Annotated in this window: 43 protein-coding genes (2 of these 43 cut by a window edge); 20 read left to right on the top strand and 23 right to left on the bottom strand. The window is 35.4% G+C overall.

Features of this window, described 5'->3' with window-relative positions; genetic code table 11:
- The 7 genes in view from GQR59_RS08845 to GQR59_RS08815 are tightly spaced (at most 42 nt apart) and all read right to left on the bottom strand, a layout consistent with a single transcriptional unit that may run on beyond the window.
- A protein-coding gene (locus GQR59_RS08845; protein ID WP_160061729.1) for a biotin-dependent carboxyltransferase family protein crosses the window boundary here: on the bottom strand, window positions 1–680 show its 5' portion. Its footprint begins 244 nt before the window's first position; 680 of the gene's 924 nt are visible here — the first part of the coding sequence; the start codon lies at window positions 678–680; its stop codon lies beyond the left edge, outside the window.
- Window positions 681–696: 16 nt separating this feature from the next.
- Entirely contained in the window at window positions 697–1380 is a 684-nt protein-coding gene (pxpB, locus tag GQR59_RS08840) for a 5-oxoprolinase subunit PxpB (RefSeq protein ID WP_160061727.1), read from the bottom strand.
- Window positions 1371–2126, bottom strand: coding sequence for a 5-oxoprolinase subunit PxpA (locus tag GQR59_RS08835; protein WP_160061725.1), 756 nt, complete (start codon window positions 2124–2126; stop codon window positions 1371–1373). Before GQR59_RS08835 ends, pxpB begins: the two co-directional genes overlap by 10 nt.
- A gap of 14 nt (window positions 2127–2140) precedes the next feature.
- Window positions 2141–2677 (bottom strand): winged helix DNA-binding protein, encoded by a 537-nt coding sequence (locus GQR59_RS08830; protein WP_160061723.1) that lies wholly within the window; start codon window positions 2675–2677, stop codon window positions 2141–2143.
- 4 nt (window positions 2678–2681) lie between these two features.
- The gene (locus GQR59_RS08825) at window positions 2682–3986 is read right to left on the bottom strand and encodes a TRAP transporter large permease (RefSeq protein ID WP_160061721.1); all 1305 of its coding nucleotides are present in this window, start codon (window positions 3984–3986) and stop codon (window positions 2682–2684) included.
- Complete coding sequence (locus GQR59_RS08820) at window positions 3986–4546, bottom strand: TRAP transporter small permease (RefSeq protein ID WP_160061719.1); 561 nt, start codon at window positions 4544–4546, stop codon at window positions 3986–3988. The genes GQR59_RS08825 and GQR59_RS08820 overlap by 1 nt, the downstream gene beginning before the upstream one ends.
- A gap of 42 nt (window positions 4547–4588) precedes the next feature.
- Entirely contained in the window at window positions 4589–5554 is a 966-nt protein-coding gene (locus tag GQR59_RS08815; protein ID WP_236546696.1) for a TRAP transporter substrate-binding protein, read from the bottom strand.
- Between the two features lie 598 nt (window positions 5555–6152).
- Between GQR59_RS08815 and GQR59_RS08810 the strand changes: the two genes are divergently transcribed.
- From GQR59_RS08810 to GQR59_RS08795, 4 genes are all read left to right on the top strand, one after another.
- Complete coding sequence (locus tag GQR59_RS08810; RefSeq protein WP_160061717.1) at window positions 6153–6845, top strand: DUF969 domain-containing protein; 693 nt, start codon at window positions 6153–6155, stop codon at window positions 6843–6845.
- Window positions 6839–7744: a DUF979 domain-containing protein gene (locus GQR59_RS08805; RefSeq protein ID WP_160061715.1), complete on the top strand. Its 906-nt coding sequence runs from the start codon at window positions 6839–6841 to the stop codon at window positions 7742–7744. Before GQR59_RS08810 ends, GQR59_RS08805 begins: the two co-directional genes overlap by 7 nt.
- 8 nt (window positions 7745–7752) lie before the next feature.
- A complete protein-coding gene (pcp, locus tag GQR59_RS08800; protein ID WP_160061713.1) occupies window positions 7753–8391 on the top strand; it encodes a pyroglutamyl-peptidase I in 639 nt (212 codons plus the stop codon).
- A 295-nt stretch (window positions 8392–8686) separates the two neighbouring features.
- Window positions 8687–9304 (top strand): alpha-ketoglutarate-dependent dioxygenase AlkB family protein, encoded by a 618-nt coding sequence (locus tag GQR59_RS08795; protein ID WP_160061711.1) that lies wholly within the window; start codon window positions 8687–8689, stop codon window positions 9302–9304.
- 412 nt (window positions 9305–9716) lie between these two features.
- On the opposite strand, the gene arfA is transcribed toward GQR59_RS08795, so the two are convergent.
- Both arfA and nhaD read right to left on the bottom strand, forming a co-directional pair.
- The gene (gene arfA / locus GQR59_RS08790; RefSeq protein WP_160061709.1) at window positions 9717–9938 is read right to left on the bottom strand and encodes an alternative ribosome rescue factor ArfA; all 222 of its coding nucleotides are present in this window, start codon (window positions 9936–9938) and stop codon (window positions 9717–9719) included.
- A 323-nt stretch (window positions 9939–10261) separates the two neighbouring features.
- On the bottom strand, window positions 10262–11626 hold the full coding sequence (gene nhaD, locus GQR59_RS08785) for a sodium:proton antiporter NhaD (protein WP_160061707.1): 1365 nt from the start codon (window positions 11624–11626) through the stop codon (window positions 10262–10264).
- Window positions 11627–12546: 920 nt separating this feature from the next.
- Here nhaD and GQR59_RS08780 point away from each other — a divergent pair.
- Entirely contained in the window at window positions 12547–14184 is a 1638-nt protein-coding gene (locus tag GQR59_RS08780) for a cation:proton antiporter domain-containing protein (protein ID WP_160061705.1), read from the top strand.
- A gap of 182 nt (window positions 14185–14366) precedes the next feature.
- On the opposite strand, the gene GQR59_RS08775 is transcribed toward GQR59_RS08780, so the two are convergent.
- Window positions 14367–15173 (bottom strand): Cof-type HAD-IIB family hydrolase, encoded by an 807-nt coding sequence (locus GQR59_RS08775; protein ID WP_160061703.1) that lies wholly within the window; start codon window positions 15171–15173, stop codon window positions 14367–14369.
- A gap of 796 nt (window positions 15174–15969) precedes the next feature.
- Here GQR59_RS08775 and GQR59_RS08770 point away from each other — a divergent pair.
- Both GQR59_RS08770 and mdoH read left to right on the top strand, forming a co-directional pair.
- Window positions 15970–17514, top strand: a complete 1545-nt coding sequence (locus GQR59_RS08770; protein WP_442966190.1) for a glucan biosynthesis protein — start codon at window positions 15970–15972, stop codon at window positions 17512–17514.
- Window positions 17502–19703: a glucans biosynthesis glucosyltransferase MdoH gene (gene mdoH / locus GQR59_RS08765; protein WP_160061699.1), complete on the top strand. Its 2202-nt coding sequence runs from the start codon at window positions 17502–17504 to the stop codon at window positions 19701–19703. The genes GQR59_RS08770 and mdoH overlap by 13 nt, the downstream gene beginning before the upstream one ends.
- A 195-nt stretch (window positions 19704–19898) precedes the next feature.
- Here mdoH and GQR59_RS08760 read toward each other — a convergent pair whose 3' ends face one another.
- The 3 genes from GQR59_RS08760 to acnA all read right to left on the bottom strand — a co-directional run bounded on the left by GQR59_RS08760 (window position 19899) and on the right by acnA (window position 24972).
- Complete coding sequence (locus GQR59_RS08760; protein ID WP_160061697.1) at window positions 19899–21215, bottom strand: type II toxin-antitoxin system HipA family toxin; 1317 nt, start codon at window positions 21213–21215, stop codon at window positions 19899–19901.
- Window positions 21209–21556, bottom strand: a complete 348-nt coding sequence (locus GQR59_RS08755; RefSeq protein WP_160061695.1) for a helix-turn-helix transcriptional regulator — start codon at window positions 21554–21556, stop codon at window positions 21209–21211. Before GQR59_RS08755 ends, GQR59_RS08760 begins: the two co-directional genes overlap by 7 nt.
- A gap of 677 nt (window positions 21557–22233) precedes the next feature.
- Window positions 22234–24972 (bottom strand): aconitate hydratase AcnA, encoded by a 2739-nt coding sequence (acnA, locus tag GQR59_RS08750; RefSeq protein ID WP_160061693.1) that lies wholly within the window; start codon window positions 24970–24972, stop codon window positions 22234–22236.
- Window positions 24973–25756: 784 nt separating this feature from the next.
- Between acnA and GQR59_RS08745 the strand changes: the two genes are divergently transcribed.
- Both GQR59_RS08745 and GQR59_RS08740 read left to right on the top strand, forming a co-directional pair.
- Window positions 25757–27343 carry a polysaccharide lyase family 7 protein gene (locus GQR59_RS08745; RefSeq protein ID WP_160061691.1) on the top strand — a complete coding sequence of 529 codons (1587 nt, stop codon included), beginning with the start codon at window positions 25757–25759 and terminating at the stop codon, window positions 27341–27343.
- Window positions 27344–27726: 383 nt separating this feature from the next.
- Window positions 27727–29214: an MATE family efflux transporter gene (locus GQR59_RS08740; RefSeq protein WP_160061689.1), complete on the top strand. Its 1488-nt coding sequence runs from the start codon at window positions 27727–27729 to the stop codon at window positions 29212–29214.
- Between the two features lie 411 nt (window positions 29215–29625).
- Here GQR59_RS08740 and GQR59_RS08735 read toward each other — a convergent pair whose 3' ends face one another.
- Window positions 29626–31356: a bifunctional protein-serine/threonine kinase/phosphatase gene (locus tag GQR59_RS08735; protein ID WP_160061687.1), complete on the bottom strand. Its 1731-nt coding sequence runs from the start codon at window positions 31354–31356 to the stop codon at window positions 29626–29628.
- 1148 nt (window positions 31357–32504) lie between these two features.
- Between GQR59_RS08735 and GQR59_RS08730 the strand changes: the two genes are divergently transcribed.
- Window positions 32505–34862, top strand: a complete 2358-nt coding sequence (locus GQR59_RS08730; RefSeq protein ID WP_160061685.1) for a bifunctional diguanylate cyclase/phosphodiesterase — start codon at window positions 32505–32507, stop codon at window positions 34860–34862.
- Window positions 34863–35460: 598 nt separating this feature from the next.
- Here the strand turns inward: GQR59_RS08730 and GQR59_RS08725 are convergent.
- Window positions 35461–36246, bottom strand: coding sequence for an LEA type 2 family protein (locus GQR59_RS08725; RefSeq protein WP_160061683.1), 786 nt, complete (start codon window positions 36244–36246; stop codon window positions 35461–35463).
- Window positions 36247–36949: 703 nt separating this feature from the next.
- Between GQR59_RS08725 and GQR59_RS08720 the strand changes: the two genes are divergently transcribed.
- The 4 genes from GQR59_RS08720 (at window position 36950) to GQR59_RS08705 (ending at window position 40422) form a co-directional block, all read left to right on the top strand.
- Window positions 36950–37558, top strand: coding sequence for a c-type cytochrome (locus GQR59_RS08720; RefSeq protein ID WP_160061681.1), 609 nt, complete (start codon window positions 36950–36952; stop codon window positions 37556–37558).
- An 89-nt stretch (window positions 37559–37647) separates the two neighbouring features.
- Complete coding sequence (locus GQR59_RS08715; RefSeq protein ID WP_201288040.1) at window positions 37648–39219, top strand: flavin-containing monooxygenase; 1572 nt, start codon at window positions 37648–37650, stop codon at window positions 39217–39219.
- Between the two features lie 394 nt (window positions 39220–39613).
- The gene (locus GQR59_RS08710) at window positions 39614–39886 is read left to right on the top strand and encodes a PepSY domain-containing protein (RefSeq protein WP_160061679.1); all 273 of its coding nucleotides are present in this window, start codon (window positions 39614–39616) and stop codon (window positions 39884–39886) included.
- 11 nt (window positions 39887–39897) lie between these two features.
- A complete protein-coding gene (locus GQR59_RS08705; protein ID WP_160061677.1) occupies window positions 39898–40422 on the top strand; it encodes a cytochrome b/b6 domain-containing protein in 525 nt (174 codons plus the stop codon).
- 103 nt (window positions 40423–40525) lie between these two features.
- Here GQR59_RS08705 and GQR59_RS08700 read toward each other — a convergent pair whose 3' ends face one another.
- From GQR59_RS08700 to GQR59_RS08670, 7 genes are read right to left on the bottom strand one after another with little or no spacing between them, the layout of a single operon-like run.
- Entirely contained in the window at window positions 40526–41965 is a 1440-nt protein-coding gene (locus GQR59_RS08700) for an ATP-binding protein (RefSeq protein ID WP_236546695.1), read from the bottom strand.
- The gene (locus tag GQR59_RS08695; RefSeq protein WP_160061675.1) at window positions 41955–42611 is read right to left on the bottom strand and encodes a response regulator; all 657 of its coding nucleotides are present in this window, start codon (window positions 42609–42611) and stop codon (window positions 41955–41957) included. Before GQR59_RS08695 ends, GQR59_RS08700 begins: the two co-directional genes overlap by 11 nt.
- A gap of 3 nt (window positions 42612–42614) precedes the next feature.
- Window positions 42615–43256 (bottom strand): tetratricopeptide repeat protein, encoded by a 642-nt coding sequence (locus GQR59_RS08690; protein ID WP_160061673.1) that lies wholly within the window; start codon window positions 43254–43256, stop codon window positions 42615–42617.
- Window positions 43257–43273: 17 nt separating this feature from the next.
- A complete protein-coding gene (locus tag GQR59_RS08685; protein ID WP_160061671.1) occupies window positions 43274–44083 on the bottom strand; it encodes an SDR family oxidoreductase in 810 nt (269 codons plus the stop codon).
- Entirely contained in the window at window positions 44073–44798 is a 726-nt protein-coding gene (locus tag GQR59_RS08680) for a TenA family transcriptional regulator (protein ID WP_160061669.1), read from the bottom strand. Before GQR59_RS08680 ends, GQR59_RS08685 begins: the two co-directional genes overlap by 11 nt.
- Before the next feature lie 3 nt (window positions 44799–44801).
- Window positions 44802–46364: an AMP-binding protein gene (locus tag GQR59_RS08675; RefSeq protein WP_160061667.1), complete on the bottom strand. Its 1563-nt coding sequence runs from the start codon at window positions 46362–46364 to the stop codon at window positions 44802–44804.
- A complete protein-coding gene (locus tag GQR59_RS08670) occupies window positions 46361–46975 on the bottom strand; it encodes a thermostable hemolysin (RefSeq protein WP_160061665.1) in 615 nt (204 codons plus the stop codon). The genes GQR59_RS08675 and GQR59_RS08670 overlap by 4 nt, the downstream gene beginning before the upstream one ends.
- A 605-nt stretch (window positions 46976–47580) precedes the next feature.
- Between GQR59_RS08670 and GQR59_RS08665 the strand changes: the two genes are divergently transcribed.
- The 4 genes from GQR59_RS08665 (at window position 47581) to GQR59_RS08650 (ending at window position 53182) form a co-directional block, all read left to right on the top strand.
- Window positions 47581–48768, top strand: coding sequence for a DUF7482 domain-containing protein (locus GQR59_RS08665; RefSeq protein WP_160061663.1), 1188 nt, complete (start codon window positions 47581–47583; stop codon window positions 48766–48768).
- A gap of 34 nt (window positions 48769–48802) precedes the next feature.
- Window positions 48803–50242 carry a DUF7482 domain-containing protein gene (locus tag GQR59_RS08660; protein WP_160061661.1) on the top strand — a complete coding sequence of 480 codons (1440 nt, stop codon included), beginning with the start codon at window positions 48803–48805 and terminating at the stop codon, window positions 50240–50242.
- Window positions 50243–50634: 392 nt separating this feature from the next.
- The gene (locus GQR59_RS08655) at window positions 50635–50853 is read left to right on the top strand and encodes a hypothetical protein (RefSeq protein ID WP_160061659.1); all 219 of its coding nucleotides are present in this window, start codon (window positions 50635–50637) and stop codon (window positions 50851–50853) included.
- Window positions 50854–51700: 847 nt separating this feature from the next.
- Window positions 51701–53182 (top strand): carboxypeptidase M32, encoded by a 1482-nt coding sequence (locus GQR59_RS08650; RefSeq protein ID WP_160061657.1) that lies wholly within the window; start codon window positions 51701–51703, stop codon window positions 53180–53182.
- A gap of 536 nt (window positions 53183–53718) precedes the next feature.
- Here GQR59_RS08650 and GQR59_RS08645 read toward each other — a convergent pair.
- Window positions 53719–54618: a LysR family transcriptional regulator gene (locus GQR59_RS08645; protein WP_160061655.1), complete on the bottom strand. Its 900-nt coding sequence runs from the start codon at window positions 54616–54618 to the stop codon at window positions 53719–53721.
- 424 nt (window positions 54619–55042) lie between these two features.
- On the opposite strand from GQR59_RS08645, the gene GQR59_RS08640 reads away from it, so the two are divergent.
- On the top strand, window positions 55043–56335 hold the full coding sequence (locus GQR59_RS08640) for an aminotransferase class V-fold PLP-dependent enzyme (RefSeq protein ID WP_160061653.1): 1293 nt from the start codon (window positions 55043–55045) through the stop codon (window positions 56333–56335).
- A gap of 424 nt (window positions 56336–56759) precedes the next feature.
- A protein-coding gene (locus tag GQR59_RS08635; protein WP_160061651.1) for a TAXI family TRAP transporter solute-binding subunit crosses the window boundary here: on the top strand, window positions 56760–57671 show its 5' portion. The gene runs 54 nt beyond the window's last position; 912 of the gene's 966 nt are visible here — the first part of the coding sequence; it begins with the start codon at window positions 56760–56762; its stop codon lies off the right edge, out of view.

Raw genomic sequence — 57671 nt, 5'->3', positions numbered from 1 at the left:
TGATCAGGAAAATCAATCGTCGCACCTTCAAGTCGATAACCCATTCTATCAATTAAAGGTGTTACGGTATAAATCTCGTTTAAAAAAGTATTGATCGCTTTTTCATCAAATTGATCAAATTGATAAGTTGGCAGCACACCTATCCTGATTGTCTCAGCGTAGTCAGGGATAAATTGTTTTAGTACACCACGACAAAATAAAGACACGTTAGGTTGATAAGGTAGGGTATCGCCATCACGTAATTTGTCACCTTGTTGTGTCATTCCACCGAATTGGTCTCTGACAACAGTACTCGTGCTCCCAAGCGTTTTAGGTACGTCAAAGCCGCCAGCGATTGCAAGATAAGTACGCAAGCCTTTTTTAGGAAAACTTAAGGACAAAACATCACCTGATTTTGCTAAACATGAGTGCCAATTACTGATTATTTGATTATTTAACTTTGCGACTACTTCTGCGCCACAAAGAGAGAAAGTGGTCGGTTTTTCAAAAATAGCAGCAAAAGGGCCCATAGTAATTTCAATTTGCGAAGCGTTTGGTGGGTTATCCAGTAATCGGTTTGCCCAGTAAAAAGCATGATTATCCATTGGACCGCCTACTGTTACCCCAACATCTTGATAACCAAAGCGTCCGAGGTCTTGGATTAAACTTAATGCACCTGCTTGCTTAATTCGTAATGTCATTGATTGCTTGTCACCTTTAAAGTATGCCACCCATGGCTAGAAATGTTTGTTTATCTATTGCTTTGAATTTCACTTGATCGCCCATTGAAAATTTACTCAAATTCTTTGTTGTAATATCAAGTAAATTAACAGGAGTCCGTCCTATAATCTGCCAACCACCGGGAGATTGATTCGGATATACTGCCGTTTGCCTATCTGCAATAGCAACACTGCCTTTTGGTACCTTTGTTCTTGGGCTCTTCTTGCGCGGCATGGCTATTTGTGTGGGAATATTGCCTAAAAAAGCAAAACCTGGTGCAAAGCCAATAGCGAAAACACGGTAATATTCACTGGTATGCAGTTTAATTATTTCTGAAAAGGGTAATCCGGTATGTTGCGAAATATCTTCATGATCTAAGGCAACTTCTTCTCCATAGTAAACGGGTAGTTCAATTTGCTCAGGTTTAAAGTCATCAATTTGGTTTGATTGTAAGTTATTTAGCGCACTATTAACCAGCCTTAAAAATGCTTGCAAACCAATTTTACGAGAATGACAGCTCAATAAAATAGAGGTATAAGAAGGGATAATATTTTCAATGACATCACCTAAGTCTTCATTTAATCGATGGTAAACATAGTTAATAAAATCAGCCGTCTCAATACTGACTGATTCTGCAAAATAGATGATAAGGCTATTCTCGTTAACTAGCTTTACTTGCATTTCATTGACTCTGTGTATTCAGTGATGCTTTTTCTTAAGGTTTTTGCAATATCAGCTGCTAGTTTTCCATCACCATGTATGCATAAGGTATCTGCTTTAATCTTTACTTCTTGACCGTCAATACTGGTTACCGATTGTTCAGAGATGAGTTTCATAGCTTGCGTACAAATAACGGCTAAATCGTCATGGCATGCCCCAGGTTGAGTTCTTGATGTTAAACGACCGTCTGAAAGGTAGGTACGGTCAACAAAGGCTTCGAATATTAATTTAACGCCGTATTGCTCCGCTAAGGTTGAGTAATGAAGATGATCAGGTACGGCCATAATCGTTAAAGGCAAATTAATATCATAGCTAGCAATGACTTCGAGTAACGCGATGTAAATCTCGTCTTTCTTCATCATGGCATTATAAAGCGCACCATGTGGTTTTACATAACTGATGGAAACACCTTCACTTTGGCAAATACCATTTAAAGCACCTAATTGATAAATAACATAGGCTTTTAATTCTTCTGTAGGCATCTCTATGAAGCGTCGTCCAAAACCTTGTAAATCAGGAAATCCAGGGTGAGCACCTATGCTTACGTCGTGCTCTTTTGCATAGCGTACCGTCCTTAACATTACACTCGGGTCAGATGCGTGCATACCACAGGCAATATTCGCCATATCGACAAAAGGCATTATTTCTTTATCTTGGCCCATTTCCCAAGCACCGTAGCTTTCACCCATATCACAATTAATTAACATTGAATTTTCCTTATTTATAGAGAACTTGCTGCTCTTGAAGCTTGCGCATACACACCTGAAAGGGTACGCATTAATTTAGCCACCTCACTGAGTGAGCTATCGACAGACAGATGGTCAAGTGCTTGAATCAGACACTTTTCACGAATTTTTGCATATTCTAAGCAATATTTTTTACCGGCAGCTGTGACGCTGTAATACGTTTCTTTTCCACGCTTTTCGTGTTTTAACATATCGCATTTAACTAATTTTCTCACAGAGTATGAAACGTTATGGCTATCGTCTAAATTTAAGGTGAAAGCCACATCAGTGATGCGTTTTGCACGCTCGCGATGATAAATGTTATGAATAACTAGGTTATCTAAAGTACTTAAATTATGTTGTTCACAAGCGGTACTACATGATTGCATCCAACGTTGAAACGCGTTGTTAACCATGACTAAGCCATATTCGAATTCACTTAATGCCTGTGCATTTTCGCCACCTAAATGTGAAGATGATAAAATAGGGATATATTCATTTTTATCTTTATTGGTATTGGTTTCTTTAACCATGTTGTTAACCTCTAGTCATTGTGTGTGGTAGCCAAGTGACAATTTGTGGAAAAATCGTGACAATTAAAACAGCGGCAAGTAGTAAAAAGAAAAAGGGTAAGGCCGCTTTGGCGACAAAAAGTATATTTCGCCCAGTTAGGCTTTGAATAACAAATAAATTAAAACCAACAGGCGGGGTAATTTGAGACATTTCTACGACGAGTACAATATAAATACCGAACCAGAGGGGATCGATTCCAGCTTCCATTACCATTGGTAGAACAATTGAAGTCGTTAATACCACAACAGAAATACCATCTAAAAAGCAACCCAGTATAATAAACATAATGGTTAATATAAAAAGCAGCATATAAGGCGATAATTCTAATAACGCTATATTTTCTGCCAACATACGTGGTATACCAATAAAGCCCATTGCCATTGTAAGAAACGCAGCACCGACGAGTATAAAGATGATCATACATGAGGTTTTGACTGCACCCATTAAGCTATCAATAAACGTATTCATCGATAATGAACGACTTGTCGCCGCTAAAATTAAGGAACCAACTACACCAAAAGCTGCTGCTTCAGTCGGGGTGGTTAATCCTGCGTAAATTGAACCAATGATAAAAAATATCAACGTGCCAATAGGAATTAAGCGTAACAGTGATGAAAACTTTTCAGACCAGGTATAAATTCTTTCTGTTTGTGGCGTTTTATTCGCGTGTCTATAAGACCAAAAAGCCGTATATCCCATAAACAAAATAACCAGCATGATGCCGGGTAATGCACCCGCCATAAACAAACGACCGATAGAGACCTCAGCAGCAACGCCGTAAACAATTAAAATAATAGAAGGTGGTATCAGTAAACCTAATGTACCGGAACCTGCTAAGGTTGCGATGGCCATTTTATCATCGTAACCCTGGCGTTTAAGCTCAGGTAATGTCATTTTACCTATGGTAGCTGCCGTTGCTGCAGACGAACCTGATACCGCCGCAAAAATACCACAACTTAAAATATTAACGTGCAATAGTTTACCGGGTACACGACTCAGCCACGGCGTTAAACCTTTAAATAAATCTTTTGATAGATTCGATCTGAACAGTATTTCACCCATCCAAATAAATAACGGTAAGGCAGCTAAAGACCAATCGGAAACGGATGCCCAGGTTGAGGTACCAAATAACAAGCCAAAGTTATCATTGCCAATTAATACCAAGCCTGTAATTGAAACTGCAATTAATGTAAAAGCAACCCAAAAGCCACTGGCTAATAAAGCAAATAAAATACACAGTAAAATAAATCCAATCATCATCTCATTCATTATTGACGCTCCGTGTTTAATGAATCTGGGGTTGTTATATCGATTTGTTGGCTATCAGCTAATGCTTCCTCTTCCGACTTTGGTAACATTTGCCCGAAAAATAGATGGCAAAAGATTTGGTCAAGAATAGCAATGCTGAAAGTAACCATACCTATGCCCAGGGGTAATTGGACTATCCAAAGCGGAACTGGAATATAGCCAGATGATAAATCGTTATATTCATGTGATTCCAATGCCAATAAAGCCAACTGCCAGGTAAGATAAATGATCAGTATGGAACCAATGATTAAAATAAACCGTTCTATCCAGCGATTTAAAGAAGCTGGTAACCTAGAGATAAATAAATTAACCCTGATATGGTCGCCACTGCGAAAGGTATAAGCCAATCCTAAAAAGCTGGCAGCTGCTAATAAAAAGCCAGCAAAATCGTCGCTTGATGGAATTTCAATGCTAAACCACCTACCGATAACGCGCGCTAAAATGACGACACATATGGCAACAATGCAAAGTCCTGATAATGCACCAGAAAAAAAATAGAGTTTATCTAATACTGTTCTCATTATCAGGCTCTCCTTAATGGGTTATTAATAAAGGTAAATGTGTTACTTGTATTCTTCTAACAAGGCTTTGCCTTTACTTCCTGCTTCTTCTGCCCATTCTGCGGCCATATTTTCACCTACTTTTTTAAGTTCGGTCATTAATATTTCGCTAGGCTCTGTGACTGTCATTCCGTGTGCAGCTAATTCAGCCGTTTTATCTTTGGTTTCTTGTATAGCTATTTCCCAACCACGTGTTTCAGCTTTTGCAGCAGCAGCTAACAGAGCAGACTGTACCGGTTTATCTAAACGTCTAAATGCACGCTTATTTACGATAACCATATTTTTCGGGATCCATGCCTGAACATCAGTATAGTGACTAACGTAATCCCAAGACTGACTGCTTACACCTGTGGTTGGTGACGTGATCATCATATCCACAATACCTGTTGAGAATGCTTGAGGAATTTCAACTGTTTGTACTGTTGTTGGAGAGGCTTCTAAAAGAATAGCTAAGCGAGAAAGTGTAGAGCTATAAGAACGTAATTTTGCCCCTTTAAAGTCTTCGATTTTATTGACAGGTTCTTGGCTGTAGATACCTTGTGGTGGCCAAGGTACTGAATACAACAACATCAGACCATCTTCATCTAATTTAGCTTCAAGCGCTGCTTTAGATATTGCGTATAGTTTTTTCGCTTGATCGAAGTCAGTCGCTAAAAAAGGAATATTATCTAATTTGTAAATGGGATCATCATTTCCCATTATCCCAATAAAAACTTCACCAATAGGAACTTGCTGGCTACGAACTGCTTTAGGGATTTCTTTATGTTTAATTAACGAAGCACCTGAATGGATGATAATTTCTAATTCTCCATTCGTTGCTGTTTTAACATCTTCAGCAAATTGAATATTATTTTGAGTATGGTGTGTCGCATCCACATAAGGGGTTGCCATATCCCAACGTGTTGCCGCAGAAGTTGTTGCTGAACTGATCACTGCAAGAGTGAGTGCTGCCAATTTGAACATTTTCATAGATTATCCCTTATCAATTAACTAAAAATAACAATTCAATTACATATTACGTGTAAATCGTATTTGTTTTACATTTCATTCACAATCACTGCACATTACATACCAAATGGTTGGATCTTCAGCACATTTATTGATCACAAAACGATTTTCATACTAAAAATTCACACAATATACTGATTTATATGATTATATTTTTTGAACGTTTCAAATATTGAATACTGCATGCAAAGTCAGTTTTAGTTGTCAGTATTGAATTAGGTAGTGGATTTTCACGCTATCTTGGGGCGTTACACACCAAAACAGTGCACTGAAACACATTTGTCAGGCTCAATATTACTTACAAAATTTTTGTTATTAGACGAGCAATATTTAATTGATACTGATTGAGGCACGGCTTATGGGCACTCACGATATTTTTTTTGAATTATTCAACTTAAAAAAATTAATGGCACAGATGATGCTGTTAAATGAGTTCGATATATATGTAAAACACATGTAAATCGCATTTGATTGAGATCTTTATATTAATTACAAGTATCCATAAGTAATGAGTAGAAAGGTTTATACCGATAAAACATAACTATAGGGAAAAGTTACAATGATTGATTTTTGGCCATTAATTGGCATAGCGATAATCACAATTGGGTTCATGTTAAGGTTAAATACTTTACTTGTTATTCTTATTGCGGGTGTAGTCACTGGATTGATTGCACATTTACAAATAATAGAAATACTCAGTATTTTAGGTTCTTCATTTACTCAGAATCGTTATATGTCTTTGTTTATTCTTATTCTGCCTATGATTGGTTTGCTAGAGCATTATGGATTGAAGGAGCGCGCTGAAATCCTCATTTCGTCGATGAAAAACGCCTCTGTTAGTAAAGTCACTTTTGCTTATTTGATACTAAGAAAGGTCACCAATGCAATGGGATTAAGTTTAGGAGGGCATCCTTCAATGGTTCGCCCACTGATAGCGCCAATGGCCGAAGCTGCAGCCGTGACGGAAAATCCAAGCATTACAGACAATCAACGCTTGCGTGTGAGAGCCTTTGCTGCAGTCAGTGAAAATTTTGGTAACTTTTTTAGCCAACTTATATTTATTGGCAGTGGTGGTTTGTTACTGATTAAAGGTGTGTTAAATGAAGCGGGTTATACAATGGAGCTTGATGACATGTACGTCTGGGCACTTCCTTCTGCCTTAGCCTCTATTATTATTTTCTTTATCTTTTCAAAAATTGAACAAAAGAAAGCGATTGCGGTATTAAAAGCATCGGAGGAATCAGAATGTTAGAATATGTATATCAAGCCACTGGGCTTTTATTAATAATATTCGCAGCGCAAACGTTTGCTGATAAAAGCAATAAAAAACGCATTGGAACCGGGCTGTTTTGGTTAATTTATGGTTTCTCATTTACTTTTGGCGTAATGCTACCGGATTGGTTTGTAGGCGTGATGGTCTTGATGATGACCTTAATAGCGGCATGTGGACTGATGGGAATCGGCAGTTACGGACATTCTGAAGAAAAATTTAGAATGGAAAGTGCTAAAAACCTAAAAAATAGTTTGTTTATCCCGGCTATTATTATTCCTGTTGGCACTATTTTATGGTCAAAAACGACGGATTCTAGTGCATTAATTGGATTAGGGATAAGTTCTGTACTCGCTTTAATTGTGGCAATCGTGATCACAAAAGGCACGGTTCAGCAAAGCGTTCATGAAGGCCGTCGTTTAATTGATACCATTGGTTGGGCTGCTATTTTGTCGCAATTTTTAGCCGCACTTGGTTATTTATTTGGGGAAGCGGGCGTAGGTGACACTGTCTCTCAAATCGTGAAAGAAATCATCCCTAATAATAACTTATTTGCTTATGTCTTGTGTTACACATTTGGTATGGCGCTATTTACTATCATCATGGGCAATGCTTTTGCTGCCTTCGCGGTTATTACCACCGGTGTCGCCATTCCATTGTTAATGATTGAACAAGGTGGTAATCCGATTATCATCGGTGTAATTGGTATGCTGTCAGGGTATTGTGGAACGTTAATGACACCAATGGCCGCTAATTTTAATATTGTACCCGCTGCGTTGCTTGCGCTGAAAAACAAAAATCAGATTATCTATCTACAACTTGTACCGGGTTTATTAATGTTGACGATTAATACTTTCCTTATCTATTTCTTAGCATTCTGAGGTTAACCATGAAAACATTATTGATTACTGGGTTTGAACCCTTTGGCGGAGATGAACTAAATCCCGCACTAGAAGCAGTTAAACGATTAGAAGGGCTCCAACTTAAAGGGGCAAGGGTAGTAACATGTACTGTTCCCGTGGTACTACAAACCTCTATTGATGCTGTGATTAGCGCAATTGAAACCCACAAACCTGATTATGTGATGACAGTAGGGCAAGCTGGTGGTCGTAGTGCCATTACGCCTGAAAGAGTCGCTATTAATATTGATGATTACCGCATTCCCGACAATGACGGCAATCAACCGATTGATCAAAAAGTGTTGGGAAATGGGCCAGATGCCTACTTTTCGACCTTACCCATTAAAGCGATGGTAAAAGCGATGCAAGATAAAGGCATACCTGCACAATTGTCTAACACCGCAGGTACGTTTGTTTGTAATCATCTTTTTTATGGCATTCAACATTACCTACGAGATACCAACATCAACCACGGTTTTGTTCATATTCCCTTAATGACCAATCAATGCATTGATGGCAGTAAACCCACTATGTTTTTAGACACTATAGTAGAAGGCTTAGCCATTGCAGCACAAGCCATTGTTGATAATGATAAAGACATCAACTTTGGGGCAGGGACGATTTGTTAATATTTTTTATTTGAATTAAAACCGGATTTTGTAATTAAATTAAGTTATGGATAATATTGTGATGTGACGTTAATTTTGTGTCGTTCAAAGAAAATCATAGAAATAATAACTGGTTATTCAAAGCTGATTAGACTGAGAAATACACTACAATAACCTTGCTTTATCAGTTTTTTTATTCGTAATTTAGTTTATTTAGGTAGGTTTACATCATGGGCGATTCTTTTTGACACTGAATCTTTTATAAAGATATTTTTTAAATATAATACCTTCAATTTGATTTAACTTCGGATTACTCATGACTTTGTCCCTTTTTGACGATGAACCACCGATTCAACTTATTAACAGTGATGGCATGGTTACCTGTTGGCAGCAATTATTATTAGAGGATGACGCTTCAGCGCTATTTGCTGAATTGTTAAATTCGCCAATTTGGCGACAGGAGTCAATAACCATTTATGATCACCGTCACTTACAACCGCGTTTAACCGCTTGGTTTGGGGATTACGGTGTTAGTGCTGAGGGTGGTTATCAAAAGTTATATGAAACAGTTGAGTTCACTCCAAAATTGCTATCGTTGAAAACAAAAATAGAAACTATGACGGGATATCGCTTTAATTGTGTACTTGCAAACTTATATCGAGATGGACAAGATTCAGTGGGTTACCATGCTGATAATGAGAGAATATTAGGAGAAAATCCTGTGATAGCGTCATACAGTTTGGGAGATACTCGTCGTTTTATATTAAAACATAATCAAGATAAACTTCAAAAATTGACTTGCGAACTTCAACATAACAGTTTGTTGCTAATGCATGGTGCGTTACAACATCATTGGCAACACTGTATTACTAAAACACAACGCAGTGTAGCAGTTAGAGTCAACCTCACTTTTAGGCTAATTAAACCGCTTTAAAAGACGGCTTACTTAATGACTTTATCTGTTAGTTGAACAATCAATTTCGATAAAGATAAACCTTGCTTAACACTATGAGGTAGTAAGCTTAATAAACTTTCAAATTAATACCAATGGAATTAAATAAGTGATCGGAGATTGCGCAGGAAAAATTAACACTAATAAGTCGTGAGTTTTAGGAGATAGTTGTTCTCACTTCAAAACTCACAACGCAGTTAGGGGTGATTTTAACCAGCAAGAATGATCACCTTATTAATTCTTTTGGTATAAGCAGTGTGTTAATTTAAATCATACTGTTATTTAAATAAGAGCGCATTTAAATAACAGTATCGACCAAGTTTATGTTCTTGTCTTAAACATTACGGGTTAGATCTTCAATTAAATATAAAAAAGTGTTATCAAATAATGGCTCTTAAGCTGCTATTTGATAACACTTTTGGTTAGAGTGTTTTGTTTTACGGTTAAACGAACCTTTGCCTTTTTTCGCTTTAACGACTCTCATACAAAAAATTTTACTGGTAACTAACGCCGCCATTGCTGAGTGGTTAATCGTACCACGTGCTAGGTCAGTTTGTTTTGGTACTGAGTTTAGGGTTAACGCTTGTGCTTTAACCTTTTTGTTGTGTTTAGCCATTTGCTATCTTCTCCTTTGAAGAACATTTAAAAAATACGTTTTACGCTGAGTGGTGTTAATTGCAATAGTAAATGAATAAATATTACTTATTTGCTTCCATTTTTTTATCACTACTGATTTTGTTGAACAGTTTACATGACATTATGTCGTTGTATGAATGCTAATGAGTATTTTGTCATTAGCAGTTAAGTATTAGTCGGGGAATTATTTTGTTTTCAAATGCTATCGTGCTTGTACACGCTACTGCGAGATGAAAAGAATATGCTCCTAAGCAATGCTAAAGAACATATTCTATTTTTTAAAGATTAAAATGTTTTTTTAAATCAATGTCCCGCAATCGCTTGAACGGTTGGTTTAATATAAAGCCCAAGCACTTCGAATTGGATATACCAAACGGCTACTGAAGCAAAATAACCGATGACGATTGTCCACGAGTACTTCATGTGGGCACTAAATGTATAAATACCTTTTAGCTTGCCCATTACGCCAACACCTGCAGCAGAACCGAAAGATATCATGCTACCCCCTACACCTGCCGTTAATGTCACCAGCATCCATTGTGCTAATGGAATATCTGGTGATGACTTTAAGACGGCAGACATCACAGGTACGTTATCAACAATCGCTGATAAAAAGCCGACACCCATGTTGACGTACATAGGATCAAATAATGTATAAAGTTTAGCTGCGTGGTTTAAGAAACCTGCAAAGTGAAGTGCGCCCACCGCTGCTAAGATACCAAAGAAGAATAACAAGGTGTCATTTTCAACTTTTGAAACAGACTTATAAATTTGAATATCATTTTTATGATATTTTTTAAGTGTGTATGCGTAAAGTTGTAATAATGAAAGGCCAAATAACATGCCCCACATTGGTGGTAAATGCATGAGTTGTTTACCTAATACTGCTGATGCAATGGTGAAAATACCTAGGCCAATAATGACTTTACCACCTTTGTGAATCTTAACGGGTTCTGCTCCTTCAATTTTTTCAGGAGCACCTTCTGGTACAAATCGAGACAGTAAGAACGCTGTAATGCCCCAACCAATAACAGCTGATGGAAATAGGAACAAGAAGTCAATGAATGTACCTTTACCTGCTGACCACGCCATTAATGTAGTAATATCACCAAATGGAGACCAAGCACCACCAGCATTTGCTGCTACAACGATATTAATGGCGGCAGGGATAAGAAATGCTTTGTTGTTCTTTTCTATAGTGATTAATACAGTTGAAAGAATAAGGGCGGTTGTTAAGTTATCTGCGACGGGTGATATAAAGAACGCCAGAAGGCCTGTTACCCAAAACAGTTTTTTATAATTAAACCCTGATTTTAAGAGTTTTTCTTTTAACGCATCAAATACATTCCTTTCAATGAGCGCTTCGATGAAAGTCATTGCAACGAATAAAAAGAAGAATATTTCTGCAATCTCTAATATAAGATGTGCAATTTCAGTATCGAATGCTCTAAAATCTAATCCGTTTACTGCGTAATATCCACCGAGTAACATAAACATAAATGTGCCAGTGAACAGGGCGGGTTTAGCTTTGTTGATATGGTATTTTTCTTCCGCTGCAATAAAGTAATATCCAACAACGAATATGGTCAATAATAGCCAACCAAATGGTCTAACGGCTAAGTCAACAGCATGAATTACACCTTCTGCGCCTTCTATTTTTGTGGTCATTTTATCCCCTTTAAAACTGTGTAAGCACGAATAGATTTTTCATTGTCATTTAATGTGTAATACCCATCACAATAAATAGCTTATCTATTTTACGTGTTAAAACAGCCTGCTTCCTCGTTGTAAATTTCGTAAAGGGAATGCCCATTTACGTCAATTTACGCCTTGAATTGAACTGTTTTTCCAGCGCAAAATTTCGATAACATATTTAATCTAATCGGTATAAGTTAAAGATTTTTTTAGAAAAATTATTTTTGCATTAATAATCTGAATGTTAAAAGTTTAATCACTTTTTGGCTTAAAACCTTATCTTCGGTCAATATATTGTCTATTTGTATGATTATTTAATTAGTTTACTTATTTATTGTTCCTTTAGTGGTCAGGCATAGTGTTCTTGGGATGTTTACTTCTGAAGTGTTTTCTTTTGTGTCTTATCTTATTTTAATTTACAGGCTACATAGATTATTAGTCTTCTTAATAATTAGAGAGCTAATAATTTGAGAGTTAATAATTAAGAGGTAAAAAATAAAGAAACATCGATACTGTCTAACAACCAAGATGTTTACTTCACTGCTTGCCCTTTAGGTCGTTTGCTTGAAAGCCAACTATACAGATATGAACTAGCCATTGTATTCATGTTGGGTCTTGATTTGAAATCAAGCTAATGACTGAGTAAAGCACCTTGTACGGTAATGGGGGTAGTTATATTTTTATGCTTAATTTTTCATCATTTATTACATATTGTTAAAGATAGGATGTTTTATTCCGTAGTAGTCGGTAAGTAACTGTTAATAAAGTGCATAGATATCTTTTTTTAATATAAAAATAATTAATTATTGGCCATTTATTTTGAGAAAATAGTTTGTGAGATGTGATCTACGTTATATATTATTGACTACTAACTCTCTTACTTAAGGCCCTACATGGACTCGATACTTATTATTCTTGCTATCTCATTAGCCATCGCAAGTATTATTAATATTGTGCTTACTAAATTCGCTATTTCACACATCGTGGGGTATATCATCACGGGCACCATTATCAGTAATATTTTTGATTTTAATGGTCATGCAGATCTTTCATCACTAGAGTTAATAGGCGAGTTTGGTATTGTTTTCTTGATGTTTACCATAGGTTTAGAAATGTCTTTTTCTAAACTGAAAAAGCTTCGCAAAATAATTTTCGTAAATGGTTTTGTGCAAGTTGTTGCGAGCTCTGTGATTATCTTTTTAATCGCTTTTTACTTAGTTAATCTTGATACCACTTCTGCGATTATTATTGCTTTGGCTTTTAGTTTATCGTCAACGGCAATCGTAGTGACTTATCTTAAAAAATCTAAAGATATTGTGACGCCTTATGGAGAAAAGTCGGTAGCGATTTTAATATTCCAAGATTTAGCGGTTATTCCTATTTTGTTGTTAATTGGTTTTTTAGCAAAAGAAGGGCTATCAGTTGGTGATGTTTTGCTAAAAACCACACTTTACGCCTGTTTAGTCATTGTCTTCATGTTCACGTTAGGTAAAAAAATTATTGAATGGTTATTACACTTTTCAAGTAGAGCTAGAATGGAAGAGATGTTTCTTGGCTCTGTTTTAACCATTGTATTAGGTGCGTCGTTGGTTGCTCATGAAATGGGGTTTACTTATTCTTTAGGCGCTTTTATTGCGGGCATGATCATTGCTGAAAGTCATTTCCATGTAAAAGTTGAGTCTGATATTGCTTCTTATAAAGATTTATTATTAGGAGCCTTTTTCTTTTCCATCGGCACTAAAATAGATGTCCTTTATTTCTTAACTCATTTGCATTTAGTTGCTGGTATTTTAGTGACCACAATGCTGGTTAAAGCAACAGTTGTGTACTTTTTAATAAGACAAGAGTCGAATAAAAGTGACTCTATAAAATCTGCATTGGCGTTGTGTCAGGTAGGAGAGTTTTCCTTTGCTATTTTTGCTTTAGCAACAAGTCAAAACTTATTGTCTGAAGAGCTTGGCGGTTTCCTTATTTTGGTGACTGTGTTATCGATGATCATCACGCCATTTATGGTTAATAATATTTATAAATTGGCTTCTCTGTTTGTTACTGAGTTTTTTGAAGCAGATAAAATTACGCCAGTAGCGATTGATCACCACACGGTTATTTGTGGTTTTGATACGTTAGGCAGAATAGTTGCTAAAGAGTTACACAGTAAAAATAAGAATTTCTTGATCATTTCAGATAACTTGCAACATGTCTTAATTGCTAGAAAAAGAGGCTATCACGCTTATTTTGGTCACTTAGATAAACAACCAGTATTAGAGTCACTCAAAATAGAGTTATCTTCTAGTATTATTTTGACGGTTAATTCGATTCGAAATATTAAGATAATTTGTGAGTCAGTATTGGAATATCACCCTCAAGCCAATCTAGTGGTTAAAATTAATAGCTTAGATGAAAAGGAACTGCTAGCCGATCTTTCTATTAATTCTTTTGTACATGCACAGCATGAGACTGCCATGTTGTTAGTGCAACATAGCCAAGTTACAAAAGCCTTAGCATCATCAGAGCCTGTAGAACATAATTAGATTTTAAAAAATGATTGATAGTTAACTTCATGAGTACTATGAGTAGATAATAAACAGGACAAGTTTACTGCAATTCCATTTGCTGTAGACTTACCTTTTATCTGTTTTAAAGATAGTTAGAATGCATGTAGCATCACTTAGTAGTTTAATGTTTGTTTGTTTTTTTATAATGTTAAATGTGATTAATCTTTTATTAACAAATAGTTAGAAAGGTAATTTGCCACTGCTTCATCGTCACATTTACCAATTACTTCAAGGTTGGGTAAAGCTTCCTTTACTTTGTGATGTGCTGTTTGCATTATTAAGCCTTTTCCTGCCATTGAAAGCATTTCAAAATCATTCATACCGTCACCAAAAGCGATGCAATCTTTTAATTCGTAACCTTTTATTTTAGCAACGGCTTCAAGCGCTTGTCCTTTCGATACACCTACATCCATGATTTCAAGACAACAAGGTGATGAGAAAGTGATATGGACATTATCTGCAAATAACTGATTAAGTTTAGATTCTAATAACGCCAATTTATCGTGGCTTCGATCTTGATGTTTTATAAATATCTTTGCGATGCCATCTACTGGCGGGTTATTGATATCAAAGACTTTATAGGAGAAGTGCTCACGGTTATTGGTGTCGTAAAAATCTTCTCGGCTAACTAACCAATCATCTTTTTGATACAAATTAACTTGAATAGTGTTATCTGTTGCAAGGATTTTCATCATGTTTTGAATGATCAGTGGATTAATATTCTTTTCAAAAATGATTTGATTGTCGCTGTTATGAACACGTGCACCATTAGAGGTGATCATGAAAGCAGGAATACCAACTTTTTTGCGCATATCTGCAACATCTACATGATGTCGGCCTGTAGCAAATATAAAGGCTTTTCCTTGTTGGTGTAATTGTGTGAGGACTTGTTTGGTATAAGCTGTTATTTGATGTTTAGATGTCAACAATGTGCCATCCAGATCTGATGCAACAATCTGATACATATCCACTCTCTACTTGATTAATAAGTGGTTAATATACTCAACCTTATTAGTTGGAAATGCAAATTGGATATCCTATTTATCTACCTTAATTCACCGTGTTTTTTTGATGAAAACGTCGTATGTTTTAATCAAATGAATTTGTAGTACGTCGTTAATGCTTTTAATCATGATCTTAGGTTTATGTACTCGCTTCATCTTATTGGTGTTTTATGGTCATATTAAGTTTGTATTTTTATTCTCCAACTCAAATAAAAAACAGATGTAGTTTTTCATCTTACTTCAAAGCCTCTAGCCCACACGTATTACAAATAAAAAATTAAAAATGTAGATAAAAGTCAGATCTCTATAGAAGGATCAACTGACATTATGATCGTCATTAATATCTCTCAGTATTAAGTCATTCTATTGATGATTATTTTAGAACTTATAGTTCATTTAGTAGTCGATAGTTATGAAAGTCTTTGTTTTATCTACTTAACTATTACTAATTGTGTATTTTTTATGAATTTAAAAGTTATTTTATATCAAAATAAAACTATTTTTAAATTCTAATATACGAATCATTAAATCAAGTACTTAAATGAATTACTCCGTATTTTTAAAATATTATTCTATTTAATTATATTTGGAGAATACAAAAAAAGCGTATATCTCGTTAGGATTGATTTTGTATTGCATTGAATTTATTTGGCTGGTTAGTTTAGTTAATTGTTTTTTATTCAACACTTAAGAGTTTAAATATATGCATTTATTACACAAGTCTTTACGTTCCAACTTTTGTAAAAAATTGAGTCTAATGGGCTTTTTGTTACCCAGTATAACTATTTCAATTATTCCTTTAGTGACACAAGCTGAAACATCAAAAACGATGAATTCAACGAAAGCACTTTACACTATTAATGGAAAATTTGACCGTAACACGGTTACAGATTTAGCGCGTAAACTGTCTAAAGAAGCTTACCAAGAACCTAATCTTACTTTACCTTCTAGTTTGCAAGATTTGAATTACGATGAATATCGGGATATTCGTTTTAATCCAATTTCTTCGATCTGGGCAGGGGGGGAGTTACCATTTCAAATGCAACTTTTTCATCGTGGCTTTTATTTCAAAGAAACTGTGGAAGTCGCGATTGTGGATGATGGTGTTTCTACTCACTTACGTTATGACCCTAGCATGTTTACTACAGGGGAAGTCATGCAAAAACCATTACCCACCGAGGATATTGGTTTTGCTGGACTGCGTTTGCATAACCCTTTAAATAATTCAAACTACTTCGATGAACTAGCTGTTTTTCAAGGAGGAAGTTATTTTAGGTCTTTAGGTAAACATCAAGCATATGGATTATCTTCACGAGGCTTAGCGTTAAAAACAGCGGATCCTGAAGGCGAAGAATTTCCTAGTTTTCGTGCTTTTTGGATTGAAAAACCAACTAATGAAAGTGCCTCAATTGTTGTTTATGCGTTGTTAGATAGTCCGAGCACAACAGGATCCTATCGTTTTACTATACGTCCAGGTGAAAATACGGTGATGGACATTGAAGCGACACTTTTTCCTCGGGTCGATTTAGATAAAGTAGGTTTAGCCGCTGAAACAAGTATGTTTATGTTTTCTTCATACGGTCGTGAAAATGTAGATGACTTCCGTCCTCGTGTTCATGACTCTGATGGATTATTGATAGTTAATGGACGAGGGGAACGGTTATGGCGTCCATTACGAAATCCCACTAACCTACAAATTAGTGCTTTTTCAGATAATGCACCGTTAGGTTTTGGCCTTATTCAACGCAATCGTGACTTTAATAATTTCGAGGATTTAGAGGCTCAATATGAACGTCGTCCTAGTTTATGGGTTGAACCTGTTGGTAATTGGTCTAAAGGCGCCGTAGTGTTGGTTGAAATTCCCACTGACTCTGAAATAAACGATAATATTGTTGCTTATTGGGCTCCTAGTAAAGTGATTCCCGCTGGTTCTGAATATCAATTTTCTTACCGCTTATTTTGGGGGACAAAACCTACCGTTGAACAAGGTGAAGCAATTGTTGATTCAACAAAAAGTGGACGTGCTGGTATTAATGGACCAACACCCAAACGCTTATTTGTTATTGATTATAAGTTTCCTAACCCATTGCTTAATGTTGAAAAGCAAGCTCCTGAAGCAACCGTTAAAAATTCTGCTGGCGAAATTCATAATATCGTAGTGACTGATAACCCTCATAATAATGGCTATCGTGTTACATTTGAACTTGATCCCTTAGACCTAGAGTTAATTGAATTACGGTTAGACTTAGCTTTTTCAGATGGTCGTAAAGCAGAAACTTGGATGTATCAATGGACAAATTAAGTTCTTTAAAACTCGATGAATTTGATAGGCAATCTGATATTAAAGTAGACGGTTCTAAAGCAATTCATTCAAGTTTATCGGATGTTAAACCAGGAATGCCAGACCAGGTTGTCGGCAATATGCCCGCACAATCCTTAGATAGTTTTGATACAAAAAATAAACGTTCTCCAATCAATGCTAACGGTTGTGATTCTCATGGGGGACGACGCTTGTTAGTACTTGGCTCTGCTTTATTGCTGTCTATCTGGGGTATCAATGAAATGCGCTCAGTCTTGACTGTTGGGCAAGTGACCTTTGTTCAATATTTATTTCTACTTTTATTCGGTTTAACGTTTAGTTGGATCACCGTCGCTTTTAGTAGTTCAATTGTGGGGTTCTTTTTAGTGCTTCGTCAAAGACGATGTCCCTCTGAGTGCTTAACAACAAAATTAATGAGTAGAACCGCGGTATTAATGCCAACTTATAATGAAGCACCCGATCAAGTTTTTGCTTCAATTGACGTAATGGCCTCTGCTGTTAGTAAATTAGGAGAGGGAAGTGCGTTTGATTGGTTTGTGATAAGTGATACAACTGACCCTGATGTCATTTTAGCAGAAGAAACTTGTTTTCATTTATTACGAGAGCGGATAGGTAAAACGATTAATGTGTACTATCGTCGTAGGCACAAAAATACCGCAAGAAAGGCAGGTAATGTAGCCGATTTTTGTCGTCGTTGGGGCAGTAATTATGATCACTTATTAGTATTAGATGCTGATAGTTTAATGGAAGCTGATACGATAGTAGAACTAACTCGTCGTATGGAAGCTGATCCTGATACTGGGTTAATTCAAACTATTCCGCAGTTAATTAATGGCACTACGTTAATGGCTAGATTACAACAATTTGCAACCTGTATATATGGGCCTGTAGTAGGGAGTGGCCTTGCTTGGTGGACAGATAAAGAAGGTAATTTTTGGGGGCACAATGCCATTATACGTAGTGAAGCATTTATGTCTTCTGCGGGTTTACCAGATCTTAAAGGCCCACCTCCGTTTGGTGGACATATTCTTAGTCATGACTTTGTTGAAGCCGCGTTAATACGACGAGCTGGTTGGAGTGTTATTATTGCCTCGGACTTAGAGGGGTCCTATGAAGAGAGTCCTCCTACAATGACCGACCTTGCTATTAGAGATCGTCGTTGGTGTCAGGGTAATTTACAACATGGTCGTATTATTACAGCTAAAGGCTTACATTGGGTGAGCCGTATACATTTGCTGACGGGGATTATGTCTTATTTATCTTCTCCGCTATGGTTAATGCTTATTATGGTTGGGCTAGGACTTTCTTTACAAGCTGAATTTATTCGACCTGAATATTTTGCTAACGAATTTTCATTTTTTCCATCTTGGCCGACGATGGATGCCGCGCGTGCTTTGAGTTTGTTTATATTTACGATGATCATTTTATTTACACCAAAAACACTTGGATTTATTTCATACATGCTTGATGGAAAATCAAGGAAAAGTGCTGGTGGTTTTATTGTATTAACGTTCAGTTTCATTCTTGAAGTGATTATATCTGCTCTTATTGCACCTATTATGATGCTGATTCATAGCGGGGCTGTTATGTCGATTTTAATTGGTCAAGATTCTGGTTGGGAGCCACAGCGTCGTGGTGACGGTAGCTTACCTGTTAAATACTTATTCTATCGACATCGTTGGCACATGATATTTGGTGTGTTTTTAACCTTTGCTGCCTATTTCAATTCTTTGGCATTGTTAGTATGGTTATCGCCAGCTATTGCGGGTATGTTGCTTTCTGTACCTTTATCTATGTTGACTGGCTCTTGGTGGTTGGGAGGCCTGATAAAAAAAATGCACTTGTTACAAACTCCTGATGAGACTCAAAGACCGCTGATTCGACAATCTATGGATGAGATAAGTCTTTTTTACGAAGAAACTTTAAGGCGTTGTCCTAACTTAGTAGAATTAGCTAGTAACCCTCAATGGCATGCTATTCATTTGACTTTTGTTGATCATATCCCTCCGCGTCCTCGTGGGCAGGTTAATTCTGTTGAAGCAACTGCCGCTATGAAAATTAGTGAAGCTATGGATATCAATCAAGCAGTGAGTTATTTAACTAAACAAGAACAAACAGAAGTGTTAGCCACACCGAATCTATTCAAAGCACTTTCTAATTTACCTAAGTAGTTAATTTATCTAAGTAACTTTTAGTTATTCTAAATAACTAAAGAAATAAAGAATAATTAAGCAATTAACAAAGCGATTCTTGATACTCATAGTGAACAGTCAACATAAAGATGTTATCTGTTCACTACCTTAATTAGGGTAACAAAGAATATAAAAGAGATATGCCTACGAGTTAAAAGATTGATCAATTTTACGTTAGATGTGTAACCTTAAGTTTTTATTTACTTCCTCTATTAATGAACGTGGTACTTCATGTTCAATGGCTAAGATTTTCCATCGAGAAACCATTTCAATCGTTTCATCAATCACTTCATTGATTTTTGCTTTAGTAAATATAGGGCTGAGACGTTCGAATTTGTAAAAATCTTCACGATTGAAGTTATCTCTTTTACCTGCAAGACTCATCCAGTGATTATTCACCCATTTATTACCGGGTTTGTAGCTGTATGCAATATCATAAGCAGGGGATAATGCCCACTTATCTTGTTCATTTAATATGAATGCAAAGTTCTTAGCATGATCATCATGGTTTCTTGCTACTATATTAAATACCATACGTTTAAATAGTTGCATTGCTTCTACTTGGCTTAATTTTAATTGTCTGGCTATGCCTATCAATTCCTCATAGGAAAAAGAACCTGGCTGTTTATAGCTTACATGTGCCAGACCGTTAAGAGTTTGCGTATGAACTTTTTGATTCCCGATCCTATCAAACCGTTCAGTGATAAAGTGCCGTCTTTCCCCTTCATTTAATAAATGGCAATCAGTCATAGTAATGCCACAGCTACGAGCCATTAAATAATAAACATATTCCATCGCGCCAAAACCCATTGGGTCACCAAATGTTTCACTACTTTTATTGTGCTCACTTACACCGTCAAACTTCATTAAATAATGTTTATAGCCTACTGGAACGTTGGTTTGACCTGATCTAACTTGTGTGAAGTCTTCATTAAAAGCTAATACGGCTTTAGGTCTTGCGCCACCCGCACTCATTCCTACAGACATAAGCGATAGCATTGCTTGTTTGTCTTGTTGGTCTGGATGTTTTAGTTCAGCACTAAAGTTATCTCTTTCTGTTAATATTTCTTGTGCAACGGACACTAGTGATTGTATTTCTATTTTATTTGAAGCATTAAATTTTTTAACTTGAGTTGCAGGGGAGTAAGTTAATGCACCCATTCCTCGTTTTCCTGTATATTGCAGTCTTTCAAGTGGCGATATACTGTCTGGTGTTCGACCTTGACTTGCAACCCATGCATTTAATACTGAGTTACCAAAGTCATCAGGGAGTGAATCTGCAATTAAACCAGGTAGTCCTTTAAAGGTTTCTCTTTCAAGACCAGGGAAGCTATAGATATTTTTCGATAAAGGCATTTTAAGAGGTGAAAGCTCAATGCCTTTACGGATGAAACTGGCGTCATACTCAAAAGCACCTAAGCCCGTCTCACTATTAAAGCTTAGCGCACCGACTTCATGCTCTTTATATTTAACACTGACTGCTTCTACCATTCGAGTTCACTCTCTTGATTGTTATTTTTTAGCTTATCTAATTGGGTTGTATTTTTAGAGGCGCGTTTACGTTCTGTACCTTTCATTTTAGCTATTTGTATTGGTGAAACGGGTTGCTCCGGAAGGAAAAGAGAGAGTTGGTCAAGCAAACCAAGACCTTGCATAACAGCAATCATTGTTTCTAGCTTAGTTCTTCCTATTTCAACGTTAATAATAGTATTTTTAGATAAGCCGACCATTAAAGCGAGTGCTTCTTGAGAAAGGTTTGCATTTAAACGTGCTTGTTTAAGTCGTTCACCTAATATTTCTGCTATAACTCTCGGACTATCATTAATATTCATGCTACCTCCGTTTCTATTAATAACACTATACCACGTGGGAAAATAAAGTTAACTAATACTATTAAAGTGGTTGTTATTGCTTAATTTAAGTATTAAATACCGTTTTATTGGTTCTTGTGACCTGTGATTTTTTCGTTTTTTAAAAAAACATTAAAATGGTCTTTAATGCTATATATTATCCATAAATACCATTTTAATGGGTGTTATAGGGGGGATTTTTTATGGGCATAGGTATTGTGACAATCATTGTGATTTTTATGATATTGGCTGGTGGATGTATTTATACTAATCACACTAACCACCTGAACTATTTTACTGGTTAAAATAACTTATTTAATGTAATTGGTATTAATGTTAGGGCTCGTATTTTCAGATTACTGGGTCGTTGAAATAGACATTGTAAAACGAGTTGATAAATTCAAATGGTCGAACATTGAATGAATGGTTGAAACCAATAAATAAAAATTCAAATAACTATAAAAACTCAAATAACTATAAAAATTCAAATGACTATAAAAAGGTATCTATACTGAAAATAGTAGTAAAAATGGTAAGGAAAAACACAGACCAACAGTATGATCTGTGTTTATTCACAAGTATTAAAACATCAAAAGATCTATTCTATATATGGATCTAGAAAAGATACAACGCCAAAAATAATTTAGAAGCCTAAAATCTTATTTTTCCGTTGCTAAATTACGTAACACATAATGCAGTATTCCTCCATTTTGGTAATAACTAAACTCATTGGGAGTATCGATTCTAATTTTGACTTCAAAAGATTGTTTATTATTATCTTTATCAACAACCGATACCGTTACCGTTTTTTGTCCTGCGCTTACCGCTGGAATACTGAATTGCTCTTCACCGGTTAGGTTTAATGAATCAATACTATCGTCACCTATAAATTGTAAAGGCAAGATTCCCATACCCACTAAGTTAGAACGATGAATTCGTTCATAACTTTGTGCAATGACTGCTTTAACACCTAATAGTGCAGGCCCTTTAGCAGCCCAATCCCGCGAACTTCCTGTTCCATATTCTTTACCCGCTAAGACAATTGAAGGTATGTTTTGTTGCTTATATTGCATAGCCGCATCAAATACACTCATTTTTTCGCCCGATGGCATCATTCGTGTCCAACAACCTTCTGTACCGGGCGCTAATAAATTGCGCAAACGTACATTGGCGAAAGTACCACGCATCATGACCTCATGGTTGCCACGTCTAGAACCATAAGAGTTAAAATCTTTTGCAGAAACACCTGCACTCTGTAAGTACTCAGCAGCAGGGCTATCTAGTGCAATTGAACCTGCAGGCGATATATGGTCAGTCGTCACACTATCACCTAACTTTAATAAACAACGAGCATTGTTAATGTCATTAATTTTGGGGATTTGTGAACTAATATCATCAAAAAAGGGCGGTAATTTAACGTAAGTAGAATCTGGCCAATTATATTTTTTACTTTGTATCACGTCTAATGCTTGCCAGTCTTTATTGCCGCTATAAACATCTGAATAACGTTTAGTAAACATTGAACTGTCGATAGAGTTTTCGATAAATTGTTTAATTTCTTGGTTATCTGGCCATATATCATGCAAATAAACAGGATTACCTGAGGCGTCGTCACCTAGTGATTCTTTGACAAGGTCTATTTTCATATTACCAGCTAATGCATAGGCAACGACTAAAGGAGGTGAAGCGAGATAGTTGGCTTGTACCTCTGGATGAATACGTCCTTCGAAATTGCGATTACCCGATAAAACCGAGGTGACAGATAAATCTCCCTGGTGGATGGCTTTGCTGATTTCAGTAGGTAAAGGACCTGAATTACCGATACAAGTAGTACAACCGTACCCCACTAATTGAAACCCAAGCGCGTCCAAGTCTTCATTTAATCCAGATTTAAGTAAATAATCAGTAACCACTTGTGAACCAGGCGCAAAACTCGTTTTAACCCAAGGTTTAACATTTAATCCTCGCTGTCTTGCATTTCTTGCTAATAATCCTGCGGCAATTAATACAGATGGGTTAGAAGTGTTGGTACAACTGGTAATCGCAGCAATAACGACTGAACCATGCTTTAATACAAAATCTTCACCGTCATAGTGGCAAGGAACGCCGGCATCTCCATTGTCTGCGGGTAATAACGTCGAAGATTGGCCTCCTTCACTTTCAAAACTATTTTTATCTTGACTATAATTTATCTGTTTAACGTTACTTTGCAAATCTAACCAGTCACGGTAAGCAGCTCCTGCTGTATCTAATGAAATTCTATCCTGTGGTCGCTTAGGTCCTGCGATAGAAGGGACTACATCATCAAGTTTTAGCGATAAGCGGTGATGATAGATAGCATTTTGTTGAGATTCTGTTCCCCACATGTCCATTGCTTTTAAATAAACTTTAATCTGGTCGATATGTTGGTCATCGCGACCAGTTAATTTTAAGTAATCAATAGTTTGATGATCAATAGGGAAAATACCACAGGTTGCACCATATTCAGGTGCCATATTAGCAATGGTTGCGCGATCAGCTAAAGTCAGCTGATTCACTCCTTCACCAAAGAATTCTACAAATTTCCCTACAACACCTGCTGCACGCAATTGTTCCGTGATGGTCAATACTAAATCTGTAGCTGTTGTACCTGCGGGTAACTGTCCAATTAATTCGAAACCAACAATTTCAGGTAGTAACATGGTAACGGGTTGACCTAACATAGCCGCTTCGGCTTCTATACCGCCGACACCCCAACCTAAAACGCCTAAACCATTGATCATGGTGGTATGTGAATCAGTACCTACTAAGGTGTCTGGATAAAGTAAATTATCTTGTTCTGCTTTGTTAAAAACAACTCTTGCTAAGTACTCCAAATTAACTTGGTGTACGATGCCTCGACCGGGAGGTACTACTTTAAAATTATAAAAACTTTGTTGTCCCCAACGTAGAAATTGATAACGTTCATTATTACGTTGAAACTCAATGGCCGTATTTTGCTGCATTGCATCAGCTTGTCCAAAGACATCTACCATGACAGAGTGGTCAATCACCAGTTCTACTGGATTTAAGGGGTTAATCTTGTCAGCTTGTCCACCCATTTTTACAATGGCATCACGCATAGCTGCTAAATCAACAACGGCGGGCACACCTGTAAAATCTTGTAAGATTACACGAGAGGGGACAAAGGCGATTTCTGTATCTTGCCAATTATCTACATCCCATTTGGCTAAAATGTCGATATCTTGTTGTTGTACGAAATCTCTATCGGCATGTCGTAATAGGTTTTCTAGTAGGATTTTTGCGGCGAAGGGTAATCGGGAAAGGTCATATTTGTCAGATAACCCTTGGAAGCTATAGTAGTGGCAAGTTTCACCATTAATTTCAAGTTCTTGTAAAGATTGTATCGACTTGTTCATTAGAAGTTCTCCATTAAAAATACATTTATGAATAACGCTAAGTTCAGTAAATATACATTAACATATTCAACTAAAAAATTAAGGAGAAGTGATAAAACAGGGTTAAATTATTATAAATTCAGGTCATCTAACATAAAAAAAAGAACGATAAACAGACTGGTATTTGTTATCTAATTAGCTAATCGATATCGCATCGACAATAAAGTTATCAATGAACTAGATCTATCAATAAAAAGTGAGTGATGTTGAATTCAATATAAAGGGAATATTCATAAAATGGATTTAAAAATGTATGAAATAAATATTTTCGTTGCATTTTTATAATACAAATGGAAGCACAAATGAAAGCGAGTGTTTTTTATCGGCTCTCCTTAATCAGATTTTAAAACCCCCAATTATCAAGTATCAAATCATGATCTATATTTTTACATTTTAAATATTCTAAACGTTGTTTTTAATCAATTAAATTATTTAGTGATGGGGGATATTTTTGTTCTCTAGTTGATGTTTAATTCTTTATTAAAACGCTAGAGTGCCTATTATATAGGCATGAGGTTTTTTAATTAAACTTTCAGTAGATCTAACTTCTTGCCAATTTTATGTCCAAACTGCGATCTAGTTTAGACTTTCTGACAATCTTCAATACTTACTAGAAAAACTTAATGTAGTCTAATAAGCAAGAAATAAAGAACATCATTTGCAGATTTGGCGGATATAAAAAATCATTTTATACAGGTTGAAATTGTATTTGTTACATCATTAAATAATATAAATAAGGGTTCCAATGAAACACGGAAAATTAAGTTTATTTTTAAGTACTTCTATTGCTGTTGCATTATCAGGTTGTGCTACTACAGCAGATGCGCCAACAGGTCCAATTAACTTAGCAGGTACTCAAACGGCACTAACCGTTGTTGCTACAGAATCTAGTGTTCATGACGGAAATGGCCCAGATCGTTTAATCGATGGTGACATTTCAACGCGTTGGTCAGCAAGTGGTGATAATGCTTACGCTACTTTAGATTACGGTCAAGTTGCTGAATTTGATGCAGTGCGTATTGCATTTTCTAAAGGACACCAACGTTCTAGTAAATTTGATATCTTAGTTAGTGAAGATGGCAATACATGGACAACTGTTCTTGAGGGTATGAATTCGTCTGGTAAGGTAACATCAATCGAACGCTTCCCATTTACAGCTGTTAAAGCGCGTTACGTTAAATACGTAGGGCATGGTAATACTAAAAATATGTGGAATAGTGTTACTGAGTTTTATGCAGTAAATTGTGCAGTTAATACTTGTCTTCCAAATGAATTTATTACTGATGACGTTATTGCAGCTAATGCAGCAGAAAATAAAATACTAGATAAAGCAGCAAAAGCGAAAAAAGCAAAAGAAAAAGCTAAAATGAAAGCATTGCGCTTAGGAGACTTCGGTACGCATGTTCCTTTAAAATGTGATTCAGCCGTTTCTGATTGTAGTAAAAAAACGTGGTGGGATGTGCCACTAAAATCTCCAACAATTCCAGCAGTGCCATTAGCAGGTAATAAACCAGGTGAGAACTTTGACTTAACAACATGGTATTTATCACAACCATTTGATCACGATAAAAATGGTAAGCCTGATAATGTAGATGAATGGTACTTAAACCAAGGTTACGAACAACCTGAACTATTTTATACGGGTGATGATGGCGGTTTAGTGATTAAAACATTCATTAAAGGAACTCGTACCTCTAAAAACACTAAATACACACGTACTGAAATGCGTGAAATGTTACGCCGAGGAGATAAGTCTATCTCTACTAAAGGGGTTAACAAAAACAACTGGGTATTTGGTAGTGCGCCAGAAGCAGATCTTAAAGCAGCTGGTGGTGTAGACGGTACGTTAGATGTAACAATGAAAGTAGATAGTACAACTTCTACAGGTGAGTTAGGCCAAGTAGGTCGTTTCATTATCGGTCAAATCCATGATCAAGATGATGAGCCAATCCGCCTTTACTACCGTAAATTACCAAACAGAGATACAGGTTCAGTTTACTTTGCACATGAAAATACACTTGAAGGTTCAGATAACTACTTTAGTTTAGTAGGCGATTTAAGTGGTGAAGTTGATGATGGTATTGCGTTAGGTGAAGTATTCTCATACCAAATTAAAGTTGAAGGCAACACCATGACTGTTACAGTAAAACGTGATGGAAAAGATGATGCAGTTCAAGTTGTTGATATGAGTAAAAGTGGTTATGACCAAGGTGGTCGTTACATGTACTTTAAAGTGGGTGCATACAACCAAAACAACACAGGTGACCCAGAAGATTTTGTACAAGCTACTTTCTACAAAATTAAAACATCACATGATGAATACAAAAAATAATAGTTAGTTAATTTTTTAACATTGTTTAAGCCAGCATCTTGCTGGCTTTTTTCATTTCTAGCCTCGTCACCTTGTTTGATATCCACTATACTCATCTGCTTTAACTTTATTTTTATATAATTTATCTATTGTTTAGTCACGAATAGCTCAATCCAATATCGTTTTATACCGATTACATTAAATATGTTATCTAAATTTTGCGCTGGAAAAACAGTACAATTCAAGGCGTAAATTGACGTAAATGGCTGTTCCCTTTACGAAATTTATAACGAGGAAGTGGGCTGTTTTAACAAGTAAAATAGATAAGCTATTTATTGTGATTGGTATTATTATTGAGCCTTTTGATTTTCATACTCTCTTGTTTTGTATTTGGAATTTAGCTTATGGTGAAAGGAAAATTTGTTAGCGGTAATATTTTTAATCATATTATTGTTATGTCATCTACCAATGCGATTGGTTTAACAGCGCTATTTATTGTAGATTTGGCTGATCTCTTTTTTATTAGCCTTCTCGGTGAAACAGAACTCGCTGCGGCGGTTGGTTATGCGGGTACGATTGCTTTCTTTACCACATCTATCAGTATTGGTTTATCGATTTCGATGACCGCTTTAGTTTCAAGGGCAATAGGGCAACAAGATAGAGAAAAAGCCCGGCGTTTAGTCATTAATATTTTAGTTTCTGGTTTTATTGTTGGCGTTATCATTGCAGGTTTGACTTGGTATTTTGCACCTGAATTGGTTAGTTTAATTGGTGCTCAAGGTGAAACACATGATTTAGCGGTTAGTTATTTACGTATTCTATTACCGTCTTTACCTATTTTATGTGTGGCAATGAGTGCCGGTGCAGCTTTACGTTCCGTTGGCGATGCTAAACTTGCTATGTACTCAACATTGGCGGGTGGCGGAGTGAATGCGGTATTAGACCCACTGTTTATATTTGCTTTTGGCTTAGGTTTACATGGTGCTGCTATTGCTTCTGTTATTTCTCGGTTTGCCGTTGCTTGGGTAGCGTTATATGGTGTTACACATATTCATAAATTAATGGGGAAATTTAATTATAGTCAGTGGCTTGCAGATCAAAAAGAAATATTTAACGTAGCTATCCCTGCAATGAGCACCAATATCGCGACTCCTTTAGGCAATGCTTATGTGACTATGATGATTGCATCATTTGGAGATAGCTATGTTGCCGGTTGGGCTGTCATAGGGCGTTTATTGCCAGTTGCTTTTGGTATGATCTTTGCTATTTCTGGTGCAGTTGGCCCTATTATTGGACAAAATTTTGGGGCGTTATTATACGACCGCGTGCGCCTGACTAATAAACGAGCACTACAATTCACTGCCGCTTATGTAGTGGTGATAGCAGTAATTATTGGCCTGTTTAAAAACCATATTATTAGTGCTTTTGGAGCCGAGGGTGATGCCGCTGAAATGATTGATTTTTACTGCACTTGGCTGTGTATTGTCTTTATATTTAACGGTGTGATGTTCATTGCTAACGGCACCTTTAACAATTTAGGATATCCGAGTACTTCTACCGTCATGAATATAGGTAAAGCAACGATCGGCACTATTCCTTTTGTTTATTTTGGTGGTCTGTGGTTTGGTGCTTTAGGCGTGGTTGCTGGCCAAGCGGTAGGCGCTATATTATTTGGGTTGATTTCATGGTTTTGGGCACAACGAATTCTTAATAAGTTAGGAATGAATGAGCAAGTTAATAATGACAGTGAAGATGATCTGAATCTAACTTCCGCTTTACCGTTAACACCTTTTTGCTCTAGTCGTATTTATATGTGTGCAGATAGTGAAGAAAGCTTAGCTGAGCAGCTGTACAAAGACGATAAGAGTGAAAGCAAAAACAATAAAACCTAGTTTCTTAACAATTAAATTATTTATAGGGACTATTTTTTATAGGGATTATTTTAGAAAACACAGTAATACACACTATTAATTCATATTTAAATATTGTCATGATTCAACACACAAGTTAAAAGTAGCTTAATAATTTCTTTTCGCTTGTGTAGTACATTAATTCATTCTTTATATAATCAAAAAAACTTACCATCAATCACTAATTAAATAAGTTATTTTACGTATTAAAATAACTTATTTATCGCTATAAGTTTCGTAAAGGTTAAAGTATTAAACTGTTTTAGTTAACCGCCCAAAGGTCCAACTTATGCCTTAAACTAAGTCTTTGTCCTGCACTAAATTTAGAGCACTTACTTTTAATGTAATCGGTATAACTTGATGATTGATGTTTAATCTCGAGTAAGCTATTTATTACTTGGATTGAAATAATAAGAGCATAATAATAATAATGCCTAATCCAGAGGATAATCCTTTCCAAAATAACAACGGATCTCGATCTAATAGAGGAGGGCGAATATTATTTAAAAAATCCTTACTGGGATTACGTAAATCATATAAGAACTCGGATAATTCATGGTAGCGATGTTGAGGATTCGGGTTAAGTGATTTCCAAAGAGTATCATCAATCCATGCTGGAATTTCACGCTCATCGTCTAGAACCGAACGATATTGCAAACGCTTTTGTGCTGATTTAGTTTTAGCTCTAGCGATTTCAGTACCAAACGGTAATTTTCCAGTTAGCATTTGATAAGTGATCACGCCTAATGAAAATATATCAGCATTACTAGCTGCTAATTCCCCCAGAAAATATTCTGGTGCAGTATATTGCGCAGTACCTAAGTTATCTTGATGTGTTAATGGGGAGTTTATTTCCATCAATCCAGCCACTTTAGTGGAACCAAAATCAATTATTTTCACTAATCCATTGTTTTCGATCATAATATTTTCAGGTCTTAAGTCTTGATGAATCATTTCTTGTCGATGAAATGCTAGCAGACCTTTAGCTACTTGTTCAATAATCCCCCTGACAGTTTCTAAATCGGGTTTAGGGTTGTCAATCATCCATTGCGTGAGGGTTTGACCTTCAATAAATTCGGTAGTGACGTAAATAAAATGACGTTCACGTGTTTGTAAACATGGTTTTAATACATGTGCATTGTTTATTCTTCGCGCTATCCATTCTTCCATTAAAAAACGTTCTAAATAAGCTGGGTCAGATGATAAATCTGTTGAGGGGGTTTTCAGAACCACTTTCTGTTTGCTTTCATTATCTATCGCTAAATAGATGTGGCTTCGAGAACTATCATGTAATGTATCGATAATTTCATAACCGTCGAATTGCATACGGGCTTGTAAAAGGGGAGGAAATGGAAGCTCTGTAAGTTGAGCATAAACTTCATCGGATGTTTTATTCGGTAAATTAACGATATCGATTATTTGTAATGTTAGATTATCATCACTATCTTGTTTTAGTGCATTTTCTGCAATTATTTCACAAGCTTTATTGAGATCATTTTTGTAATTATTAACCGTTTCAATAATAAATTCTTCAGTATTGTGTTCATATATTCCATCGGTAGCTAAAATAAAAACATCTCCAATCTTAAGATTGACGGTACTGTAATCAAGTTCAACGAAAGGACTCATTCCCATCGCTCTTGTTAGATAATGCTGGTCTTTAGATATCCAATGACGATGGTCTTCAGTTAATAGCTCGAGTTTACTATTACGTATTAAATAAATACGTGAATCACCAATATGAAATAAATGGGCTGTAGTGGATTTAATAATGAGTGCGCTAAAAGTACAAACATACCCCTTATTTTTATCGTAGCGATAATTACTTTTCTGACTTTGCGAAAATAACCATGAGTTATTAGCGACTAAGACTTGTTGTGCTGATTTCTTTACTGACCAAGTTTCTGAAGTGCAGAAATAGTCTTCTAGGAATGATTTAACACTTGCTTCACTTGCTAACTGACTGACATCACTGCTGCTGATGCCATCAGAAATTGCAATAGCAATACCTTTACTCGTTAACATAGGTTCCTGTGGAATATAAAAGCCATTAGCATCTTGATTGATAGTTTTAAGACCTTTATCTGAATATTCACCAACCGAAACTTGTAATTGTGTAGACATCATTTATACCCTATGGAAAGTCGTAATATTAATGCAAAGATAAGGTTAGTATTCTATTAAATTGCATTGCTATATTGTGCCAAATGATAAGATCATCAAAATAGATAACTATGTTAAAAAGTAAATTGTTAAAAAATAAATTGTTAAAAAGTAAGTTGTTAAAAAGTAAATTTACATCAAAAATAATCACTTCATTAAAATTTTGGTTTCATAATTAAGTTGGCATTAACTATTTCAGTTTCAAAGGTAAAGTAATCCAATTAAAAATCCATTTTTATTAAAAAGTCATAATTTGCCATTAATATCAAATATTATTGCAACAAGTATTCCAATATCCATGTGATTTCTATCTTATTGATAATATTTAATTTAATTTTATATATTTATATTCTTAAATTTAATCAATAGTTATATGCACCTTTAAAGAGCATAAAACCAGTTTTTTAGATGAAAAATTAATGTTAATTCGTATGACAAATAACAGTGTTATTGACTGGAGAGTATGATTAATCATGTGTTACTGATAATTATTTTCATTTGGGTGTGTTAAATGAATGAGAATTATTTTTTAAAGTCTCTAAATTTTACAATTGGATTAAATATCAAATATTTATAAATTATAAGTTGGGTTTATAACCAATATGACAATGGTCACATGTTGGCCTCTATTGATTGTTAATTAATTAGTATAGACTAAAACAGACTTCTATTTTACTTCACTGAATATAGATTTAAAATTAATTAAGAACATGATTAATAATACTATTTGACCAAGCTTATGTATTTTAAGGTAAATATTTTTAAATAAATTATTTAAATCTAACTTAAGTCATAACCTGAATGTGTTACCTATAATTAGGTGCTTTCATTTAAGCAAAATAACTTTAAAAAATTGAATTTATATAGGCAGAATCTGTTGCTCTTTATAATGTAATTTACCCATAGACGTTTTTAAAAATAATAGAGCATTTTATAAGTTGTTGTATAGGCTTATTGAGGCATTTTTTCATTCATACACTGGTATGAAATAATAACAATTTATATTAATTTTCACGTTGAAATAAATTGAGAAAGCAGAAATAGAAATATAAAAATGTTTTTTATATTTAGCTGTTTACGCTACATAAATATACGGAAATAAATACATAATGAAGAGCCTAAAGAACAAAATATTTTTGTTATTTGTTTCTATATTATTAATGGTACAAGGGATTGCTTTCTGGACTCTATATGACGCCAATAAAAATCAAGAAGACGCTGAAATTAATAACCGTTTAACGACGGGAATGACTATTTTTACTGAATTATTTGAACGCCGATTAGAATACTTATCTGCATTTACTGAAATTGCTGCAAAAGATCACGGTGAAAAAAAAATATTTAATAATAACGATATGCGAAATTTATTGATCTCTTTGAATAATCATAGAGAACGTATCAATACAGACTTGGCAATGGCTATTTCTTTAGATGGATTTATTACAGGACAATTACAACGACGTTTTACTCATTCAGGGGTGTCACATACAAATGGTGAAGATGAAAATATAAATCAAATACATCATGGAGATGAATTAGGAAGTTATTTTCGTTATCAAGAATGGCTGACAACTAAACAGCAATCGCAAATATATATTATTGATGGTGTACTTTATCAGGTTAGTATTTCACCAATTAATGTAAGCTCAAAAAACATTGGTTGGCTTATTTTTGGTTTTGAAATAAATCAAGATTTAGCTAATGAATTTAAAAGCATTACTCACTTACAAACAGATTTTATTTTAAAAGAAGACGGAGAGTTTTTCCTTAGTGCCTCTTCAAAACAAAACCTTAAAATGTCAAATGATCAGAAGTTGACGTTAGCTAAATCAGTGAACCAAAATATTACACCAGAGCAATATATCGCGACTTATACCGTCATCTCTCAATTTAAAAATAGAGAGTTTGGTGTTTATATGTATAGTTTGCGAGAAAATATTGTCTTGTTAATAGAAGAGCAGTGGTTAAAACTTTTATTATTAGCAGCATTAACATTGTTTGCTTCGTTATCTGGTGCTTATTTGATTGCAGCTTCTATTAGTAAACCAATAAATCGGTTAGTTGTTCATGCAAAAGAGATTGCGGCGGGACATTTTGAACAAAAAATTAAGTTCACAGATAAGAATGAAATAGGGCAACTTGCTAAAGAGTTTAATCATATGCAATTAGCCTTATCACAACGAGAGGAAGCTATTATTCGTCTTGCTAATCACGATCTCCTGACCGATTTACCTAATCGGCATAGACTCAATGAAGTGTTGTCTGCATTAAAAGATGATCACTTTATGATGGTTCATTTAAACTTAAGTCGTTTAAAAGATGTTAATGCAACATTAGGGTATGACGTCGGTGACTTAGTTATTCAAACACTCGCTATTCGTTTGCAAACTATATCAGAGCATCAACATGTACAATTACTAGTACATTTAGGAGCAGATGAATTTATTTTGATATTAGATTCAATGGAAATTAATGAGGTTAGTGCTCAAGTTAATAAAGAGTTAGAGGATGTATTTTGTTTTCAAGGGATTAGCCTTCAACTCCAAGTGAGAATGGGGATTGCCCTCTATCCAGAACATACTTCAGATGTTACTCGATTAGTGCAAATGGCAGATACTGCATTACATCATACTCGAAACAACGGTAGTCTGATTCAAGTCTATCAACCTAATTTAGACATTAATTCAGTTGAACGATTAAACTTGATTAATGATTTAAGACAAGCGATACCTTGTAACCAATTTGAACTCCATTTCCAACCGAAGTTATGTTTATATTCATTAAAAGTAACGCATGTAGAAGCATTAGTACGTTGGACACACCCAACACTTGGTATGATTCCACCTGATAGCTTTATACCGATTGCAGAGAAAACAGGGCAGATAGAAGGTCTTACTCGTTGGGTATTTGTTGCGGCGTTAATGCAATGTACAGAATGGAATAAGTTAGGTCTTGATATTAATATTTCTGTTAATATTTCTGCTGAGAATTTAAAAGAGTCTGATTTTTATGAGTTTGTTTGTAAAATGATGACGATTCAAAACATTAAACCACAACAAATAACACTTGAAGTAACAGAAAGCTCTGTGGTAGACGATCCTAAATCTGCTATTAAGTTATTAGGTAAATTTAAAGACTACGGTTTTAGAATCTCGATTGATGATTATGGAACAGGCTACTCTTCATTAGCACAACTTAAACAACTACCTGTCCATGAGTTAAAAATAGATAAATCATTTATTCAACGCCTTGAGCATGATCTTGATGATCAAATTATTGTTCGATCTACTATTGATTTAGCACATAACATGGGACTTAAAGTTGTTGCAGAAGGCATTGAGGATGAGTTCTCATTATTATGGTTAGCGCAGTACAATTGTGAATTTGCACAAGGCTATTTCATAAGCAGACCAAAATCTGCTAGAGAGTTGACTCCGTGGTTATTAGATCCACCGAAGTTTACTTAATCAGTTAAATAACGTGCAGTATAAAACGTATTATTATGAATAAGCTCAGCTCTTAATAATGAAAGCATATTACTATTAAATATCAAAATGTTAAGTTTTGATACCCTACAGCATCGTTAGTTTGGTGTCGTTCAAAGCAATTATCGAAGTAATAATACCAAAAGAATTAATAAGGTGATCATTCTTGCTGGATAAAATCACCCCTAACTGCGTTGTGAGTTTTGAAGTGAGAACAACTATCTCCTACAACTCACGCCTTATTGGTGTTAATTTTTCCTGCGCAATCTCTGAACACTTATTTAATTCCATTGGTATAAGTCATTTTTATGCTCAAAAGTGAGATCTTTTATTTAATATAATTGGTATAAGTACCGGAGTATTACGTAGATATTTGATCGTATAAACCATGGAATTGATGCTGAGAAGTTGTGTGGGTTAGCAGACGTTACTGTTAAATAAAGAATCAATAGGGCGGGTTGAAGTGAAGATATTTCGAGCTTGTAAATTTATTATTTATAATGTCATTCTATACAAAAATAATTTTTCGATAAAGTTAAAACTGAAGCTTCGAGTTTGAAGCTTCAGCTAATCGTTTTAATTAACGAATAAATGATGATAAGTTAATTGTTTGATCATAAGACTTTGTAAACAACGGTGATGTAATTTCGAAGTGTAATGGTAACTCAGGGCTCAATAATAGCGAGAAAACATTACTGAACATATCACTTGGTTTAATGGTTAATGGCAATTGAAGGTTACTTTTACCTTTCGTTATTTTTTGGCTACTTAATGCGCCTTTAAATAATTCACTACCTTTTGAAGATACTGAATAATTAACATCATCTAACGGTAAATTGAAATCATTTTGGTTATCAACATCCACACTTAATATAATATCTAACTCGCTAAAGCTTGCATTTACAACCTTAAGATCGGCAATTGAAACTTCTGGGATATAGATGGTTGCAGAACGTTCAAAAGGAATCGCTAAACCTAACGAATTTACATTACCTTTAATCTGATAATCCAATTTTCTTTCTTTAAATAGAAGCTGCTGTAAAGATGTTAATGTTTCTTTTGTTAAAGCAAGTGAGAGACTAACGTCTTTGTTTCCATTCGCAGGTAATGTACCAATAGCATCGGTTTCACCATCTAACATCTTTTCATCATTTAATGAAAGTTCATAAGTTACGCTATTAATCGGTAACGAAAATGCATTACCATTTACAATATTAAATGTCGGATTAAGTTCAATACGGTCCATCGACACTTCACCAATCGCAAATGACTTATAGTTAACGTCCGGTTGTTTTACGTAATCTTTTATTACGCTACAAGCTGACAACATAGTTATTGTTGTTACGATTATAAGTTTTTTGAACATAATTTTTCCTGTGATAAAAATAATTTATTTTAATGAGTTTAAGTTTTTATACCGATCTTGAATAGATTATATCAGATTGTTTATATTGATTAATGCGATAAAAATAAATGTTTAATAATATAAGAATGAACACCGTGCTATGTAGACATAAAGATAGCGATAGACTATAAACATATAATTGAAAATTTCTTTAATAGATTTTTATGATGCGACTAAGCCAGTTAAAAGATAATTGATTTAACTGGGCGTGGAAATGACACTTGGTTTAAATTATTAAGCAACCTGGTCGATTCTGATGGTTTTAAAGATTCAGTCTATGATACCGACCTATCTGATGGTATTTTTAATTTGTCACATAAAATGATGCAAGTAATAGGACGTTTTACTCCTCCTCAGTCTATCTATTCTATTGATGAATCTTTCTTAAGTTTTAAAGATTGTCTGCAAGCAATACCTGGCTTACTACTTCAAGCACAATAAAGACGTAAAGCGGTGTGGAAAGAAACCCGTTTACCGGTTTGCTTATCCAGAACTGAGGTTAGTTATATGCTTGAATTAGTTAATTGTATTTATTATATTTTTTTGAATACGTTTTTAAGCTTTTCTTAAGTTTCCCTTAAGTTACTTTAGTTATGATAAAAATACATACTTGTAAGTAAACTCATGGCAACATCAAAAAGCAAAATGGATGTTAGGAAATTAGATGAATAAAATACTCGCGTTATCAATATTTGTTACTTTATTTTTTACTATTCAAAGTTGTTCCTCTACAACAGACAGTTCAAATAAATATTTGAAAAAAGTTATTTTACAATGCAATAGTTGCCATACAACAGAGAACATACCTTCATTGAACGGTATGGATGCGCAATACTTAATTGGACAGTTAGAAAATTTTCGTTTTGATAAGCGTGGTATGAATAGTTTATCGCCGCAAACACAAGAGATGTCAAAGCAAGCTAAAAAGCTTAAGAGTAATGAGCTTCAAGCTATCGCTAATTATTATGAAGCTCTACCTATTATTCATTCAACTGAAACGGTACCGGGTGATATCGATAATGGGAAATTGTTATATGAAACTAATTGTCAAGGTTGCCATTCTAGTATTATTGGACGATTTTTTACCAATAGTCCTCAAATAAGTCATTTAAATGGGCCTTATATTTTAGAACAATTATCCATGTTTAGCCGGGATGAAAGAGGTTTTTATGTTGAAAATAAACATAAAATAAAAATGCGTGAAGTTAGCAAAAAATTTAGTGTTGAAGAGCTCTCTGCCATAACCGCTTACCTTAAATCAAACAAGCCTTAACACCTCATTATTTAGAGGTAACAGTTTGTAATATGGCCTCTTATTATTGGTTATAGGATGTGTTGGTCTCAAGTAGGGAAAATGGATATATGAAAGCTCAAATGAATAAGATTAATGATTCAACACTAACTATAGAAGAAAAAGATAGATTAGGCCGCAAGTCTTGCCAAACAGAACAACACTTTGAAACTGTCATCATTGGTTCTGGTTTCTCTGGCTTAATGGCTGCTATTCGTTTACAGAAAAAACAATGCAATGATTTTATTATATTGGAAAGAAATAAAGAGTTGGGTGGCACTTGGCAAGTCAATTCTTATCCTGGAGCAGAAGTCGATATTCCTACTAGCCTTTATTCCATTTCTTTTGTTGCATACCCATTTAAAAAAACGTTTGCCCCACAAAGTGAGCTACTCGCTTATACAAATTATATTATTAATAAATTTAATTTGCGTAAACAAGCAAAGACAAATCAGACGGTCACCAGACTCACTTACGATCAGAATAATTGCAAATGGTTAATTGAAACGGTAACAGGAGAACAATACAGTTCTCGTTTTGTTATCGATACTAGCGGTGTACTAGCAAATCCACATACTCCTAAGATAGAGGGGGCAGAATCTTTTGAGGGGAAAATCTTTCATGCTGGAGAATGGGATCATAGTGTCGATTATGAGGGAAAACGTATTGCGATTATTGGCTCTGGCTGTTCAGCGGCTCAAATTGTGCCCGCTATTGTAGATAAGGTCTCACGATTAACTTTATTCATGGGTAAGGCTCAGTGGATTCTGCCTCGCTCAGATCGCCATTACAGTAAAGTAGAAAGCTACCTACGAACATTACCGATCATTCGTCATATTATTCGTCTATCAGTATTTATTTTTTATGATATTCGTTTTCTTGCTTTTCGTCGCTATCCAGGGATGACCACAATTAGTCGATTTTTAAAAAGCAATTATAGAAGAAGACTAAAAAAACATCTTGAAAAATATATTAAAGATGAACGATTACGTGAACATATGATGCCAGATTATGAACTAGGTTGTCGCCGTGTTATCCCAACAAATACTTATTTGCCAGCCTTGTCCAAAAGTAATATTGATGTTGATATTAGTGGGATTGATTCTATTACAGTAGATGGTATTAAAACAAAAGAAGGCAACGTTATTGCACTAGACATAATCGTTTACGCGACAGGGTATTATGCTTATTCTAATATGAAAAAAGCCCTCACATTTGAAGTGAATGGAGTAGGAGGCAGAAATCTCAATAGTGAGTGGGAGCAAAAGGCGGTTGCTTATAAGGGGATTACCGTTGCAGGTTACCCAAATTACTTTAAAGTTAACGGTCCAAATACTGGAACTGGGCATAGTTCACAAATGTCTTATATGCAAGTCGCAACCGATTATATCATTCAAGCTATTTGCGCTGTAAAGCAGAATAAAAGCATTAAGGCGATTGATGTGAAACAGGAACTTCAGGACGCTTATATAGCAACAATGAATCATAAAATGAAAAATACAGTGTGGCATAATAGTCATTGTTCCGCTTTTTATAGGAAAAATATGTCGGAAGAAGTTACCAGTCTATCTCCTGAGCCTGTTACTGGGTTTATTTTCTCCCGTAAGTGGTTTAACTTGAGCGATTATAATTTATTAAAATGATGCTTAAACTCGCATCATTTCATTTGTCCTAATCGCTCTATGAAATTTTTTTAATACACACTCGCAAGAGTTAATTATAATATTTATTCTTCAATTCTTTGTAGCTTATAAATACTCATTAAAGTTAAGCTGTTTTACTAAGTCTGTCCTTTCAATACCTCTAGAAAATAAAGCTTTCTTTGTTGAAAAGTTTGATCATCGCATTAGTCTATCTTTTGGAATGAGTTAGCTAACTTTTTAGTTCGCAATGACTTATAAAGCACTTTATAAATTACATATTTTAACAATATAAAATGTTTTTATACTTCCCTTAAGCCTCCCTTAAGTCACTTTAGTTAACATTCTTTTACTTGTTATGAAGCAAGCTAAAATAACTTAATTAATGGAGATTTATATGAAAAAAATAGTAACTATCTTATTGTTGATAGGCGTATCTTTAAGTGTTTTTGCTGGACCAACATGCACCAGTGGAGAAGATAAATCGAATTGGATACCTAAAGGGCAGTTCAAGCAAAACTTAAAAGATCAGGGCTATACAGTAAAAATATTTGAAGAAAGCTCACATGGTTGTTATGAAATCTATGGTTACGATAAAAATGGTCAAAAAGTAGAGATATATTTTCATCCTGTGACTGGAGAAATAGTTAAACAGAACAATAAAAATTAAAGGAGAACCTCATGTCAAAGCAAGAGTACATTTGGGACCCTGTTATAAGAATTTTTCATTGGTCAGTTGCTGTTGCTTTCTTGATGAACTTTATTGTTCTTGAAGAGGGCGAAACTGCTCATCGATGGGTAGGATATTATGTATTGTTCTGTTTATTGATGCGATTTATTTGGGGTTTTTGTGGCCCTAAAAATGCTCGATTTAAAGACTTTTTTCCAACATTTTCAGGTATTAAACATCATTTAAAATTAATTAGAAAAATGAAATTTGAGAAAAGTGATGGTCACAATGCCTTAGGTGGTCTTATGATCTTTTTTTTATTATTTGGACTTTTATTAACTAGTTTATCTGGATGGATGATGGGGCTTGATTTATTCTGGGGGGAAAAGTGGGTTAAAGAGGTGCATGAATTTATGTCAGGTACAGTGATGACGCTTGTTGTTTTACATGTTGTGGTGGTTGTGACGGTAAGCTCTATTGGCCCTTCTAACCTTATTAAGCAAATGATTACAGGGTATAAAAGCAATCGTTCTTAAGGTGTTAGAATCGAATTTATTTTTAGATTCCGGCTTTCTTTATTGAAAGCCAGAGTCATTATTCGATGTCATTGACTGATGCTAACTATGTATTTTAGATGACTTATGTCATTTTATGTTTAGGAAGAGATACAACAAATACATTCGTATTATCATTTTCTTCGAGTGTTAAGCTGCCATCATGATTTTTAGCAATATAGTGAGCAATTGACATACCTAAGCCTGCGCCATCGCCTTTACCACTATCCGCTCTGTAAAATTTTTCAAAGATACGTTCTCGCACGTTATCTCGTATTTTTTCGCCATCATCAATAATATACACATGTATCTCATTGCTATTAGGCATATTATCTTTATGATTTGGTATTTTCATTGTGATGGTAATATTACTTTTGAACCCAGAATAACGTATTGCATTGTCAACTAAATTGGTAAATAAAATAGCTAATAATGTAGCGTTTCCTGTCAAGTTATAGTCTTCAATAGGCTCCAATGAAACGGTTTGTTTTTGCTGTAAAGCAAGTGGAATTAACTGAGCAATAACGTCTCTTAATAGCGTTGTTAAATTGATCGATGTTTTTTCTAGAGTGTGGCCCGCTTCAATTCTAGAGTGTATTAATAGTTGTTGAATCAGTCTATCTGTTCTATTTATACCACTAATTATATTATTGAGATCACTACGTTGTTCGACTATATCATCAGTTCTTAAGGCATTTTCTGCGTTCAGTCTCAGGATTGCTAATGGTGTTTTTAATTCGTGTGCTGCTGTTCTAGTAAATCTTTTCTCTCGTTCCCATGCACTATTTAATTGTTCTAATAAGTAGTTAAGTTGCTTAACTAGTGGGTTTAATTCAAGAGTGGGTTGATCAATAACAAGAGGTTCTAAATAATTAATATTTCTTAAGGCAACGGCATTTTGTAATTCTGTAATAGGTTTCAAAAATTTGTTGACTAGGCCAAGTGTAACGATGAACAAAGCAGGAATTAATAACAGTTGAGGGAGACTAGTAGAAAGTGCTATTTCTGTTATTACTTCGTTTCGTATTGATTGTTTCTCTGCTAATAAGATATAAAGATCTGAATATTCTGGATTAGGAATGTTAAGTTGAAAGAAACGCCATTTTTCGTTTTCAATTTCAAGTTCTCCAAATCCAGGTGCATTATTACTCATTAGCTCGTCTTTAGGGGCATTAGGAGATTTGAAAATGAGATGCTTACCTTTATAAAATTGAACAATGAAATTTTCTTCATAAGGGTGCCCTAGACTGGTTTCTTCATCGTCACTATTAGCCATCTTTTGCATTGCTTTAAACCATTGCTCATAAAGTGCGTCTCGTTCAGTTGAAGACGTATTCACAATGTTAGGCATTGTTAAAGCAAGTATCTTGGCTGATTGACTAAGACGAGCATCGTACACTTCTTTAATTTCATGTTTAGTTTCACCCACAATAAATACCCAAGAAATTAAAATCAGTAACGAAGTGGCGCTGATAATGCCTACAATGAGTTTTTTCTTGATAGATATTAATTCTTTATTTTTCAATGAGATAACCAACTCCTCTGATATTCTTAATTAGATTGCTATCAATTTTTTTTCGTAAATTATAGATGTGTACTTCAATTGCGTTATCACTGGCCATATCATCCCAGCCGTGGAGTGCTTGTTGTAAGTGTTCTTTACTTAACACTCTTCCAATTTTTGTTACAAAGGTTATCAGTAGTTTAAACTCAATATTGGTTAGCTTAACCTCTTTTCCATTATAACTAACCTGCGTATTAGCAAGGCATATTTTTAATGGGCCAATCTCTATGTCAGATTCAGTGTTTCCAGATATGCGCCTTACTAACACACGTAAACGAGCCAGTAATTCTGCAAGGGCAAAAGGTTTAGTAAGGTAATCATCAGCACCACCATCCAGACCTTTAACTCTGTCATCTATATCATCTCGCGCAGTTAGAATTAAAACAGGTAAGGAGTGGCCTGCTTTACGGATTTTACGTAATAAATCTAAACCATCACAATCAGGTAGCGTTAAATCTAAAATGACAGCCATCACATTTTCATTTTTTAGCGTGGTGACAACTCCTTCGCCTAGTTGAACCCAATCAACCGTGTAACCATGACGAGTTAGTGAGGTAACCATAGATTCGCCAAGTAATTGATCATCTTCAACGAGTAGAAGGCGCATTAGTTATAGTTCCTGTAGTTTGCTAGAAATTTCATTTAAACGGCCTTTATCTGCAAGAGGGCGGTTAGCTCGAGCTGGTGCATTCTGTGCTTTTTTAAAGTATTGAATTGCTTTTTTACTTTCACCATTTTCTTTTAGAAAATCGGCATAAAAATAGTTAGAATCTATACCATTCGGATTGATTTCAAGTGCTTTTTTAAGCATCTCTTCTGCTTTATCATCATCTCCAAAACCTATTGGCCAGCCTGGAACTTGATAATATAAAGAACCTAAACTAGTAAATGCAGAACCATCTAATATGGTTGGATCAGTTATAATGACTTCATCCAAAAGTACTTTTGCTTCTTTTACTAAAGATAATGCCCCTAACCCTCCTTTTGCACCTGCCAGTGTACTGGTATTAATTGCTAACCATACTTTAAGTTCATTGTTTGAAGGAGAAGCTAATAATGCATTTTTATTTATAATTATATTCTCTTTCAGGCAACTTATTTTATTTTCTTCATCTGTTATATTGTATTGGCAATTTGCCCATTCATGTTGAATATCGAGTAACGTTTCTGCTGCATTTTTTGCTAACGTAACATTACTATTTAATAAGAGTAAAAACGCGGCTAATGAGCTTGTAAAATTAATTTTCTTCATATGATGTCCTTTAAGGTTTATATATTATTTGCACGCTTAAGATGTTTAGCAATAGTATTTTTTTGTTTGTAGATAGAGCTGGTAACTAAGCTTGGGAATAGCTGATTAATACGTACAAATAGCTTTTCTGGCCAACCTATCCACGTTATTTTTTTTTCTGATTGAAGTGCTAATAACACCTGTTGAGCAACATACTGGGGTTGGTCTGTCGCATTACCGAGTGCTTTATTTAGTTTCATCACACGTTGATCATTTAACTCTGTGTCTGTGGCTCTCGGCGCAATAAATATCAGTTGTTGATCATTATCACTTAGCTCACGTTGCATCGCTTCTGTAAATCTATGCAAGCCAGCTTTTGTTGCACAATACGTCGCGTAACCTGGATAGCCAATTCCCGCGAATGTAGACCCTATATTCACAATAAAGCCTTTTGGTGAAAGCCACGAAAGGGCATATTTACTAAGCAGGATAGGAGCTGTTAAATTAAGTGCTATTTCTTGCTCGATAGACTTAGCAGTACGCTGTGTCAGGTAATCAAAAGTATTACTTCCAGCATTATTAATAACAACATCAATGTTAATACCTTCTTTTATGAGCTGTTGACACTCTTGATGTATCAATTCAATGCCTTCAGCACGGCTCAAATCGGCTTCGATATATAAGTAGTTACTTGTTTTTGGTAGCTGTTCAATCAACTGTTCTATTTTTTGTCGATTACGACCGACTAAAATAAGGTTGCAACCTGCCTCCACTAATGAAAGACAAAGCGCATAACCAATGCCACCTGTCGCACCAGTAATGAGAACTCGTTTATCTTTAAGATTCATCACTGCTCTCAATATTCTTATCGATGATTGAGGCACTTGGTAATGTCGCTAACATTTGACCATATAATGTAAAGACCATCTTCGCGCCATCAATGATCGCTTGTTGGTCATCTTTATCAGTGATTTGATTGACTATGGAAGCGAATAGTTTGATATGTTGTTGGTCGAGAGTGCTATGAGAGCTGAGGTAAGTCATTGCCGTATTTGGTAATTTAAGTGTTTTTTGAACTAATTCTGCTATTTGTCCACCCACATTTACACTCGTGCCTTCTAGCACCCAAACCATGCCCAGAAAAGCCATTGGATTTTTTCGATCAATTTGATGGTAAAGATATGCCACCATTAACTCTATACTGGTAGTCACTTTTCCTATTTCTTGATTATTTCGAGCTAATTCAGCATTAAATCCACAGGCAGTAAGATCATTTAATATCCATTCTTGGTGACCATTTTCTTCTTCTATATATTGAGCCAATGCCGACCGTAACCATTCATAATCATCATTTAAACGAGATCCACATGCCATTAAGAGTGGAACGGTATGTTTTACATGATGGTAAGCTTGAGTTAAAAATGCACAGTAAACGTTTAACGATATATTGCCTTTTTTACAAGCTTCAAAAATGGGTAATTGATACATTAATTGCTGTTCTTTTTCTGTTGCTTTCTGCAGTTGATCAAAAAAAATTGTCGATTGTGGCGTTTTATTTATCATTTTCTATTCCTTAATTAAAACTAAATTTACAGAGTCAGGAGAGGTGACTGAATCTTGTATGATAGGGTTAAATGTTTGATTAAAATGGCTGCGTATTGGGCGCCCATTTGAGGTCATTAGATGGTTGTTATTATTAAATGTAGGAATAGATAATAATGCACCTATATGTGCATAATCTGGGAGCATGCTATTAAGTTTTTTGATAGCGTTGATCTTTGACTCTAAAGCATGTCCTAGTTCTGGAACAACCGCCGTTAAAGCCGGCTGACCATCCCCCATGATGACAATACCTTGCAGCTCTGGATAACTTTGTGCTTCAGACTCAATCCATTCAGGTGAAATATTTCGGCCATAGCTGGTTATCAATAAATTGCTTTTTCTGCCTGTGATATGTAGATAGCCATCTTCGTCGAGAAAGCCAATATCGCCTGTACTGATGGTATCTTTACTGGCCTGTTGGCCTAAATAACAAAGCATGGATGATCCTGTTACTAAAATCTCCCCATCATTTTCTATTGTTACTTTACAGTGTGGTAATGGTTTACCGCTGCTACCAAATTTATTATTTAATGGAGAGTTTAGGCTCACGACTGAGCCACATTCGGATAGTCCATATCCTTCAAAAGCGGGTATACCTAATGATGCTGCTTGTTCCATTATGATAGGAGAAACACGAGCGCCACCGACAGCAACAAATTTAAGGCTTTCAATAAGCAATGGTTGTTTTGAGCCTATTTGTATTAACACCTGTAATAACATTGGCGTGAGGACTAAGCTTTGCGGGACTTCTTGCTGCAATATTTTACAAAAAGTAAGGGCATCAAAGTGACTGGAACCAGATAAACCAACTGCTTTACCACTAAAAATGACACTGCATAAACCAAGCTGTAGAGGGACATAAACACCTGAGATATTTTCAAGTAAGGTTGATAGAGGTAATAGTATTAAATGGCGTTGTGGTTTATTTTCAATATCATTAATGGTATTAACCAATGATTGAGTCACATTTTCTAGATGCTCAGCGCTTAAGCAGACACCTTTAGGAGTGCCTGTGGAGCCAGACGTAAATGTTATTTTGGCAGTTTTAGGAAATACAGAGAGGGTTTTGTTCTTATTTACAGTCTCTTTATTCTCAATATCTTTGTTTTCAATGTTTTTGTTTTCAATGCTTTTATTGTCAAGTTTATAACTGTCTAAAAATGCAAACTTTATCGGTTCTTTTGAAGTAAAGTTGGTCCAATCTCCGATAAGTAAGTCTATATTAGCGGTATCTAAAATATGTTGAACTTGTAGATGGCTAAAAAACATAGGGATTGGAATAAGTACTACATTAGCCAGTAAACTTGCTAAATCTATCATTATCCAATCAATGCTATTTTCTGCTCTTAAGGCAATGCATTGAACCTGTTTATCAATTATCTGCTGCTTAATTAAATTAACTTCCTCCCACAACTGTGAGTAAGATAACTCTACAGTGCCAATACTCCGAGCTGAAGAACCTCGAAGCGCTAATTTTTCAGGGTGCTTATCTGCAAACTTTTTAATATTATCAAACAATATACTCATGATGCTTTTACTCTAGATTTGCGTTCACTTAACTTTTCATAAAGGTTAATTAATTGATTTAATCCAACCTTTAAATTACCAGCAGAAACTCTAGGCGCGTTATGGTAATAGGTTCCCCAGCTTGTTTGCGTTTTTGATATATCATTTTCAGAGGCTTGGGATAATATGGTAGGGGTGAGCCCTAAATGAACCATCATTGCGTAAAGAGGATCGGTTGCAGTAAAAATACCCCATTCAAAACCTTCTTCTACAAGGTGTTTTGCAATCAACAGAAAATGTAATGGGGAAATGCCTTTAGAAAAACTGGCTAGTTGACCGAATTCGATTAAGTTTGAGCGCTTTATTGTTGTTGAAAATTGCTTCGCCATCATTGCTTCGGCTGTTTCTGGAAGGTATTGCTCTAAAAATAAAGGTGCTTGACTTGCAACTCGATAACCACAAACTGAGAGTAATTTGTGGTGACTGTAAATACAGAGAAATTGAGGCATAAATTCAGTAATATCTGCATTAAATGCAAGCTTATAACGGGATGCTACGTATTGCTCAACTTCATGACGCAGAGGATGAGATTGATGTACTACTTTTAAGTTAATGAGTTGCTTTAGTTTCATGTTTCTTCCCCTTTTAATATTAAATAAATTATAAAAGGTAAGACTTAAGAGAAGCTTAAGAAAAGAAAAATACTAACTGAGATTTGTAATTATATTTTTTATCCGTTTCAATCATTTTACTGTGTTGCGCAATATCGCTATTTTGTTGTTGTTCCGGATACGTTGAGACTTAACAAAAAAGATGCTGTCTTACGTATAGATAGTCAAAAATGGTCTCTCCTTTTTTATCCAATATTTTATTCAGTTCACCTCATAAAATATTGGATAAAAGAGGTGAAAATTAACTACCTTGCGATACTCCTTCATCGAATGAAAACGACAGACCTATTTCACTATTTATTCTGCAATAACGACTCTTAAATACCAGCCTATTAATCACATTAACGATTTGTCTCAAGATAACCTTTTAAAACATAACAACTTTTATTAATTTTAAATTAAATTTTTGTAACAATAACCATTGTTATATGTCCGTAATTAAATTGTGTTTATTTCCGAATAATTACGTGACTACTTGTGTGTATTCTAATTTCTTCAATCAGTTAAGTGGCCATGAAGGGCCTATGAAGTCGTATCAACACACAATTACGAGTAAAGGAATATATATGAATAATTTTTCGAAACTATCGGCAATTGCATTAATTGTCTCATCAACTATGGCAAATTTTGCCATATCTGAAGGGCTGGGTGATGAAGTTCAACCTTCACCTCCTTCTATAGGTACAGATATCCCTGTTACCTATTTTGGTCCACCTCCATCTTCAGTAGAGCCAGAGTTAATTGGTCCACTTCAATTGTTGAGGTCAGGTGTGTTAGATGTTGACGCAGGGACTATTACCTTGCCACTTTATGAAGGTCGACTAAAAGAAACTGGTGAATCAGTCTGGTATATCATTACCGATACTACCGATCCTGAAGTAGCCACAGCACTAGGTATAAATCATGCTGCTAAATTAGCTTTTGCGGATAATTCACGCTCTGCACGAATAGCAGAAACTGATGTAGATGGTACATTGATGTTTCACTGGGGATCAGTTGATTTTTCTCCAGTACATAGCGTGACGCCAGGTGAGCTACCTAATGCATTTCCGCCGATAGCTTTTCAACCAGGTTCTGTAGGCGATGAGTTATATTCTCCACTTGTTAAGATTATCAGTGCTGGAGATCATGTTTACAACGCACCTATGGTCGCTTTTAATACATCAGCAGAAGATTTAGATTTCTGTGATAGCACTCCTGATTACTCTTTAGTTCACGACAAAGTGGTACGAATTTGCCCTGAAGAAGGCACTGTTACCATGGCACTGACTCCAGGTTTTAGTTTTGCTAAACCTGTTTTATATATTTCAACTGAAACTAACGATCCATTACCCGCTGCGTTAGAAGGTGCAACTTATGCACCTGGTTTACGTGATGTTGCTGTAGGTGCGGATGATTCATTATTCAGTGCTGTAGAGCGAATTTTTGGATTTACGAATGGACCTGTAAATGTTCAAGATGGCATAGTCAATCCTCAACGACAAGGTTTTGAAAGTGCGCTAAGAGGTGAAGGTGGCCCTTTAAATGTATTAGGAGGCATACCAACAGTAGCGACTGACTATAGTCCACTTTGGGATCTCAATTTAGGCGAATGGACTCAAGAAGCGATAGATTCGGGGTATGTATCTCGATTAACCGAAGAGTTTCAAATTCTAGGTCTAGTAGAGCGTGGTTTTATCACTGGTCCTGGTGGCGCACCTTATGGGTCAACAGGATTTATTATTAATTGCCCTATAGTCCACCGCTTTTTATAGCCCGTACAGAATTTAACGAATTGAGGTTTACATTATGATATTTAATACGAAGAAATTATTGATAGTCACGTCGATATCGCTTGCTCTGACGGCTTGTGGAGATGATGGTTCTGATGGACAAGATTTTGTCACCGCTGCCCCTTCAGATATTACTATTGAGTTTGGTGGTCGTCTTGCTCAAGATTTTTTGGAAGAAACAGAGTTTTCCACTAACGTAAATGAACTTGTAGCAGGTACTCCAGCTGAGTTTGAAGCAGACGAAGATGATGTTAGGCCTGGGCCTCCATCTGTTGGCGCTGATATTCCAGTTACTTATTTTGGTCCTGCTCCATCTGACTCTAATCCTAATTTAATTGGTCCTGTTCAGTTATTAACAGCAGGGGTAGTGGATACTGAACAAGAAACAGCAACAGTAACGTTACCATTATACGAAGGTCTTCTTGCTTCAGGCGGACCTAAAGATGGCCAACGCTTTTGGTATATTGTTACTGATACATCAGACCCTGAAAATGCTGAAGCATTGGGATTAAATTTCAGTGCAAAACTAGCATTTACAGATGTTTCTGCTGCTGACAGTAATGGCTTCACACCATCAGCGGTTAGACGTGGTTACTATGATAATAACGGTGTATTAGTCACCGAAGGTGGTGCTGTTGATTTTTCTAGCGTAAGAAGTGTATCAACTAGTTCAACTGACACTTCTGGTACTAATAATTTATTAGATGTTTTGAATGCAACGCCTGGTGCTATCGGAACAGATAACGGTGATGAAGATGGTTTTTATAGTCCATTAGTAAAAATTGAAAATGCTAGAAATCATATCTACAACGCGCCTATGGTCTCTTTCAATACTGATGAAGCAGACTTGTCACCTTATTGTGATGGGATTTCTGAAGATGAAGAAGAAGCAGCAAGAGCAATTCTACATGATAGTGTTGTGAGTATTTGTCCTGGTGAAGATGGTGAACCTGGTACTGTTACAATGGAGTTAACATTAGGCTTTAGCTTTGGTCGTCCAGTATTATACCTTTCAACTGATACGTCTGCAGCTGGTCCTGCTGCACTAGAAGCGGCGATATATGCGCCAGCTCTAGCTAATATAGCTGTTGGTGCTGATGATTCTCTGTTTAGTGGAGTTGAGCGTATATTTGGTTTTACCAATGGTCCTGTTAATGTAAACGGTGAAGTTAATCCTCAACGTCAAGGCTTTAATAGCGCATTAAGCGGAGAAGGTTTGCCATTAAATGTGTTGGGTGGTATTCCAACTGTTGCAACAGATTACAGTCCACTTTGGGACCTTAATTTAGGCGAATGGACTGAAGAGGCTATAGATAATGGATATCGCTCTCGATTAACTGAAGAGTTTTCTATTTTAGGTATGGTTGAGCGTGGCTTTTTAACAGGCCCGGGCGGCTCTACTTATGGCTCTAGTGGAGTCATTATAAACTGTCCAATAGTACAAAGACTACTTTAATTATGGGCTTATGAACCCTGTAAAAAGGTGTTGTAAAATAAGTTAAAAATAAAGTATTCATTTGAAAGGCTGAACATTGGTTCAGCCTTTTTTTATGGATAAAATAACTTCAATATAACGTCAGAATAAATTCGTAAATTAAATCTAAATTTCAAATTAATAAATTGATGACTGATAGTCAGGATAAAGCAAACATGCAAGTGGTAAAATATTATCGATACCACGATTAATTACTATTAAAAAACATTTACAAATTAATGTAATGATTAATAAAAAATTAATAATCTATTTGAGCTCAAATAAATGTAAGCCACTACATTTTATTTAAATAAACGGGCTGATAATCAGATATTGTATAAGCTTGCTGATCAGTTTTCGATTATTGGGTGTATATGAATGCGTTCTTAAATATATTGCTATATCGCCATCGTCGATTTGAAGGAGAAACGTATTTTAGAAATAAACTTCCTTTGATGATCATTATTAGTGCATTTTTTTCAATGTTTATAGCTGATACATTTTATTCTTTTTTAATGACAACTGCGGTGTTTATATTTATAGATATGGCCTTCGCTTTTGGTGCATGGCTTTATTATAAAACTGATTTATAAAAGTTTTCAGTAGATAGAGCATGGTTAATTAATTAAACGAATCCAAAGCAGCAGGGGGTTGCTACGGGATAAATTGTGTATTTAAAATTAGATTAGTAGCGTTTGGAGAGTAGAGAGAAGGCATTATAGCTGATACATCTGTGTGCACACTTATTGTTTATGAGCTTCCCTTTGAATTTTTGAATGTATTGATGATGATTTTATTGAAAGCTTTCCTTGGCTAATTTATGGGGGAGTTCCAATTTAATTGAGTTTATATTTTCAACATTAGAAATCACCCATTCAAAAGTATTTGTAGATAGTTATTTAGCTTGGACTTCAAGTCAAGATGCAACATCATGTCAATAGTTAGCCCTTATTGATGGTTGCAATGCAAAGTTGGTTTTCAAGCTAAATGCCCAGTGAGGAAGCAGTAAAGTAAATGTCTTTGTTGTTAGAAAAACGTTAATTTAACTCATTAGATATCCCCCTTTCTACCTAGAAACTGTTCGTTTTAATGCTTGCTGAATGTTTTATCTTGAATAGTAGGATAATTTCATCAAATACTTTGGTTGTAACTAAAGCTAGTGCAGATATCCTTAAAATGTTTAACTTAAATAATTGTGGTATCAATGGTGCTACAAAATAAAAAATGAAAAATGAAAATAAGTGTCGAACTAACTCTACCGGGTATTGTATTTCTACATAGTAAATAATGACTTTATACTAAAAAGACATTGATGCATCAGCTTTATTAGGGGCGTCTTGCTAATATGCCATTGATAACTCAATGATATTGATGCCTTATCTTTTTAATGCCAGTAACTTGTCAGCTTTAAAGACGAAACTTATAGGAAGTAACCAGATTATGTCAAACTACGAAAAACTTACCGCTCATTACCAAAGCATCAATCACTTTAATCATGCTCAATCTATGTTGGGTTGGGATGCCGCAGCTAACATGCCATCAGGTGGTAATGACGCCCGTTCTCAAGCTATGGCAGAATTATCGGTTCATATTCATCGTCTATCGACACAACCACAACTTGAAGAATGGTTTGGTGAGGCACAACAAGAGTCACTTAATTCAGAACAACAATCCAGTTTACGTGAAATGAAACGCCAATGGCAGCAAGCGACAATCGTCCCTGAGAAGTTGGTTCAAGCACAATCTATTGCAGGTTCAAAATGTGAACATGCGTGGCGTTCACAACGTCAAGAAAATGATTGGACAGGCTTTGAAAAAAACTGGAAAGAGGTTGTTAAGCTATCACGTGAAGAAGCAACAATTCGAGGTGAAGCATTAGGCCTTAGCCCTTACGACGCGATGCTGGATAAATATGAACCTGGCACAACTACCGCATCTCTTGATACTTTATTCTCAGATGTAAAAAGTTGGTTACCTGAATTAATTGAAAAAGTGTTGCAGAAGCAGCAATCACAATCGATCATTATGCCATCTGGTACTTTTTCAACTGCGAACCAAAAATCCCTTGGTTTAGAGACTATGAAGTTGTTGAAATTCGATTTTGACCATGGTCGATTAGATCAAAGTGTTCATCCATTCTGTGGCGGTGTTCCATCTGATGTCCGCATTACCACGCGATATGATGAGAAAGACTTTGTGCAAGCGTTAATGGGTATCGTCCACGAAACAGGGCACGCACGTTACGAACAAGGATTGCCAAAAGCATTTTCTGGGTTACCTGTTGGCGAAGCGCGCTCAATGGGCGTTCATGAATCTCAGTCACTTTTCTTTGAAATGCAGATTGGTCGCAGTAAACCCTTTATTACTCATTTATCACGCCTTTCTGCAAACGCATTTAATGCACACAAAGACCCAGTATTTGCAGAAGAGAACCTTTACAAGATTTATACTCAAGTTGAAAAAGGCTTTATTCGAGTGGATGCCGATGAACTCACTTATCCTGCTCATGTGATCATGCGTTATGAGATTGAGCGAGACTTAATTAATGGTGTTATCGAGCACACTGACGTGCCTGCACTGTGGGATGAAAAGATGAAAGCTTCGCTTGGCCTTTCCACCAAAGGTAATTACAAAAATGGCTGTATGCAAGATATCCACTGGACTGACGGTGCATTTGGTTATTTTCCTTCATATACATTAGGTGCGATGTATGCAGCACAATACAAAGCCACTATGCAAAATACCGTGGACATAGATGCAGCTATTCAAAGTGGTGATCTTAATCCTATCTTCCAATGGTTGAGCGATAATATTTGGTCACAAGCATCACTTCACACAACAGATGAATTAATTAAACGTGCAACAGGTGAAACGCTTAACGCTGCACACTTCAAAAAACATTTAGAAACACGTTATTTATAATTGCTTATATAATAGATAAATTAAGGCTAAGCAGAATTCTGTCTAGCCTTTTTTAATCTTTGTAAGGAAGTACTAAACAAACTTTATCAATAAAAGGAGCTAGGAATTTACATTCATTTCCGTATTTGAAATTTTCTATAGAGAGGTATAGAGAGAAAAGAAATACTGGTATAGCAAGTTCTGTTAAATGAACGCCAGACATTGTATTGTTCAGTCTTAGTATATTACTCAGTATTTTGATGTACTTTTAACGACAAAAAATGTCGTATAAGTCAATATCAGTCCCTTAATTTGTCATTTAAATATTAAATTTTTTCAATCTTCTGCTTGAATAGTAAATTAAACATAGCGTTTTAAATAGTCGGAACTGCAGATAACGTAAAGGCATACATTTAAAATTTGATATCAAACATACAGGATATCTATATGAGCAATCTCACCGTGTTGTAGTAAATTATTAACATAGGCTACTTTTTTATAAGTTTGTAATTTACTAATAAGGAAAGTAGTAGATTAGTTGTTGATTTATAAAGTAGTCATTTAATGCTATTAAGAAATACGTCTGTTTTCATATAGTCTTCAAGAGCAACAGAAAACTTTTTAATTGCTTTTAACTTGCTTGGTATCAGATTTCTGTTGGAAACTTGATAGCAAGAATATTCCGGAGGAGATACAGAAAGTTCTGATATTTTAACAGGATGAATTTTTTCAAACACGCGCGCTATCCAAATGGGAACGATTGCCCATTTTTCTTCTAAATCAAACATGGTGAATAATAACGAAACGGTATCAACGCTAGAATATTCATTTTGATCATATTCCCACCAAAAATTATGCCAAATTTCATACTCTGGTATGTAAGAAAACAGTATTTCATTTGATGTTTTTAAATCATTAGGATGGACTATTTCAGGGTATTTTGATGATTTTGAAGAAATGACCACTCCTCTAGATTTAAATAAAGGCTTGGCAATGGCATTCGGGTATTTTAATGAATTAAGGGTCAGTCCTATATCAATATCATGACTTTCAATTAGGTCATAAATCGTTTTACTCCAGTGAGAACTAACATTCAAAGAAATAGCATTATTACTATTTATAAGATCCTTATAAAGTCTTGAAAAAACACAAGTATTTAAGCTATCAATGCTTGCTACTTTTAAATTCATTTTCGATTCTTGAAGTGTCCAAAGCTTAGTTTCGTTCCAAAGGTTTTTCCAGCGAGTCGCTATTTCAATAAATTCTTCACCTTTCAGCGTTAGACTGACAAGCTTTTCTCCTCGCGCTCTTATCAATAGTTTACAACCTAGTTTTTCTTCTAAATTGCGGATGCGATGGCTAACAGCTGACTGTGAAATAAACAGATTTTTAGCCGCGATAGAAAGGTTTTTTGTCTGAGTGATCACCAAAAAAGTTTCAACCTGCTCAAGATTCATCGTTCCACCTAAATGTTAAATATCAAAAACTAAACATTAAAATATTTAATATATAAGTTCAATATAATTCATTATTTTAATAATTTTAAAGCTGTTAGGTTAAATGCTCATCAGGTTTTGAGCGTATAGCCAACAATTTCAGAATTTAATTGTTGTATCAAATTCGAAGGAGCTGTCTTGAGAGAAAAGTGTCGAAGGGATAAAAATTAAGTTTCTCTTTTTGAAATAAAGAACCTTATGTATTTGAGTTAGGTTGAAGTGTTAGCACTGAAAACCGATTAGTGATGACAGAATAAGAATTACTGAATAATTGAATAAGGTATTGATGACGTTAAGGATATTTCTACCACTTATCTAATGGTAGAGAAACAAGTCAAAATACTTTTTAAATATTTATATTCAATGAGTTAAAAGGAAGATTTGAATGAGTTACAACGAACAACAAGGTGAATTTTTTAGTGACTCACTGGTAAAAGAGATCAAAGACAAATTTTATCATGTCGATATAGATCCAATTACGAATAAAAAAAGATTATTTTACGATAACTCAGGTGGCGCTTTTAGACTTAAAGCTGCCAGTGAAACATTCAGAAAATTAGACGAGTTACCCGATTGTCCAGAGCATGGTAATGAGACCGCTAAGTGGCTTATGGATATACAAAAGGAGGGTTATCAATCAATTGAAACAATGCTGAATATTGATTCTGGAAGTATCGTTACATCCCTTACTGCATCAATGGTTATGTTCGATATGGTGAGAGCGGTAATGGAGAACGTGCGAGGAAGCAACGTTGTTACCACTATGTTAGAGCATCCATCTGCTTATGACGCGATGGTCTCTTATGCTGAAAAAACTGGAAAGGAGTTAAGAATAGCAAAAACAAACCCTTTGACGGGCGGTGTGGATGTTGAAGAAATTACAAAACTGATTGATGAAAATACTTGTTTACTGTGTTTTATGTATGCATCAAATGTTTCTGGTGCCTTGCTAGATGAAGAAAAAATAGTTGAACAAGCTAGAAAAATAAAACCAGATCTTTATATCGTCGCAGACGCCGTTCAGCATGCGCCCCATGGCATCATTGACGTCACTAAAGTACCTGTTGATGGAATAAACTTTGCTCCATATAAATTCTTTGGCCCTCGTGGTTTTGGCGTGGGTTATGTTTCTGAAAGACTTTCCAAAATACCCCACAATAAATTAATTGCTAAACCATCTCAATACTGGCAACTCGGAAGCCCTGCGCCTGCGCATTTTGCAGCACTCACAGAAGTTATTAATTATGTCTGTTGGATAGGGGAGCAGTATTGCTCTTCTGACAACAGAAGATCACTTTTTGTTGAAGGAATGAATCGAATCAAACTGCATGAAAGAGCCTTGATGAATGCGATGTTAGAAGGCACGGGAAAGGTAAAAGGTCTTAGGCATATAGAAGGTGTTCATGCTTATTTGGATTGTGATGATTTGACCAAAAAAGATTTTATCATGGCCATTGGCTTTGACAATTTAGAGTATAAAAAAGCAGTAGAAATGTACGAGGAAGCAGGCGTTATTACTTTTGAACGTCTTTTATCGAGCCCTTATTCATCAAGAATGCTTGAATCTTTTGGCTTAAAGGGGGCCATCCGCGTATCGCCTATTCATTGTCATAGTTTACAAGATATAGAAGAGTTTTTAAAAATAACCGAAACACTTTGTAGTCAATCACATAGTTAATATAACTATTAATTTAACCGTTAACATTAACATTTCAAGGAGTAGAAAATGGAAATAGACGTACCAAAAGAGAGCAAAAATAAAGAAACAGAGTTGGGGTTGTACCATTAGCTTTAGCGAATTTTGTTGTTGGTGAACATAAGTTATTTTATCGACATCAATGCCTAAATACATAAATAAATACATGCAATTTAAATGAATGGCTAACTCATTACTAATTTAGCCTCGTATATTCAACTAACATTATTTCAGTGCCTGTTTATGCTTAACTATTTTATGACACTTCCTTTATTTATGGTGAGTCGTGTTCACAAGCTAACTCTGTATTAATGACCAATGTTATTTTACTGAGTAACTTGTTGAAGATAGATAAGTAGGGATGAAACAGGAAAATATTGAAAACAAATTAAATAAAGGAATTAATATGTTTATTAAAAAACTAGCAATTACTGCAATTGCAGGCGCAACCTTAATGGCAACATCTGCTATGGCTCAAACAAAGCATGTTGTTATTGGTACCGGTGGTCAAACAGGTGTTTATTATCAGGTTGGTGGAGCAATTTGTCGTTTAGTTAATAAAGGAACAGCAAATCACGACATAAACTGTACGCATACTACAGGTGGCTCAGTAACTAATATTAATGGGCTGCGCTCCGGCAATCTTGATATGGGTGTTGCTCAGTCTGATTGGCAATTCCATGCTTATAACGGTACCGCGCCTGATCAATTCCCAGATGGGGCATATAAAGAGCTACGATCGGTTTTCTCTGTTTATCCAGAACCGTTCACTGTTGTTGCTCGCACTGACTCTGGTATCAAGACCTTTGCCGATCTGAAAGGTAAAAAAGTAAATGTCGGCAACCCGGGTTCTGGCTCACGTGGCACTATGGAAATCGTGATGGATAAAATGGGTTGGACAATGGATGATTTTGCCGTTGCATCTGAGCTTAAGTCATCAGAACAAGCTGCCGCTTTATGTGATGGTAAAGTAGATGCGATCATCTTCACTGCTGGACATCCAAATGGTTTTACACAAGAAGCAACGACTACTTGTGATGCTATTATCGTACCGGTAGATAATGCAGAGACACAGGCACTAGCTGCTGACAATCCTTATTATGCATTGACGACTATTCCTGGTGGCATGTACAAAGGTACGGATACAGATACAGTTACATTTGGTGTCGCTGCAACGTTCGTCAGTACAACAAACACAGATCCAGAAGTCGTGTACCAAATGGTTAAGGCTGTATTTGAAAACTTTAAACGTTTCAAAAAAATGCATCCTGCTTTTGCTAATCTAAAAGAGAGCGATATGATCAGTAAAAACCTATCT

Source organism: Psychromonas sp. L1A2 (assembly GCF_009828855.1).
GTDB lineage: Bacteria > Pseudomonadota > Gammaproteobacteria > Enterobacterales > Psychromonadaceae > Psychromonas.
Note: the sequence above shows the minus strand (reverse complement) of the source record. Positions and strands in the feature narration are given on the sequence as shown.

Bases quoted from the DNA above. Each gene is read 5' to 3' on its own strand.
- pxpB (WP_160061727.1), bottom strand. From the start codon at position 1,380: ATGCAAGTAAAGCTAGTTAACGAGAATAGCCTTATCATCTATTTTGCA.
- GQR59_RS08835 (WP_160061725.1), bottom strand. From the start codon at position 2,126: ATGTTAATTAATTGTGATATGGGTGAAAGCTACGGTGCTTGGGAAATG.
- GQR59_RS08830 (WP_160061723.1), bottom strand. From the start codon at position 2,677: ATGGTTAAAGAAACCAATACCAATAAAGATAAAAATGAATATATCCCT.
- GQR59_RS08825 (WP_160061721.1), bottom strand. From the start codon at position 3,986: ATGAATGAGATGATGATTGGATTTATTTTACTGTGTATTTTATTTGCT.
- GQR59_RS08820 (WP_160061719.1), bottom strand. From the start codon at position 4,546: ATGAGAACAGTATTAGATAAACTCTATTTTTTTTCTGGTGCATTATCA.
- GQR59_RS08815 (WP_236546696.1), bottom strand. From the start codon at position 5,554: ATGAAAATGTTCAAATTGGCAGCACTCACTCTTGCAGTGATCAGTTCA.
- GQR59_RS08810 (WP_160061717.1), top strand. From the start codon at position 6,153: ATGATTGATTTTTGGCCATTAATTGGCATAGCGATAATCACAATTGGG.
- GQR59_RS08805 (WP_160061715.1), top strand. From the start codon at position 6,839: ATGTTAGAATATGTATATCAAGCCACTGGGCTTTTATTAATAATATTC.
- pcp (WP_160061713.1), top strand. From the start codon at position 7,753: ATGAAAACATTATTGATTACTGGGTTTGAACCCTTTGGCGGAGATGAA.
- GQR59_RS08795 (WP_160061711.1), top strand. From the start codon at position 8,687: ATGACTTTGTCCCTTTTTGACGATGAACCACCGATTCAACTTATTAAC.
- arfA (WP_160061709.1), bottom strand. From the start codon at position 9,938: ATGGCTAAACACAACAAAAAGGTTAAAGCACAAGCGTTAACCCTAAAC.
- nhaD (WP_160061707.1), bottom strand. From the start codon at position 11,626: ATGACCACAAAAATAGAAGGCGCAGAAGGTGTAATTCATGCTGTTGAC.
- GQR59_RS08780 (WP_160061705.1), top strand. From the start codon at position 12,547: ATGGACTCGATACTTATTATTCTTGCTATCTCATTAGCCATCGCAAGT.
- GQR59_RS08775 (WP_160061703.1), bottom strand. From the start codon at position 15,173: ATGTATCAGATTGTTGCATCAGATCTGGATGGCACATTGTTGACATCT.
- GQR59_RS08770 (WP_442966190.1), top strand. From the start codon at position 15,970: ATGGGCTTTTTGTTACCCAGTATAACTATTTCAATTATTCCTTTAGTG.
- mdoH (WP_160061699.1), top strand. From the start codon at position 17,502: ATGGACAAATTAAGTTCTTTAAAACTCGATGAATTTGATAGGCAATCT.
- GQR59_RS08760 (WP_160061697.1), bottom strand. From the start codon at position 21,215: ATGGTAGAAGCAGTCAGTGTTAAATATAAAGAGCATGAAGTCGGTGCG.
- GQR59_RS08755 (WP_160061695.1), bottom strand. From the start codon at position 21,556: ATGAATATTAATGATAGTCCGAGAGTTATAGCAGAAATATTAGGTGAA.
- acnA (WP_160061693.1), bottom strand. From the start codon at position 24,972: ATGAACAAGTCGATACAATCTTTACAAGAACTTGAAATTAATGGTGAA.
- GQR59_RS08745 (WP_160061691.1), top strand. From the start codon at position 25,757: ATGAAACACGGAAAATTAAGTTTATTTTTAAGTACTTCTATTGCTGTT.
- GQR59_RS08740 (WP_160061689.1), top strand. From the start codon at position 27,727: ATGGTGAAAGGAAAATTTGTTAGCGGTAATATTTTTAATCATATTATT.
- GQR59_RS08735 (WP_160061687.1), bottom strand. From the start codon at position 31,356: ATGTCTACACAATTACAAGTTTCGGTTGGTGAATATTCAGATAAAGGT.
- GQR59_RS08730 (WP_160061685.1), top strand. From the start codon at position 32,505: ATGAAGAGCCTAAAGAACAAAATATTTTTGTTATTTGTTTCTATATTA.
- GQR59_RS08725 (WP_160061683.1), bottom strand. From the start codon at position 36,246: ATGTTCAAAAAACTTATAATCGTAACAACAATAACTATGTTGTCAGCT.
- GQR59_RS08720 (WP_160061681.1), top strand. From the start codon at position 36,950: ATGAATAAAATACTCGCGTTATCAATATTTGTTACTTTATTTTTTACT.
- GQR59_RS08715 (WP_201288040.1), top strand. From the start codon at position 37,648: ATGAAAGCTCAAATGAATAAGATTAATGATTCAACACTAACTATAGAA.
- GQR59_RS08710 (WP_160061679.1), top strand. From the start codon at position 39,614: ATGAAAAAAATAGTAACTATCTTATTGTTGATAGGCGTATCTTTAAGT.
- GQR59_RS08705 (WP_160061677.1), top strand. From the start codon at position 39,898: ATGTCAAAGCAAGAGTACATTTGGGACCCTGTTATAAGAATTTTTCAT.
- GQR59_RS08695 (WP_160061675.1), bottom strand. From the start codon at position 42,611: ATGCGCCTTCTACTCGTTGAAGATGATCAATTACTTGGCGAATCTATG.
- GQR59_RS08690 (WP_160061673.1), bottom strand. From the start codon at position 43,256: ATGAAGAAAATTAATTTTACAAGCTCATTAGCCGCGTTTTTACTCTTA.
- GQR59_RS08685 (WP_160061671.1), bottom strand. From the start codon at position 44,083: ATGAATCTTAAAGATAAACGAGTTCTCATTACTGGTGCGACAGGTGGC.
- GQR59_RS08680 (WP_160061669.1), bottom strand. From the start codon at position 44,798: ATGATAAATAAAACGCCACAATCGACAATTTTTTTTGATCAACTGCAG.
- GQR59_RS08675 (WP_160061667.1), bottom strand. From the start codon at position 46,364: ATGAGTATATTGTTTGATAATATTAAAAAGTTTGCAGATAAGCACCCT.
- GQR59_RS08670 (WP_160061665.1), bottom strand. From the start codon at position 46,975: ATGAAACTAAAGCAACTCATTAACTTAAAAGTAGTACATCAATCTCAT.
- GQR59_RS08665 (WP_160061663.1), top strand. From the start codon at position 47,581: ATGAATAATTTTTCGAAACTATCGGCAATTGCATTAATTGTCTCATCA.
- GQR59_RS08660 (WP_160061661.1), top strand. From the start codon at position 48,803: ATGATATTTAATACGAAGAAATTATTGATAGTCACGTCGATATCGCTT.
- GQR59_RS08655 (WP_160061659.1), top strand. From the start codon at position 50,635: ATGAATGCGTTCTTAAATATATTGCTATATCGCCATCGTCGATTTGAA.
- GQR59_RS08650 (WP_160061657.1), top strand. From the start codon at position 51,701: ATGTCAAACTACGAAAAACTTACCGCTCATTACCAAAGCATCAATCAC.
- GQR59_RS08645 (WP_160061655.1), bottom strand. From the start codon at position 54,618: ATGAATCTTGAGCAGGTTGAAACTTTTTTGGTGATCACTCAGACAAAA.
- GQR59_RS08640 (WP_160061653.1), top strand. From the start codon at position 55,043: ATGAGTTACAACGAACAACAAGGTGAATTTTTTAGTGACTCACTGGTA.